Origin of the sequence: Collinsella aerofaciens, from assembly GCF_028206995.1 — a bacterium.
GTDB classification, from domain to species: domain Bacteria; phylum Actinomycetota; class Coriobacteriia; order Coriobacteriales; family Coriobacteriaceae; genus Collinsella; species Collinsella aerofaciens_AQ.
Window position 1 is genome coordinate 1 of record NZ_JAQLFL010000003.1, and the last position, 57,422, is coordinate 57,422.

Here is a 57,422-nt window from a genome sequence, read left to right on the forward strand (position 1 = left end):
GCGACGCGGAAATCGCGCGCCGTTGCCGCGCCCCGCAGTGCCCGCTTCCCCCGAGAACAATTATCAGTGCAGGTAGAGCTCTTGCGCAAAAGCCATGTACTCGCGATATTGCAAAAAGTCTACTCACTTAGCTGGCAACTGCACCAAACGGCTGGGCAGAACGCCCATTTCCTGCATTTTCTCGCGCGCTGGCACCCCGCGCCGCTGCTACGCCATAATAGTTGGCGGACAAACGGCGAGAGAAAGCAACCACATGGCACAGACCACGACAGATACTTCCGCCAGCACCGTTTCTGGCGCCGGCGCCGCCAGCTCGTTCTCGGGCGGCACGGGAACCGAAGCCGAATTCGGCTCGCTCGGCGCGCTCTCCCCCACCTGGTGGGAGCCCGAGGATGGTAGCGAGCCCGAACCATGGCTCACGCCCGATCAGGCCTTCGAACGCTTCTTTGAATGGACAAGCGACCGCGGTATTGAGCTGTGGGACCACCAGGAAGAGGCCCTCATGGATCTAGCCGCCGGTGACCATGTCATTTTGGGAACACCGACCGGATCGGGCAAGTCGCTTGTCGCGCTAGGCATGCTCTTTATGGGCATGGCACAGGGCAAGCGCTGTTATTACACGGCCCCCATCAAGGCTCTGGTCAGCGAAAAGTTTTTCGACCTTGTGCAGGTGCTCGGCCGCGATAACGTCGGCATGATCACCGGCGACACGCATATCAACACCAAGGCGCCCGTCATCTGCTGCACGGCAGAAATCCTTGCCAACGATGCACTGCGCGAGGGCGAGGGCGCCGACGTGGGCTGCGTCGCCATGGACGAGTTCCACTATTTTGCCGACCCCGACCGCGGCTGGGCCTGGCAGGTGCCACTGCTCACCCTGCCTCACACGCAATTCATGCTCATGAGCGCCACGCTCGGCGATGTCACTGCCATCGCCGCCTCACTCGAGGAACACACCGGCGCTACCTGCGACTTGGTCGTCGATGCCCCACGCCCCGTGCCGCTGAGCTACGACTACGTGACGACCTCCCTCGAGGGCACCGTCGAGCTCGCGATGCGCGGCGGAGAGGCCCCGCTCTATATCGTGCACTTTAGCCAGGATGCCGCCCTTGCGACGGCACAGTCGCTCGCCAACTTTGGCATTGCCAGCAAGGAGCAGCGCGAGGCCATCAAGGAGGCGGCCAAGGGCACGAGCTTCTCGACGGCCTTCGGCAAGATCCTCAAGCGTTTGCTTGGCTGCGGCGTCGGCGTGCACCACGCCGGTATGCTGCCGCGTTATCGTCTGCTGGTCGAGCGTTTGGCGCAGCAGGGCCTGCTGCCCGTCATCTGCGGTACCGATACGCTCGGCGTCGGCATCAACGTGCCCATCCACACCGTGGTGCTCACCGCGCTCACCAAGTTCGACGGCTACAAGATGCGTCGCCTGCGCGCCCGTGAGTTCCATCAGATCGCTGGTCGCGCCGGCCGTTCGGGCTTCGATACCGAGGGCATGGTCATCGCCGAGGCCCCGGAGCACGAGATCGAGAACGCTAGGCTCATGGCCAAGGCGGGCGACGACCCCAAGAAGCTCCGCAAGATTAAAAAGAAAAAGGCCCCCGAGGGCTTTGTCACCTGGAACAAGCAGACCTTTGAGCGCCTGATCGAGACGCAGCCCGAGACGCTCAAGCCGCGCCTTCGCATCACACACTCCATGGTGATTAGCGTGGTCGAGCAGGGCGGCGATGCCCGAGCCCGCGTACACGACCTCATCGAAACGAGCCTGCAGACTCCCGAGGAAAAGGCCAAGCTCGAGGTTCGCGCCGACGAAATCTTCGCCACACTCATCGATTCCGGCGTCGTCGTTCGCACCGAGGTGCCGCCCGCGCCCGACGCTCCGGCTGACGCCGCGCCGGACATCGACTACGCGCTGACGGTCGATCTGCCCGAGGACTTCGCACTCGATCAGCCGCTCTCGCCGTTCTTGCTTGCCGCGTTGGAGCTGCTCGACCCCGAGAGCGAGACCTATACCATGGATCTGATCTCGATGGTCGAGGCAACGCTCGAGGATCCCAAGCAGGTGCTGCGCGCACAGGAGCGCGCCGCGCGCGACCGCGCGATGGCCGAAATGAAGGCCGACGGCATAGAGTACGAGGAACGTCTGGAGCGCATTCAGGACGTCACCTACGAAAAGCCGCTCGAGGACTTGCTCGATGCCGCCTTCGACAAGTACTGCCAAGAAGTACCTTGGGCCAACGACTACCAGCTCTCGCCCAAGAGCGTCCTGCGCGACATGCTGGAGAGCGCGAGCGACTTTAAGGGCTATATCCAAAAGCTCGGCATCGCCCGCTCCGAGGGCATTTTGCTGCGCTACCTAGCAGAGGCCTACCGTTCACTCGACCGCACCGTGCCCATCGAGAAGCGCGACGAGCGCCTGCGCGACATTATCTCGTGGCTGGGCTTTGTGGTGCGCTCGGTGGACTCGAGCCTGGTGGATGAGTGGGAGAACGCCGGCAACCCGGCAGCCCTCGATGCTGCGCCGCCGCAGGGCATCGACGAGGTCGTGGCGGACCGTCGCGGCTGCACGCTATTGGTGCGCAACGCGCTCTTCCGCCGCGTGACCCTTGCCGCCCGCGAGCACGTTCGCGACCTGGGCGAGCTCGACGACGACTGGGGCATGAGCGAGATCCGCTGGCAAAAAACACTCGACGCTTACCACGAGCAGCACGAGGAAATCCTCACCGACGGAGATGCCCGCAGCGCCGCGATGTTTTCCATTGACGAGTCCGACGAGAAGACCGCGCACGTATGGCACGTGCACCAGATCTTTGCCGACGAGGATGGCGACCACGACTTTGGCATCATGGGCGATGTCGACCTGGACGCCACGCAAGACGGCGGCGAGGTCATCTTCAAAAACTACCGTGTCGGCTTTATCGAGGACCTGCTCGAAGACTAGCCGAACTTACCGGAACGAAACGGGGCCGCTGGCAATATCGCCAGCGGCCCCACTTTTGCACTATACGCTATGCCTTACTCGGCACCCTCGACCTCATACGAATCCGCCTCGGCTGGCTCATCGTTTGTCTCTGTCGCAGCCCCGCGCGCCTCGTCAAACGCGGCCTTCATGGTCTTGTTGCCCCACGTGAGCTTGCGAATGGTAAGATCGTCCGCCTTCTTGTTGGCTAGGCGCAGATTGTTCTCGGAGGACAGCAACGCCTCCTTGGTTTTCTGCAGGTGGCTAATCGTCTTGTCGATCTCATCAATCGCCGTTTGGAACTTGCGGCTCGCGATCTCGTAGTTGCGACCGAAATCATTCTTGAACTTCTCCATCTTGGCTTCGAAGTTCGTGACGTCGATATTCTGCTGTTTGTACTCCGCCAGTTCCTGCTTATAGCGCAGCGAACCCATGGCGGCGTTGCGAAGAAGCGTGATCATGGGAATAAAGAACTGTGGGCGAATCACGTACATCTTCTCGTAGCGATAGCTCACGTCCACGATGCCGGCGTTGTAAAGCTCGCTCTCGGGTTCGAGCAACGTGCAGAGCACCGCGTACTCACAGCCTTTCTGGCGACGATCGTGATCGAGTTTCTTAAAGAAGTCCTCGTTTTTATGCTTGGTCGCAGTCTCGTCGTTCTCGTTTTTCATCTCGAACATAATCGAAATGACCTCGTTGCCGCTCGCGTCGCACTCACGGAAAATGAAGTCGCCCTTGGTGCCCTCGGACGCATCGTTGTCCTTCTCGAAGTACGCGTTGGGAAACGCCGTCATGCGCAGGCGGTTAAACTCGGTCTCGCAGTGCTGCTCGAGCGACTCGCCCACCATCTTGGTGGACAGGCGGACCTTCATGTCCTTAAGGCGCTCGATCTCTTCGTCCTTGTAGCGAATCAGGTCATCGCTCGCGCGCTTGGCCTGCGCAAGCTCGAGCTCGTGTGCCGCCTTGGCCTGTTCCTCGCGAGAATCGCGCACCGCCAGCTCGCTCGTCAGTTTGGCACGCGCCTCATCGCGCTCTCGCTCCGCCGCGGCGACCGCCTCCGACAGGTTCATTTTTGCCATCAGCTCCTGCTCGCGCAGCTGGGCGCGCAGACCCTCAGCCTCTTGCTCGGACTGAGCCTTTGCGGCGGAAAACTTCTCTTGCACCTTCGCGCGATAGTCAGTAAGCGCGCGCTCGGCCTCGCTGCGAGCGGCATCGAGCTCGCGCTGCGACTCAGCCGCAGCGGCGGCAAGCGCCATCTCCTGGGCCTTGTCCGCCGCGGCAAGCCTGGCCTGCAGCTCGGCAATCTGAGCATCACGTGCAGCTAAATCGTTTTGAGCAGCGTTGCGCGCCGCCGACTCGACGAGCTTAGCTTCGTCATCTTTGCGCTCCAGCTGCGCACGCAAATTGTCGATTTCTCGCTGAAGCTCGGCGTTTTCCTTTTGAGCGTCGGCACGGGCCTCAACCGCCGCGCGCTGGCTTGCACTCTCGCGCTCTGCGGCAGCGCCCTCGAGCTTGGCGCGCAGCTCGGCAAGCTCAGCATCGCGCTTGGCAACCTCTTGTGCCAGCTGTTGAGCTGCAGCGTTCTTCTGCTCGATAAGCTGAGCGTTGCGCTGAGACTCTGCCTTTTGCAAGGCAGCCGTCAAACGCGAGCGCTCAAGCTCCAGCGCCTGCTCGCCCTCGCGCTGGACTGCCTTCACACGCTCATCCAGGTCGCGCGAAAACTCGGCATCGCGCACTTGCTTGACAATATCCGCATAGCCAGACGCATCGACCTTAAAGACTTCGCCACAATGCGGGCACTTGATCTCATTCATAGCAGCTCCTCGATGAACGCAAATTTCAACCGCCTACACTCTACCGCGCTGCACGGACAAAAAAGGCGCCGCCGCCATAATGGCAACGGCGCCGGAACCACCGCAAAGGTGCCTATCCCTATTGTGGTGGTTCTGGCGCCCTATAGCCCAAAGAAGCTAAGAATCTGGTCGCGGCTTACGGGCTTGTACTCGTTGGCGTCGAGGCCGACATCGTAGCGAAAGATAGGACGTTCGCGGTCGCGATTGCGCACGTTGGTGCGGTCTCCTCTGCTGTGGATATGCCCGTGTAGCATGATGGCACCACGCGCCTTACCATTCCAGCTGAGCATGGGGTAATGGCTCATCACCAGACGATGGCCCTTGGCATAGCCGGGAGCAACCTCCAGGTAATCGCGCACGTCTTCCCAAATTTGCGGGGCGTCGGGATCTTCCCAGTCGCCGTCATGGTTACCGCAGATGAGCGTCACATTCTTGCATTCGATACGCTCGCGCAGGTGCACGGCGTCCGCTAGGGGCAAACGATAGGTAAAGTCTCCCAAGATATAGAGACGGTCGTCCGCCGCCACGCACTCATTAATGGCATCGGTGACCCTGCGGTTCATCTCCTCGACCGAATCAAACGGTCGATCCATATCGTGCAAGATATTCGTATCGCCCAGGTGTAGGTCGGCGGTAAACCACATCATCGTCTATGCCCTCATTTCGCAACGCGTCAAACTGGTGCTAAGTATACAGACACAGCGATGCGGCGGTTAGCCAAAGAGCCCGCCGAACAGTCCGCGGCGGCGCTTGTCTTGCTTTTTCGAAGCGTCACCCTGAGTTTTCTTGTCCTGCCGTTTCCTACGGCCCTGCTCCAACTCATCGTCATCGAGTAGCATATCCCATTCAAACGGATCATCCGTCAAATCGAACAGGTCATCGTCGTCAAACATGGCAGCTTCCCTTACCGATTAGCGAGCATCCACCACATAGAGGCCAACGCGCACCTGATGCCACGGGCTGCGCTCGGGAGCAACCTGTTGCACGCGGGCCTCAAATACGTCCTCGTGGCCGTAATACATCATCAAGGACAGCGGGCCGACCTCGTTTCCCGGAACATAGCCAAGCTTGGTGTTGCCGTAATAGATCGCAACCGCCTCAGGGTCATGGGGATTATCGCGCTCGGCACACAGCGTCAGCTTATCGCCCGCTTTAAGATCGCCCAGGACCAAGGCGCCATCGGCATACTGAAATCCTGCAATGTGAAATGACAGAAGAACACGTGAAGGCTCGTACATAGCAGCTCCTCTAACAGCCGGATAAACCGGTGTGTAACCTTATTGAGAAGTCTACGGTCCCGTGCGGACACAAATACATCCTGTCTGCGTCCTTCAATCGTTTGCCTCAACGCTTGCGCGACAGAACGCTTGCAGATAAGATAGGAACACGGATGGCACCCGTTGCCGCGGGTCTTGCCAACTCCGATACACGTTTTCATCGTGAGAAGTGGCCGTCTTCGCTTACGCGGGGGCGGCTATTTCATTCGGCCGATAAACAGACCGAGTTCGATAGCCGCAATCAACAACGCCAATAACGAAATAACATCGCTTACGTTCATACCAAATCCCTTCTAAAGGGAGTTGGCCCATCCGTGCTCCATAACAGTAGTCTAACGCAAAATGCAGGTAATAGGAACACTTGTTCGTATTACCTGCGCCCTTTTCTAATGCACAAACATGCGCACGAATTTGTGCTTCCAGCTTGCGTAGGGCGCATACCGAAACGGCACGTCCAGCCAGGTTGCCTTGTTCACGATGCTCTTCTTGTGGCTAAACGTATCGAAGCTCTCGCGGCCATGGTACTGCCCCATACCGCTCGCGCCCATGCCGCCAAAGCCCATATGGCTCGTAGCCAAGTGCATGATGGTGTCGTTGACGCAGCCGCCGCCAAAGGGCACGTAGCGCACAAAGCGTTGCTGAACCGCACGATCCTGGCTAAAGATATACAGGGCCAGCGGCGTCGGACGATCCGTAATAAACGCTTCGGCCTCGTCTAGGCTCTCAAACGTCAGCACCGGCAAGATGGGACCGAAGATCTCCTCCTGCATCACGGCGTCAGCGGGGGCCACGCCGTCCAAAATTGTCGGCTCAATCTTGAGCGAAGCCTCGCGCGCGGCACCTCCAAGCACGACCTTATCGGGATCGATCAGCCCGCGCGCACGCGCAAAATGCTTGGCGTTGACGATATGTCCGTAATCCTCATTGTCGAGTGGATGTTCGCCAAACATGCGACGGACCTCCTCCTTGATGAGGCCCAGCAGCTCGTCGTGCACGCGCGTATCGACCAGCAGGTAGTCGGGCGCCACGCAGGTCTGCCCCACGTTGAGCCATTTACCAAAGGCGATGCGCCGTGCCGCGACCTTCAAGTTTGCCGTCGCATCCACGATGCAGGGACTCTTTCCGCCCAGCTCAAGCGTCACAGGCGTAAGGTTTTTACTTGCGCGCTCCATGACGAGCTTGCCAACCGGAACGCTACCGGTAAAGAAGATCTTGTCCCAGTGCTCATCGAGCAGCGCTTCGTTCTCGGCGCGCCCGCCCTCGACAACCGTCACCAGGCGCGGATCAAATGCCTCTTCACAGATTTGCCTGAGCACCGCGCTCGATGCCGGAGCATAGGCGCTCGGCTTGATGACCACGGTATTGCCCGCGGCAAGGGCGCCAGCGAGCGGCTCGAGCGTCAGCAAAAACGGATAGTTCCAGGGCGCCATGATGAGCGTGACGCCATAGGGCACGGTTTGCGTTTTGCACACGCTCACGGCGTTAGCGAGGTCGCACGGACGCAGGCGCGGACGACTCCATCGGGCCACATGCGCAATCTGATGTCGAATCTCGGAAAGCGATGTGCCAGTCTCGCACATATAGGCCTCGTCATGCGACTTTCCCAAATCGGTCTTGAGCGCATGAGCGATATCGGCCTCGTGGGCCCGCACCGCATCGCGTAAACTCACGAGCGCGCGACGTCGAGCATCGACATCAAACGTGGCGTGCGTCTTAAAGTAGGCGCGCTGATCGCCGACGATGCGCGCAATTTCCTCGGTGTTCATGGCACCCTCCTAGTTCTCGTCCTCAAACATACCACCCGCGACGACCTCGTACATATGCTCGAGCTCCGAGCGGTCCATCAAAAGTGGAACGGGGTACAGGGGATTGGCCTCGGCATCGGCATGGGCCGCCATTTGCGGAATATCGGAGCGGCGAATACCCGAGACATATTTGGGGATTCCCAGGGCCTCGTTCATGCGGTCGACCCAATCGATAAAGGCCTCGGCCGCAAGACTGTCCTGCGCGGTAGCCGGCGCAATGCCCGCCATGCGAGCAAGATCGGCAAGCTTGGGGGCGGCGGCGTCACCATAAGCGCGAAGCATGTGCGGCAGGATGATCGCGTTGGCCAAACCGTGCGGAATTCCGTATCGGCCGCCTAGACTGTGCGCGATGGCATGAACGTATCCAACATAGGAGCGCGTAAAGGCAACTCCCGCCTTATACGCCGCCGAAAGCATATTGCGACGCGCACGCATGTCGTCGCCATGCTCATAGGCCTCGAGCAAATTGTCGTGGATGAGCTGCACCGCCTGTCGTGCCATCTTGCGCGTATAGGGCGTGGTGCTTCGCCCGATAAAGGCCTCGACGGCATGCGTCAGGGCGTCCATACCCGTCTGCCCCGTAATGGAGGCGGGCAGACCGCGCGTAAACTCGGGGTCGTGCACCGCAAAGCGCGGAATAAGCACAAAGTCGTTAATGGGGTACTTGTAGTGCGTCTCGTCATCGGTAATTACCGCCGCAAGTGTGACCTCGCTTCCCGTGCCTGCCGTGGTGGGGACGGCGATGAGCAGCGGCAGGCGACGATGAATCCGCAGCAGGCCGCGCATCTTGTTGATGGGCTTGTTTGGCTGCGCAATGCGTGCGCCTACGCCCTTGGCGCAGTCCATGGCTGATCCTCCGCCAAAGCCGATAATGGCCCGGCAGGCACTCTCTCGATACAGGGACGCCGCTTCCTCCACGTTTGAAACCGTGGGGTTTGTACGCGTTTCGGCATAGACCGTAACGCCAATCCCCCTGGATGCGAGCGCCGCCTCGAGCGGTGCCGTGAGCCCCAGACGGGCAATGCCGGGATCCGTCACGATAAGGACCTTCTGGATCGAGCGCTTTTGAAGCACCGCGGGCACATCCTCGGCATGCTCTAAAATGCGCGGCTCGGTATAGGGCAGGATCGGCAATGCAATGCGAAAAACCGTCTGATATGTTCGGCACCAGGCACGACGGGCTAGATGCATAAAGGAAACTCCTTCATTTGTTGATAGGTCAACATTTGCTCGCCCGATTGTACTCAGCAAAGATCGCAGACGGCCTCCCAATCGTTAATCAATCAACATCTTCATATCTCGAAATTGTTTTATTAATAATCATTCCTAATAGGCTTCACATTTGGTTGCATTTATGGATAATAGAACTCGTCAAGACGCACGTCCGGAGAGGGCCCTTACGGGACCGGACGAGCGCACAATCGCCATCGATCGAAAGGATCGAATCATGAAGTTTGTTTGCCCCGTTTGCGGTTATGTGGAAGAGTTCGACGGCGACCAGCTGCCCGAGGACTTCAAGTGCCCCCAGTGCGGCGTTCCCGGTTCTCGCTTCCTGAAGCAGGAGGAGGGTCAGCTCGAGTGGGCTGCCGAGCACGTCGTGGGCGTCGCCAAGATGGAGGGCGTCTCCGAGGACATCGTTGCCGACCTGCGCGCCAACTTTGAGGGCGAGTGCTCCGAGGTCGGTATGTACCTGGCCATGGCGCGCGTCGCTCATCGCGAGGGCTATCCCGAGATCGGCCTGTACTGGGAGAAGGCTGCCCACGAGGAGGCCGAGCACGCTGCCAAGTTCGCTGAGCTCCTGGGCGAGGTCGTGACCGACTCCACCAAGAAGAACCTCGAGATGCGCGTTGAGGCCGAGAACGGTGCCACCGCCGGCAAGACCGATCTTGCCAAGCGTGCCAAGGCCGCTGGCCTTGATGCCATCCACGACACCGTGCACGAGATGGCTCGCGACGAGGCCCGCCACGGCAAGGCTTTCGCCGGCCTGCTCAAGCGCTACTTTGGCTAAGCCAAACGCCTGAGACATAACCTCTAGCTCAATGAGGCCCGGACCGTATTGGTTCGGGCCTTTTTCGTGCCTCACAAACTTGTTAACTACCTGAAATAGGACCGCCTTCGGCATAGGTTTCTCGTCAAAAACTAAGTGAGTAGACTTTTTGGAACTTGCCGAGCACGCCATCCATATTGCTTTATAAAGCCGCAGGTAAATGACTTGTTTCAAAACGGCCTGGTCGCCAAAGTGCTAAAAGCCTACTCACTTAGAACCGCAGCCGTCCACGATCGAGCCATTTTGTGTCTAGCGGGCATCTTTCCGTCGATTACTCCCAATTTTGTCCAGTCAACGAATAGTTCAGACCGGAGTAATGCCTCAGCCCTTTGCTCATCTGAGCTTTCATCACGATATTCAGCATCGAGCATCCTGCATACGGTCTTAACGATCGCGCGGAATCTACCCTCATCGGATATCTGTCTGTGTGTCAGGAGAAGTACATCGTAGCCCATGGCCTGAAGGGCCGTCATGCGGTCAGCGTCACGCAAGCCATCCCCCGCGCGTCCGTGCGAGGCCTTTCCCTGACATTCAATGGCCACCTGTCGCCTACCGTCCGGCGAAGAAAGAAGTAGGTCGATATATACACGGGACTTTCCCACAATCGCTCGAGCACTTGTGTTTAGCATCACTTCAACATTAAGCTCTATGCCGCAAAAACCTTCGCCTCCCAGGGATCGCGGCAGTGCAAGTAGCAAATACGCCTCGACCTCAAAAGGCGACGCGGCACCCAATGGAACGAGTTGCGATACCGCCATAAATCTATTGCCGTAACGCATCCCACAAACATCTGAACAAAAACGGTCAAGGTCTCCGCCCAAAACCAAAGCGTCTCGACGCCATAAATTTGAGGCGGTGCCGTCCTCGGACGGGCAGCGCGCCCAACCGAACGTTGTCGAAATCGCACCCGAATCAATTGCACGCGAAAGCTCCGTCTCAAGTAACGCCGGCAGGGCACACACCGCAAACAAGCCACACATCTCCGCCAATACCAAAAGAAGCTGAAGATCCGTCAGATGCCGTGACATGATGAATGCCGTCAGTAGAGGAGACGTAATCAAAAATCCATGCTCCGTTTCCAGCACGGATTCCCTGGGGAGCTCACCAAGAAACAGCCGCTGCCTAATGCTGGCAGGACAAGTCCGTTTGTTTCTCGTCCGAACCAATGTATGCAACGGAAAACCGAGCGCGACCGCAGCCGTCGGGTTGCGGGCGAGATCATATCGCTGCCGGTCTTCTTCCGGTCGTGGAAGCGGCGGACACAAAGCGCGGACTTGAGGAGGCAAACGCCAGTACCTAAAAGCCGATATGTCACAAAGTAGATCCTTCATAGGCACAGGAGAACACGAATTTCAACCCAGTCAGTCACGCATTGGCGCGAACGCACCAAAAATGGCGCCGAACGGACTGCCAAGTTTCCAACAGCCCTCCCCAACTGGCCAAAAGCTTGTCGAGAGCTGGACGAAGCCCTGTTGAAAACCCCATTTTTTTCTCATGCAGAAGCTTTACGCGGCAAGTGAGTAGACTTTTTTGAACATTCCGAGCAGGCCGGTCTTCCTGCTTTTCAAAACCGCAGGTAGATAGCTTGTTACAAAACTGCCTGGTCGCCAAAGTGCTAAAAGTCTACTCACTTAGATTGCAGAGTGCCCCCCATTAGCTGCAATTCCAAGGTAGTTAGTACTTTTGGACTCAGGTCGTCATACTGGACAAGAATATGAGTTGAGTTTTCAGGGGCAGATGCGCCATCGGCACACCAAAAACAGTCACCGATATCGATAAAAGGGATGCTCGAGCGCGTGAGGGCCCGTGCAATAGTGCTTCCGCCCGTTCCACGCTCCGCAACCACGGTGCAGTAAAGGCCCGCGTCTGCGTGTTCGATCGAGACTTCCCCTGCCGGAAATGCCTTCCGTACAAGCGCCGCCAGGCCATCACGCGCCTCGCGAGCACGAACGCGCACGCGGTTCACATGTCGCTCGTAATCACCCGATTCCAGCAAACGAGCCAAAGCGACCTGGTCAACAGAACTCACCGACGAGGCGTAAAAACCAAGGTTGCGCCTAAACCGCTCCATTAGCTCATCGGGCAGCACCATGTACGCTAGACGCAACGCCGATGACAGGCTCTTCGAAAACGTGTTGGTGTAGATAACCGACTGGGAGGCATCGATCGACGCGAGCGCGGGAATTGGCTTGCCGGCAAGGCGAAACTCACAATCAAAGTCATCTTCGATGAGGTACCGACCTGGTCGCTCGGCGGCCCAGCTCAGCAGCGCATAGCGACGCGCAATGCTCGTCACAAGACCGGTGGGATACTGATGGGACGGCATAAGGTGAAGGACATCGGTCCCAGTTTTCTGCAGAGCGCTCAGGTCCACGCCGTCGTCATCCAACGGGATATGTCGTACTTGGCAGCCCATAGCCTGATAGATGCGCGTCAGACGCAAATAGCCCGGGTCCTCAACGGCATACACCTTGTCAGCGCCAAGCAACTGAACCAACATGGTATCGAGCAGCTGGGCGCCTGCACCGATAACAATGTTGTTGGGGTCGACATTCATGCCCCTTGTCCCACGCAGATGGTGAGCAATTGCGCGTCGCAGCCGAGCGGTGCCCTGCGCCGGTGCGGGCGAAAAATTTTCGCGCTCATCTTCGGATGCCAGCGTCGCCCGTAGTGCGCTTTGCCAAAGCCGCGCCGCCTCCAAAGCGGAAGGAGAAAGTGCATCGAACAGCTCGACCTGTCCGTTGACATCATGCGCGCTGAGGCCCACAGAGACGGTATCTCGGTCGATGCCCTGCGAAGCCAAAGGCAAAACCGGTGCATCCGGAAGCTTGCAAGCGTAGTAGCCACGACGCGGCATTGAGCAAATATAGCCCTCGGCAAGTAACTGGCTATATGCATTCTCGATGGTAATGACACTGATTCCCAGATGACTGGCAAAGGCGCGCTTAGACGGAAGATGCTCCCCCGCCACAATACGTCCAGCAACAATATCATCTCGAATTTGCTGGTAAACATACTCATAAAGCGATGCTTCGCCGCGTTTTTCCAAATTGTAGTCAAGCATGAGTTTGCCACCTGACCTTATCGAGCTGTTCAATCTGGTATTAGGCTGACATTATTATTATCTCGAAAACTGAGTATTTTGCCATACCCAGCTCCCCGATAGGATGTTCCGTCAAGCAATGCACATGCCAACCAAGGGAGCAACCATGGCAGAACAGACCAGCAAGGCCGATCGCGTCAAACTCAATCGCGAACTCGCGCAGATGCTCAAGGGCGGCGTCATCATGGACGTCACCACGCCCGAGCAGGCACGCATCGCCGAGGAGGCAGGCGCCTGCGCCGTCATGGCACTCGAGCGCATCCCGGCCGACATCCGCGCCGCAGGCGGCGTCTCGCGCATGAGCGACCCCAAGATGATCAAGGGCATCCAAGAGGCCGTCTCCATCCCCGTCATGGCCAAGTGCCGCATCGGTCACATTGTCGAGGCGCAGGTCCTACAGGCCATCGAGATCGATTACATCGACGAGTCCGAGGTTCTCTCCCCCGCCGATGACGTCTATCACATCGACAAGACCCAGTTTGACGTGCCGTTTGTCTGCGGCGCCCGCGATCTGGGCGAGGCGTTGCGCCGTGTTGCCGAGGGCGCCACTATGATTCGCACCAAGGGTGAGCCGGGTACGGGCGACGTCGTTCAGGCCGTGCGTCACATGCGCAAGATCCAAAAGCAGATCCGCGACGTTGTTGCCCTGCGCGACGACGAGCTCTTTGAGGCAGCCAAGCAACTGCAGGTTCCGGTCGAGCTGGTACGCGAGGTCCATGCCACGGGCAAGCTTCCCGTCGTGAACTTTGCCGCCGGCGGTGTAGCGACCCCGGCCGATGCCGCGCTGATGATGCAGCTGGGTGCCGAGGGCGTCTTTGTCGGCTCGGGCATCTTTAAGAGCGGCGACCCCGCCAAGCGCGCCGCTGCCATCGTCAAGGCCGTGGCAAACTTCACCGATGCCAGGCTCATCGCCGAGCTTTCGGAGGACCTGGGCGAGGCCATGGTGGGCATTAACGCCGACGAAATCGAGATTATCATGGAAGAGCGCGGGCGCTAGTCCAGCAGAAAGGATCGCACATGAGCGATTATGCAGACCAAACGGTTGCCGTGCTGGCGGTCCAAGGCGCTTTTGCCGAGCACGAGGCAAGACTATTCGAGCTTGGCGCACACTGTATTGAGCTGAGGCAGGCGGCTGATTTGAAGCAGGACTTTGACCGTCTGGTACTTCCCGGCGGCGAGTCTACCGTTCAAGGGAAGCTACTTGATGAGTTGGGCATGCTCGAGGAGCTTCGTGCCCGTATCGCTGAAGGTATGCCCGTCCTGGGCACCTGCGCCGGCCTGATTCTACTGGCTCACGACCTTGCCGCCCATGACGATAAGGGCACGCCGCGTCTGGAAACCATGGATGTACTTGTCGAGCGCAATGCCTACGGCAGGCAGCTCGGCAGCTTTCGAACCAAGGGGCAAATAGCCGGCATCGACGGTGAAGTGCCGCTGACGTTTATCCGCGCGCCCCGCATCGTCAAGGTCCACGGCGACGCCAAGGCCTTAGCGAAAGTCGACGGTCGTATTGTCGCCGCCCGTCAGGGCAACCAGCTCGGCGTAACCTTCCACCCCGAGCTCGACGACGATACCCGCCTCCACGAACTGTTCCTACAAATGTAGGCATCGAAATCAACAAACGAAACGAGAGTGGATGATCTCCCACTTTGAGCTTGAATGCAGGCTCAAACCGGGAGATCATCCACTCTTGTTCTATGTAGTCGTTTAAGGACGTCCCCAATGACTACAAGGAGTGTCCCCAGCTGCCGGCAGAGACGATATGAGCAGGACATAAAAACATTGAGAGCCCCTGCTGCATGAAAGACCGCGGATTAGGCCGACAATGGTGAGTGTCTAATCCAACCGTGGCGGCCACGCCGCATTCATGGAAGGGGCTCCCATGCTCGATACTACCACCTTCGTCGGACTCGACGTCCACGCCCGCTCGATAAAGGCAGTCTCCCTCGACGTCATGACCGGGGAGGCGCGCTGCGCGACCTTCGGCTACGACGCCGGCGCCGTCGCGGGGTGGGTGCGGTCCGTGGACCCCAGGGCCAGGTGCGTGTACGAGTCCGGGGTCACGGGGTTCGACCTGCAGAAGAGGCTCTCCGGCCTGGGGGTCGACTGCGTGGTCGGCGCCGTCTCGAAGATGATCAAGCCTAGCGCGGACAGGCGCAGGAAGAACGACCGCAACGACGCCGAGTTCCTCGCCCGCATGCTGTCGGTCGGCAACGTGGTCGAGGTGTGGGTCCCCGACGACGAGTGCGAGGCCGCCCGCGACCTGACCAGGGCGCTCGAGGACGCGAGGGACGACCTCTCGCGCGCGAAGCAGCGGCTCTCCAAGTTCCTGCTCAGGCACGGGCTCGCCTTCGACGAGAGGACGCCCACCGGCCGCAGGAAGGGCAACTGGACCCGGGCGCACTGGTCCTGGATCGAGTCGATTAGGTTCGCGGAGGGGGCCGACAACGACGTGCTCGCCTACTACGTCGACGCGGTCAGGCGGGCGGCGGAGGAGAAGGCGAGGCTCGAGGGGCTCGTCGAGGCCGAGGCCCGCAAGCCCAGGTGGAGGAGGAGGGTCGACTCCCTGCGCTGCCTCAAGGGCGTCGACACCGCGACGGCCGCCGACCTCGTGTTCGAGGCCGGCGAGTTCTCGAGGTTCAGGAACGCCCGGTCGTTCGCCGCATGGGTCGGCCTGACGCCCTCCGAGCACTCCAGCGGGGAGAGCGACCGCAGGGGCGCGATCACCAAGGCGGGCAACACAAACACCTGAGGAAGGCGCTGGTCGAGGCCGCGTGGCACTACCTGACGTGCTCGGGGCGGCCGAAGGACCTCGCCAAGGGCCAGGCCCCGGACCGGGTCGCCCGCAGGCATGCCGCCAAGGGCGTGCGGAGGCTGGTCGAGAGGCGGGAGGCGCTGCTCGCGCGCGGGGTCCACAACAACAAGGCGAACGTGGCCACGGCGCGCGAGCTCGCCTGCTGGGTGTGGGCGGTCGGCCTCATGGCCGAGGAGGCGTAGGGGGCCGGTCCCCCGCACATAAGCCGATCACCCCGGAAGCGGTTCGATCCGAAGCCGTTGAGGCGAACCTCAGGTCCCTTTTCTGCGAGCGCCCAGGGCGCCACACGCGTGCACAGACTGTCGGTTCGACGAAGAAGCCTCAGCCGTAGCAACGGATTGCCCAGCGAGAGATCGCCGCGGGCGGATATTAAACTGCAAAGACGAGCGTCGGTAAGACACGCCGAGGTCGCCGCGGACGGGCTGATATAGGGAGAGGGCCTGACCCCATATCGTTGGGGCCAGGCCCGATTTTGCCTCTTGACAATGTCCTGCTCATATTAAAAGGAACGTCCCTAACTGCCGCATCCGGAGCAAGACAACGCCGCAGGCAGAGGACGGACAGCGAGCGGGTCGCATTTGAGGCAAGGTGACGTGAAACGAAAGGGCGCTGACCTTCTGGTCGCGCCCTTGAAGTTGAACGTCAGATTGTCCAAATGCGGCCCGCGCAGCGTCGAGCCGTTACGGCGTTTGGTAAAACGCCGTAACTAAAAACGGTTACCGCGGAAGCCGCCGCCGTTGCGGCCGCCACGGTCGCCACCACGACCGCCGCGGTCGTTACCACGGTTACCGCCGAAGCCACCACGGTTGCCGCCGCGATCGCCATAGCCACCACGGTTGCCGCCAAAGCCGCCGCGACCGCCACGGTCGCCGCCACGGTCACCAAAGCCGCCACGGCCGCCGCGATCGCCACCGCGACCGCCACGGTCACCGCCACGGCCACCGCGATCGCCAAAGCCGCCGCGACCGCCACGGTCGCCGCCACGGCCGCCACGGTCGTCACGGCCGCCGCGAGGACTGCGGTCCTCGTCCAGGCCCATGGCGACGAGCGGAGCGATAACCTTATCGAGAGCGGCCATCAGCTCGGTGGCCTCCTCATAAGAAAGCTCGGGCAGGAGCTTCTCCTTCTTGTTGGCAAGCTCGACCAGGCCCTCAGCGGCATCCTCGGCGGCGAAGACAACAATCTTGCGCATATCGCCCTCGGCGTCGTCGATGCGGCCGACCAGATCGGCAGCCTCGGCCTCGGCCATCAGGCCATCGAGCTCACGGAGGCGCATGCCCAGCAGGTCGGACATTTCCTTCTGCTCCATCTTGGGCTTGAGGTCAAGAAGCTTGATGGCGCGCTCGATGTTCGCCATGCGCTCGGCCTTGGCCTCCTCCTCCTTGGAAATAGCAAAGCGACGGCTACGCAGCAGGCGGGCGGCCTTCTGCATCTTGTCCATCAGCTCTTCGTCATCGTAATCAACGGCGGCCTCGACAACCTCGGCCTCCTCCTCGGCGGAAACCTCGTCAGCAGCCTCAACCTCGGCAGCTTCGGTCTCCACGGTCTCGACTGCCTCAACCTCGGCAGCCATGGTCTCGTTCTCGGTCTCGTTCATGATCTCTTCGTTCTCGGACATGAGACTCCTTCTTAGCCCTCTCGGGCATCATCGCCCCATTCGCGGGGCCCGTCGCGCACTCTTTGCGCTTTAAACATTCATGCCTCTCGGCAAAACGTCCATTAGTTTATGGTGTTGCCATCCAATCTAGCTGCAGAATCTATGTGCACACATTAATGCGACATGTCGCGGTATCATGGCCTGAACCAAACGTATCCACCTTAAGGAGCCCGCCATGATTAAGCCCATCATGAAATCCGAGTTCTTTTTACGCCTGCCTTCCGAAGACGCGGAGCCCGACGACGCCGTGATCGGGCAAGACCTCCTGGATACGCTCCATGAGCATGAACACGAGTGCGTGGGCCTCGCCGCCAATATGATCGGCGTGCGCAAACGCATCATCTGCGTAAAAGACGGCAGCAAGTCGCTGCTCATGTACAACCCGCAAATTCTTGAGCAGGTCAACGCTTATCAGACGAGCGAAGGATGCCTCTCGCTGATCGGCGAGCGTCCCTGTACCCGCTATCGCCGCATTAAGGTTGAGTATCTGGACGAGAACTTCGTCCACCGCATCAAGAACTTCTCGGGCTACACCGCCGAGATCATCCAACACGAAATCGATCATTGCAACGGCGTCGTTATATAGTTCCGCGAGTCAAGGAAAATGATCTGTTTTCCTCCGTCCCTAATGGACCATGATAACGACGCAGGCTGAGTATACGACAGCGAGCGAGCCGCATTTGCACCAAGGTGACGTGAAACGAAAGGGCGCTGACCTTCTGGTCGCGCCCTTGAAGTTGAACGTCAGATTGGTGTGAATGCGGCTCGCGCAGCGTCAAGCGGTCCGCCGTTCGGTAGAACGGCGGAACTAGTTACGCTTGGCGGTAATGATCGAAGAAGTCGGCGAGGTCTTCGAGGGACTCTTTGAGTACTTCCATGCGCGGCAGGTACACGATGCGGAAGTGATCGGGCTCTGCCCAGTTAAAGCCGCCGCCGCGCGTGATCAGAATCTTCTTCTCGTGCAGCAGGTCGAGGGCAAACTGCTCGTCATCGGTGATGTTGAACTTTTTAACATCCATCTTGGGGAAGATGTAGAACGCCGCACGCGGCTTAACCACCGAGATGCCGTCAATCTTGTTGAGCGCCTCATACACAAAGTTGCGCTGCTCGTAGACACGGCCGCCGGGACGGATGTAGTCGTTAACGGACTGATGGCCGCCGAGCGCCGTCTGGACGATCGACTGAGCCGGCACGTTGGAGCACAGGCGCATGTTGGAGAGCATGTTGATGCCCATGATGAAGTCGCTCATGCAGCGCTGGTTGCCCGAAAGCACCATCCAGCCAATGCGATAGCCCGCGATCATGTGCGACTTGGAAAGGCCGCTAAAGGTGACACAGGGCAGATCGGGGGCGAGCGAGGCAATCGAGACGTGCTCGTAGCCGTCCATGCACAGGCGGTCGTAGATCTCATCGGCAAAGATCATCAGCTGATGCCTGCGTGCAATCTCGACGATGCCCTCGAGCACCTCGCGCGGATAGACAGAACCCGTGGGGTTGTTGGGGTTGATGATGACGAGGGCTTTGGTCGCGCTCGTAATCTTGGACTCCATATCCTCCAGGTCGGGATACCAATCCGCCTGCTCATCGCACAGATAGTGCACAGGATGACCGCCGGCAAGGGTTGCGCACGCCGTCCAGAGCGGATAGTCGGGGCTGGGGATCAGAATCTCGTCGCCATTGTCGAGCAGCGCATTCATCGAAAGCTGAATGAGCTCGGACACGCCGTTGCCCGTGTAGATATGCTCCATCTGAACGTTGGGAAGGCCCTTGATCTGCGAGTACTGCATAATCGCCTTGCGCGCAGAGAACAGGCCGCGCGAGTTGGAATAGCCTTCGCAGTCGGGCAGCTGCTGGCGCATATCCTTAATGACCTCATCGGGCGTGCGGAAACCAAAGGGCGCCGGGTTGCCGATATTGAGCTTGAGGATGCGCTCGCCCTCGTCCTCCATACGGGCAGCCTCGTCGACGACGGGACCGCGCACATCATACAGGACGTTATCAAGCTTGGTAGATTTAGAAAAAGTACGCATGGTGGTGCTCCTTGGAATTTGAGCTGAGGGATGGGGTTCGGGCTTGGAAACGTTACGGGGCGATGATGTCTCGCCTTGATCGGCGTCACCGGCAAGCAGCCAGGTAACATCGACCTCCAAAATGCGGGCGAGCAGCTCTGCCACATCGCGCCGCGGAATCGTCTTGCCGCTCACATATTGGCTCATCTGACTCTTGCCGAGTTTTTTGCCGAGCATCTCCGATGCGCGGATTACGTCCGACTGGCGAACGTCGCGATCGGACATGGTTTGTCGCAGGCGATCGCTAAACGTCTCTTGGGCCACTAGAACCTCCTTGCTGGCAAAGTTCAATTTATAGAACACGAATTGAACCAAGGTTCAATTTAGCAAGCAGTATAGCGCCGTACCTCATTCGAAAGTTCAATTTCATAAGAAAACGTACTGAACTCCGAGATTTGCCCAAAGCGGACAATGACGTGTACACGTTTAGAGGTATTCGAGGAAACGGGCGGCAGCAAGCGAAACGTCAGCCGTGCGATATATCGCATTGATCTGCCGATGGGGATGCCCCTCGAGTGGGCGCACGGCAACATCGAACTGACAGCGGCGCAAGATGAGCGCAGGAAGAATGCTCACACCCAAGCCGTCCTCGACCATAGCCATAATCGCATAGTCATCCCAAGTCGACAGTTTTGAGCGCACTGCCAGCCCCGCCCGACGAAACAGCGGCGTAATCTCATCGTCGCTACCGCGTTCCAGCAGAATAAACTGCTCGTTGGCCAAATCGGCAAGAGAGACGACCTCCGCCGCGGCAAGCGAGGAGTCCGCTGGCACCACGGCCATCAGCTCATCTTGCACCAACGGCCGCGACGCCATGCCGGCGCCGCGTGGCTCGCGCGGAATAAAGCCCAGGTCGCAACGACCTTCCACCACCCATTGCTCAATCTCCGAATAGTCGCCCATCAGCAACTCATAATCGACGTCTGGATGATCGGCGCGAAAGCGCGCAATCACCGGCGGCAGTACGTGGGTTGCCACACTCGAAAACGTACCGATGCAGATTTTGCCGCGCATGAGTCCACGCATCTCATCCACCCGTCGCTGCAAACGAACGAATTCCTCGCATAACGCCTCGACCGCCGGCATGACTTGCCGCCCATCGGCAGAAAGCACTACGCCCTCGCGGCTTCTATCGAGCACTTTAAAGCCCCAGTCGGCCTCGAGATCGGCCACCATACGGCTCACACCCGACTGCGAATAGCTCAGCCGCTCGGCAGCGCGCGTAAAACTGCCGGCGTGCACGGTCTCGAGCAGCACCTGCATCTTTTGAATATTCGTTTCCACGGCACTCCTCCACCTTTACATGAGTTTTTGTCATGTCATCCATGAATTATATTCGCTTTTCTTCTATAGCCAGTTCACCCATAGTGAATATGCACAGATATAGAGGGGATGTCAGCGCATGAACAACGGACTGTTTACGTACTTAGCAGCATTGCTATTGTTTGGCTCCAACGGCATCATCGCCGCTGCCATCGCGCTGCCGAGCTCCGATATCGTGCTCCTGCGCACGTTTTTGGGCGCACTCTCGCTTGTCACCATCCTCGCCATCACCCAACGCCATAAGTTGCAGGCACCATCTCGTCCCCGCGAAGCCGCAGCCCTCCTCCTCTCGGGGGCCGCGCTGGGCGCCAGCTGGATTTTTCTGTTCCGCGCCTACCAGACGATCGGCGTCGGCGTATCCTCGCTGCTGTACTACTGCGGCCCCATCATTGTCATGACGCTCTCCCCGCTCATCTTTGGCGAAAAACTGACCGGTGGCAAAATCGCCGGGTTTATCGCCGTCGCCTGCGGCGCTTTTCTCATTGCAGCGCAAGGTCTCGGCGGCAACATGCCCATTGCGGGCATCGTCTGCGGCATCGCCTCGGCATTTTGCTATGCGCTGATGGTCATCGCCAGCAAGGGCGCGCCGCACATCGAGGGCCTCGAGAACTCCGCGCTCCAGGTGAGCGCCGCCTTTGTGACCGCGCTGGTCCTCACGCTCATCACGCAGGGCGTCCCCTCATTCCTGTCCGCCGGCGTCGCCGCCAGTATTGATTGGCGCGCCGTCGTCATGCTCGGCGTCGTCAACACCGGCATCGGCTGCCTGCTCTACTTTAGTGCTGTCGCCAAACTGCCCGTCCAGACCGTCGCCGTCGTCGGCTACCTCGAGCCGCTTTCAGCGGTCGTGTTCTCGGCCGTCCTTTTGGGCGAAGCCATAACACCGATCCGTCTGATGGGCGCCGTGCTTATCATCGGCGGCGCGATTTTTTGCGAACTCGCCGGCAAACGCGCAAGCGCCAAGGCCGGCATCGTCCAAACAGTACGTGCTTAAAAGCCCCTGTTTTGAAATGTTACCTACGTATATAAATAATCCCCAGCTGGGGATTATTGTCTAAAACACCCCGATGTGCCAAACTGCTCTTATATGTATAAAGATGGCATAAAGGTCTACTGCTCCTTGCAGAGGCCAGATGTCCAAGGGAGTCCACGTGGCACACAACAAACTGGAGGCAAGCCCCCAAGACCAGCGTGGTCAAGGCGGGCATGGCGTCATTCCCCTCTCCGCTGGCATGCTGCTCGTAACGCTCGGCGTCGTATACGGCGACATCGGCACGAGCCCTATGTACACCATGAAATCAATCGTCGCCAACAACGGCGGCATCGGCACCGTCAGCGAGGACATGATTCTGGGCGCGCTTTCGCTCGTCATCTGGACTATGACGCTCGTGACCACGGTCAAGTACGTGGTAATCGCCATGAAGGCCGATAACCACAACGAAGGCGGCATCTTCGCCCTGTTTAGCTTGGTGCGCAAAGTGGCGCCGTGGCTGATCCTTCCCGCCATGATCGGCGGCGCGGCGCTGCTCGCCGACGGCATCCTCACCCCCGCCGTCACGGTCACCACGGCCATCGAGGGCTTGCGCACTATCGAGTGGGGCCATGCGCTTTTGGGCGACGGCCAGACCAACGTCATCATCATCACCATCATCATTATCTGCGGCCTGTTTGCCATGCAGCGCGCCGGCACTTCGTCGATCGGCAAGCTGTTCGGCCCGCTCATGACGCTGTGGTTCCTGTTCTTGGCTGGCGCCGGCCTGTTCAACATGCTCGGCAACCTGTCCATCCTACGCGCACTCAACCCCATCCGCGGCATCATGTTCCTGTTCTCGCCCATCAACCACTCGGGCATCATGGTGCTCGGCTTCGTCTTTCTGTCGACGACCGGCGCCGAGGCCCTCTACTCGGATATGGGCCACGTGGGCAAGGCAAACATCTATGCATCCTGGCCGTTTGTTAAGGCGGCCCTTATCCTCAACTATCTGGGTCAAGGAGCTTGGCTGCTCGCCAATAACTCCAACCCCCAGATGCTCGCGATGGATATCGTCAACCCGTTCTATATGATGCTCCCCGAGCCCCTGCGCCCCTTTGCCATCGTGCTTTCGGCCGTGGCGGCCATCATCGCCTCGCAGGCGCTCATCACCGGCTCGTTCTCGCTGGTATCCGAGGCCACGCGCCTCAACCTTATGCCGCATCTGCGCATCCACTACCCCAGCGACACCAAGGGCCAACTCTATATTCCGCTCGTCAACAACATCATGTGGGTCGGCTGTATCTTCATCGTGCTGCTGTTCCAAAACTCCGAGCGCATGGAGAGCGCCTACGGCCTCGCCATTACCGTGACCATGCTCATGACCACGACGCTTTTGACGAGCTACATCGCCGGCATCCTCAAGCACAAGCTGGGCGCCTGCGTCTTCGCCCTGCTCTTCGGTGCCATTGAGCTGTGCTTCTTTGCCTCGTGCCTCACTATGTTCTTTGACGGCGGCTATGTGATGATCTTCTTGGCCTCGCTGCTGTTTGGCCTTATGTACGTGTGGCGTCGCGGTACCGCCATCGAGCGCACGCAAACGATCCTGCTGCCCGTCTCCAAGTACATCGATCAGCTCAACCGCCTGCGCAACGACGAGACCTACCCCGTGCTCGCCGACAATCTGGTGTTCCTCACCAACAGCCCCGATCCACTCACACTCGACCGCGACGTGCTCTATTCCATCTTGGATAAGCATCCCAAGCGCGCCAAGGCATACTGGTTCATCAACGTGCACGTTACCGACGAGCCCTATACGCACGAGTATTCCGTCGAGACCTTTGGCACGGACTTTTTGTTCCGCGTGCGCTTGGACCTGGGCTTTAAGGTCAACCAGCGCATCAATGCCTACCTGCGCCAGATTGTTGGCGACTTGATGGCATCGGGCGAGCTGCCGCCGCAGCATCACACCTACTCCATCTACGAGACGCGCGGCAACGTGGGCGACTTCCGTTTTTGCATGCTGCGCAAGATGCTTGCCCCCGAAACGGACATCAACCGCAACGACCACCGCGTCATGGCCATCAAGTACGCCGTCCGCCGCGCCTGCGGAAGCCCGGCACGCTGGTACGGTCTTGAGAACTCGGCCATCATCATCGAGTACGTGCCGCTGTTTGCCCGCATGCGCCCGGCCGTTAAGCTCGTGCGCACCCAGGTGCCGCTCGAGGTTCAGATCGAAGAGGCCGAGGAAATGGAAGTCGATATCTTCTCGGACGACCTGGTCAACGGCAACGAAGCCGGTAGGAACATGAACGTCGACCCCACCGAGTTACTCGAGAGCGTCGCCGATACGCCCGAACAGCAACTGCTCGACGGCCTCGAGAGCGAACAACTCAACGACGCCAACTTCTAGCGACGTCACAAATCAACGACAGCGGCCCTGCATCTCACGGGAGACGCAGAGCCGCCTTGCATTGCAGTAAAGCTAGCGGCTACGAACGACGCGGCTCGGGAACCACGAGTCTATCGGGGCTCGCGCCCTCGGCATCCATCAGGCTCACGTAGCGAATCGACGGATCCCCATACATCGCGTAGTAATAATTGCCCGTGCGCGCGCTAAAGCATCCGGTGTAGATAGTCTTCTCGAACTTGCCATCGCCCATCCTGGACGCCCCCTCAATCATCACCACGCCCTCGAGCGAGCGGAACATACGGACGACGTTTTCGGTCTCGCTCTCCTTTTGCGGGTAATTGGCATTGAGATACGCCGCCTTTACAAAACGGCTCGGCGAATAGCAGTCACCCGGAATACCGCGCATGCCGGCACCCGCGCCATAGGGCTTGAGCTCGGCGCCACGCCATGTCGCCGTCTGCGGAAAATCGCTTGTGGCGGTGATATAGGTGCGGAGGTTTTCCATGTGCCACGGGAAGGTCGGCTGGTTGGCAAGGGTGTCGACCGGATCGTCGTATACATGCAGGCCGTCAGCCATCATCTCGACCACGATGCTACGCTGGCTGTCGCCGATAATCCAATGGAGCAGCGACACGCCCAGCCCCTCTCCGGCAGATTTGGCGACAATCACCGTGTCGCGCAGCGCGGCCTCGACCTCATCGACCGTCGAGAACGTCGCTGCCACCCACAGGGGAAACTCATAGGCCGCGATATTGGTCTTTCCATCAACCGGCCCCTCGGCATACTCGGCATAACCCGGGAAATTGAGGCCCGCCACGGCGAGGCCCGCATCGTTGCCGCAATCGAAGAACATAGGGTAGTTCTTGTAATCGATGCACATACCGATCACCGCGTGTGCCGCTGTCGCGTCGTCGATAAACGAATACGGAATGTGAAACCCGCGCGGCATCACGCGAACCTGTTGGCCGTAGTCAAAGCTCCAGTCGAGATTGCGGCCCAGATACATGTGGCCAGAATTATCGGTAAATCGAATGCTCGTGCACATGGCGCCTCCTAGCTTTACGTTCTCTCTTTCTAAGCTTATTGTCACCAATCAAAGAGGCGCTAAACACAAAAGCCCGGACATGACAACAACGTCATACCCGGGCTATTCAAGCAGGATAAACTCAACCAAGTTAACCCCGCAGGTCGTCTAAGGGGTCAAAGTGCCGCAGATTGCCACGAAAGAGGAGCGAAGCGTACTTAAGGTACGCGAGCGACGATTGAGCGGCAAGGTGCGGTGCGTTGATCCCCTTAGACCAACTTGCCGAGACAGTGGTCGATCATATGCTGGATCATTTGTGCCTCAAAGCCCGCGTAGTCGCGGCGGCACTCCTTCATCTTGCCGTCGACGATCTGGTCAAAGGCAACCTTGCACTTGATATAGCGCGTGGACTTGGTGACCTCCTCGTGCGTCAGGCAGCTCTCCTCCATCTTGCTGGCACCCAGGCCAAACACCAGGCGGGGGTTGTAGAGCACATGGGGCTCGCCGGCATCGTCCAGGTAGACGCAGACCTTCTTGGTGACGCCGATCTGGTTGGCGGCAAGGCAGCCGGCGTCCTCGAGCGACTTGATGGTATCGATCAGGTCCTGTGCGACCGACTCGTCCTCGACAGTCGCAACCTCGCAACGCTGGGACAGGATAGCCTCGTCGTGGCAGAGCTCTTTAATCATACGTTCCTCCATAGGGGTCGTTGTAACTGCTTAAGTATACGGTACCCACACATTTTCATACGGAAAATACCGCCCGTCCGCTACAAAGCGCCGAACATCAACATGTGAGAACAGCAAGGTTGTAAAGGCGATATAGTAAATGAGTTCGTGTCAATCGGCCTAAACTCGGGGCCGAACAAGGAAAGGGTATGCATGGACGAACTTTTTCACGTCAGTGAGCGCAAGTCCACAATCGGGACCGAACTTCGCGCTGGACTGACAACATTCCTGGCGATGGCCTACATCATCGCCGTCAACCCCGCAGTGCTCTCGGGCGCTGGCATCGATGCGGGAGCGCTCGCCTGCGCCACCTGCCTGGGCGCCGGCATCATGACCATCTGCATGGGTATCTTCGCCAACCGCCCGCTCGCCTGCGCGTCGGGCCTGGGCATCAACGCCATGATCGCGGGCATCGCCACCACCATGTGCGGCGGCGACTGGCATGTGGCCATGAGCGTTATCTTCCTCGAGGGTATCGTCATCTTGCTGCTCGTCCTTTGCGGCCTGCGCGAAGCCATCATGGACGCCATCCCTGTGGTCCTGCGCCACGCCATCTCAGTTGGCTTGGGTCTGTTCATCGCCATGATCGGCCTGTGCGACGCCGGCATCATCACTGCTGGCGCCGGTACGCTCGTCGGCCTGGGCGACATCGCCTCCCCCACCTTTATCGTCGGCATCATCTCCATCGTCGTGACGGTTGCCCTGGCTTCCCGCAACGTGCCGGGCTCGCTGCTCATCGGTATCATCGTCGCCGTTATCGCCGGTATCCCGCTGGGCGTCACCCATGCGCCCGAGGGCCTTATCGCACCGCTCGACTTCTCGACCTTTGGCGCCCCGTTTGCCAGCACCGCCGATGGCAACATGGCCATCGTGAAGGTTCTGACCGACCCGATGCTGCTCGTCGTTGCCTTCTCGCTGCTTATGAGTGACTTCTTCGACACCATGGGCACCGCGATGGCCGTCGCCAAGCAGGGCGAGTTCTTGACCGAGGACGGCAATGTCGAGGACATCCGTCCCATCCTGGTCGTCGACTCCGTGGCCGCTGCTGCCGGTGGCTTTATGGGCGTCTCCTCCATCACCACCTTCGTCGAGTCCACCTCTGGCGCTGCTGACGGTGGCCGCACGGGCCTCACCTCCGTCACCACCGGCGTGCTGTTCATTCTCGCCGCGTTCTTCTCCCCCATCGTCACCATCGTTTCCAGCGCCGCCACCTGCGGTGCTCTGGTCTACGTCGGCTACCTCATGATGAGCGAGGCCTCCGAGATCGACTGGTCCGACGTGTCGCAGGGTTTCCCGGCGTTCATGATTGTCGCCGGCGTGCCCTTCACCTACTCCATCTCTGCCGGCATTGGCCTGGGCTTTATCGCCTACGTGATCGTCGCGCTCTTTAAGGGCGAGGCCTCCAAGATCAAGCCGCTCATGTGGATCGCAGCCCTTGCCTTCCTCGTCTACTTCTTCGTGGCGTAACGGCATAGCCTGCTAAAGCAAAACAGCAAAGCGCGGAGTCGCAACGAGCGGCTCCGCGCTTTTCTTTTAAAGGCGGGCAGAGCACGGGCGCGCGATGTATTGTTTCCCGAATTTTGGACATTTTGCCCTCCAAACGGCACTACCGCCGGCTACATCCTGCAGATATGCTGGACGTAATCGCATAGGCCCTATGAGGATGGGAGTAACCATGGCCGCCTTGTTCACGACCCCCAAGCGCAATGACAAAACCTCTGGAGCCCATTTTGTCGAGCCCGACGTGCGCCGTCGCACGCTGCTCGCACACGGCAGCTGGCGCCGCGTGACCCGCCGCATCGTCTGCGGCCTGGCCTGCGCGCTCACGGTGAGCTCGCTGCTCATGCCGAGCGTCTCGCTCGCGGCGGAGTGGGTGGACGTCGGCGGCACCCAGTACAATGCCGGCACCGCGGCAGGCGACGAGGCCGGCACCTGGAGCTGGGACGGCGCCGATGACATGAAGCTCAACGGCTATAACGGCGGCGAGATCAAGGCCGCGGGCAAGCTCAACATTGCGTACGAGGGCAAGAACACCGTGAAAACCGAGCCCGATTACACCGGAGCCGCCATCAAAGCGCAGGATGGCACTAACCAGAAAGCGGAGTTGAACATAACGAGCTCGAATAGCACGGATGAGCTCAATGTGACAGCCGAGGCCGATGAAATTAAATCCACAGGCGACCTCTCCATTTCTGGCCCAGGCACCGTGAACACCACAAGCACCACTTCCGACGGAATTGAGGCAAAGGGCGACCTCTCTATCACGGGCTCGGGCACCGTGAATGCAACGGGCGGTACCGAAGGTATCCAATCCAAGGGCAAGACCACCATCGATTCCTCTGGCACAGTGATCGCTAAAGGAGGCGAAGGTTACGGCGTCGCCGCGGGCAATGACATCATCATCAAAGGCGGTGGCAAGGTAGAAGCAAGCTCGATAGAAGAAGCGGCGATTTGGGCTGAAGACGGCATCAACATCTCGGGCGGCAGCCAGGTCAAGGCGAACGCCGAGGGAGATCTTGCCGTCGACGCTGAGGGCAGTCTCGCGATCACGAACGCCTCCCTTGACGCAAGCGGTGTTGAATATGGTATCTATGCCTACAAGGGCGTTACGCTCGATCACGCGACCGTGACGGTCCGCACAAGCGCGAGCGGCGGCCAGGCCATCGCCCTCATCACTGACGGGGACGACATCGTCATCAAGAATGGTTCCATCGTGGACGCGTTCGCGGAAGGCAAATTCTCGGTTGCAATCTCTACCAGAAACCACCAGCCAAACGTCGCTGGCGGTCACATCTACATCAGCGACTCCGTTGTTAAGGCTATAGCCCGCTATGTCGAGACCGGTGGCGATGGCCCCGACTGCTACAGTACAGACCAGGATGGCGAGATCACCCCTGAGCGCAGGGGCGTGAACATCGGCATCTATGCTCAGACCACCGAGGGTATTATGCCCGCCACCATCTCCATCGTCCGCAGTAAGGTCACGGCCGAGGGAGACACGGCAGCGATTTTCGCCCTTGCCATGAGCACGGACGGCAAGGCAATCGGCACCATCGAAATCGAAGGCGCCAGCATCCTGACGCCTGAAGGCGGCAAAGTCATTGACTATCGCCACAAAGAAGAGCTCAGTGACGGCATCATGTACGAGGCAGGCCAAGTCATTGGCACGGGCGACGCCGTGATTGATTCTCCCTACGACGATGTCATCGCCAAGAAAGCCGTCATCGCACCGTCCGAGGAGACCAAGCCCGAGGATTCCAAGCCTGATTCCAAGCCTGAGGGCACAAAGGCGACCAAGACCGTTGCAGTTGCAGCCACGGGAGCCAAGACCACCGGCAAGCTCGCGGCAACCGGCGACGCCTCGAGCGCAGCCATCGTGGCAGCCGCCCTTACGGGAACAGCCGCCATCGCCGCAGGCGCCGTGGTGAGCCGCAAGCGCTCATAGACGCCTTTGGCCTTTAACGCACGGGACGGCACCCATGAAAGCGCCTAGCCCGAGCACCGTTTAACGACGCCATCGCCGAGTTCCCCTCCGGCGGTGGCGTTTTCCAGTTTGCGCTCGCGCGTTGCGCATGCGATTATTCTTAATGCAGCCCAACCTATATGTGCCAGCGTGCGACAATTGGGACCGTCGATATCACAACGCTGAGAGAAGCAGGCCATGGAAGCGCATCGAAAGCAGATAACCGTCTATTCGAATCATGCGGAAAGCGTACCTGTCATCTACCTCCCCGTAGTCATGGGCGACGGCAGCGAGGTCTACAACCGTTGTCTTGAGCTCGGCTGCCCGCCATTCACCCTCGTCGCCATTGGCGGGCTCGATTGGAATCGCGAGCTGAGCCCCTGGGCATGCGACGGGACCGTACGCGATGCCGAACCTTTTGGTGGGCAGGCGTCCGGATTTCTCGATGAACTGCTGAACCGGATAATCCCAAAGGTCGAATTATCGCTCCCACTGCCGCCCACCTGGCGCGGCATTGCCGGCTACTCGCTCGCGGGCCTCTTCGCGCTCTGGTCCCTCTGGCAAACCGACGCCTTTGACCGCATCGCGAGCGCATCGGGGTCGCTATGGTTTCCCGACTATGTCGATCGCGCCAGCACGGCGCCATTTGCCGGCAGCCCACAAGCTGTCTATCTGTCACTCGGCAAAAAAGAAACCAAGACGCCCAACCGCATGATGAGACACGTACTCGACGACACGCGTGCAATGGAAGAGCTACTCATCGAGCGCGGCATCCCAACAACGATGGAACTCAACCCCGGCAATCACTTTGCCCAAACCGATCTACGAATGGCGCGTGGCATACGCTGGATACTGACGCATTAAAAATGGCGCCCACGCGTACGCACGGGCGCCATTTTTTGATTTAGCTGAACACAACTTCTACTCGACAGTCTCCTCGAGTTCAGAAACGGCAAACTCAAAGTCGTTGCCGGGCAGAATTGCGTTGAGCACGATGCCAACCAGCGAGCCCACGGCAAGACCGGAAAGCGAAATCGTCACGCCGCCCAGCTCCAGCACGATGGCACCGGCAGTGCTGTAAGCAATGCCGAGTGAAAGCACGAGCACCAGAGCGGCCACAAGCACGTTGCGGTTGTTCTGGAAATCGACCTGGTTCTCGATGAGGTTGCGGACGCCCACAGTGCTGATCATGCCGTAAAGCACGAGCGACACGCCGCCGATAACGCATGCCGGCATGGCGGCAATCACGGCAGCGAACTTGGGGCAGAACGAAAGCACGATAGCGCAGCACGCGGCAATGCGAATCACGCGCGGATCGAACACGCGCGTCAGGGCAAGCACGCCGGTGTTCTCACCATACGTGGTGTTGGCCGGAGCGCCAAAGAGCGAAGCCAGAATCGTGGCAAGACCATCACCGAGCAGCGTGCGGTGCAGACCGGGATCGGCAATGTAGTTGCGCTCGCAGGTGGAGCCAATAGCGGAAATATCACCGATATGCTCGATCATAGTTGCAAAGGCCAGCGGCATGATGGTGATGATGGCCGTCGTGGCGAGGTCGCTATCAAACTGCGGACCAAAGAGCGCAAACACGGTGTTGTTCCACACGATGGGAAGACCGACCCACGGCGCGGCTGCGACACCAGAGAAATCGACCTCACCCAACGCGGCCGCAACGGCATAGCTCACCACGACGCCCAGCAGGATCGGCACGATTTTGACCATGCCGCGGCCCCAGATGTTGCAGATGACGATCACTGCAACAGCGATAACGGCGACAAGCCAATTGGTCTGGCAGTTGGCAATGGCGGAGCTTGCCAGGATCAGACCGATCGAAATGACGATAGGGCCAGTCACCACCGGCGGAAAGAAACGCATGACACGCTTGGCGCCAAACGCGCGGAAGAGCGCCGCCAGCACCGGATAGAGCAGACCGGCACAAGCTACGCCCAGGCAGGCGTAGGGCAAAAGCTCGGTCTCGCCGTTGGGCGCGATTGCGGCATAACCGGCAATAAAGGCAAACGATGAGCCCAAAAATGCCGGCACCTTACCGCGCGACAGGAAGTGGAACAGCAGCGTGCCCAAGCCGGCAAACAAAAGCGTTGCCGATACCGAGAGGCCGGTGAGCACGGGCACCAGCACGGTGGCGCCAAACATGGCAAACAGGTGCTGTAGGCCGAGCAGGAACATGCGCGGGCGGCCGAGCGACGATGCGTCGTAGATGGCATCGCTGACGGCGGGCGTCGAGGACTGGGACATGGATGTCCTTTCGAATGGAAGGGCGATCAGGCATATCGGATAACCTGCCCGAACGATACGATCCGAACCATTGTACGCGATACACTATGCCTCGCACGCGCCGCCACCTGCAAACACTAGCGCTATTTCCAAACGCGCTCGGCAATGCGCTTGACCAGCGCGATCTTTGCCCATTGCTCATCCTCGGTCAGCTTGTTGCCAATCTCGCAGCTGGCAAAGCCGCACTGAGGTGACAGATACAGGTTCTCGAGCGGCACGTACTTTGCAGCCTCGTGAATACGCTCGACGATGGCATCCTCGTCCTCAAGCTCAGCGGCCTTGGTGGTCACCAGGCCCAACACGACCTTCTTGCCGGGAGCAACGTACTTGAGCGGCTCAAAGCCACCGGCGCGCGGCGTATCGAACTCCAGGTAAAATGCGTCGACATCCTCGCGCGCGAACAGGTACGGCGCGATGGGGTCATAGCCGCCCTCGAAGGCATAGGTAGAGTGGTAGTTACCACGGCACACGTGCGTGTTAATGACCAGGTCGTCGGGCTTGCCCTCGATGGCGGCGTTGTTGAGCGCCACGCCCAGCTCGCTTACCTTTTGCAGGTCGACCGGGCTCATGCCGGTTTTGGCGACAAAATCGGTGTCGCAGTAGATGCCCCAGGTGCAGTCATCAAACTGGATGTTGCGGCAGCCTGCTGCGTACAGGTCGGCGATCACCGTGCGATAAGCGGCTGCGATGGCGTCGGCAAGTTCCTCATCGGTCTTATAGACAGCGCGCAGGCTCTCCTGCTGGCCGTCGCAGCGGTCGAGCGTGACTTCGGAGAACGTCTGGATCGGCGCCGGAATGGTTTGCCGCGCGACCTGGCCCTCCCCCTCGAGCGCCTTGACAAATTTAAAGTGCTCGACGAACGGATGGTTCTCACCGCTAATGGGGCCGGTTACCACGGCGGTGTCGGCTGTGGTCTCCTCGTCGTGGAACATATAGCCCGTACGCGAGGTACGGCGTTCAATGCCGTTGAGCCCCCACATAAAGTCGAGGTGCCAGTAACTGCGGCGAAACTCGCCATCGGTAATCACCTGCAGGCCAGCGGACTTTTGCTTGTCCACCAGGTCGCGAATGGCCTCATCCTCGACGGCCTTAAGGCCGGCGGCGTCGAGTGTGCCCGCAGCATAGGCGGCACGGGCGTCCTTTACGGCCTGTGGACGAAGAAAGCTGCCGACGATATCGGCGCGAAACGGCGCGTTCAGCGTGGTTAAAGCACTCATAGATATCTCCCTTTGCATTGGTTGCTTTACTGGGACAAAGTATGAGCGCTCATATAGCCATCGTAAAATATACGTTTATAACAGTTTGATATAGATGCTTCCTATATCAGTTGGGACTGCCATGAAGAGATTTGACCTGTACAGGACGCAGCAGTCTAGATATGCTGACGGATCGCGTCGATATAGGCTTGACCGTAGCGCGTAAGCGTCGTGTTCTTGCGCGTGATGATGCCGATCTCCATGTACTCATCCACATCGAGCGGAATCGAGATAATGCCGGGGCCGTTGAGTTCGTGGCTAATCACGCCCGAACACACCGTGTAGCCGTTAAGGCCCATAGCCAGGTTGAACAGCGTCGCACGGTCGCGCACGCGGATGTTCTTGCGGCGCTCAAACGTCGAGGTCAGTTCCTCGGAATAGTAAAACGAGTTGTAGCTGCCCTGCTCATAGGACAAAAATGGGTAGTCCTCGAGGTCTTCGAGCGTCACGCTGGAGCGGCCCGCCAGCGGATGGTCTGCACACACAAAAACGTGCGGTGTGGCGCAGAAGAGCCCTTCGAACACGAGCTCGTTGGCCGCCAGCATGCGCTCGATGACCTCGCGATTGTGCTCGGACAGGTACAGGATGCCGAGTTCGCTTTTCATATGCGCGACGTCCTCGATAATCTCGTGAGTCTGCTCCTCGCGCAGGGTAAAGTCGTAGCGCGCGGCATCGAACTCACGGATCACATCGACAAACGCGTTGACGGCAAAGGAATAATGCTGACAGCTCACACTAAAATGCGGCACCTGCTCGGATGCGCCCTTGTACTTACCTTCGAGCAGATCGGCCTGGTCAAGCACCTGTCGCGCGTAGCCCAAGAAGGTCTCGCCTTCCTCGGATACAACGACACCCTTGTTAGTGCGCTCAAAGATGCGCACACCCATCTCGTTTTCGAGATCGCGGATCGACGCGGTAATCGAAGGCTGCGACACAAAGAGTCGGCGCGAGGCCTCGGTGATGCTGCCGCATTCGGCAACTTTGACGACATATCTGAGCTGCTGGAGCTTCATGGCTGTCTCCTTAGCTGTTCGCGAGATTCGCGTCGGCCGCACCCTCCTGGCGCATAAACGGCGGCATCTCCCCCGTCGCGGCGCAGGCGGCAATCTGATGCAGAGCCCCGGCGACCGCATCGTCTGCCGCAGCGCCGATATGCCAGCGCGCGGCAGCCGTGACGGCCTCGTTGGCATTGGCGACCGCAACGGAGTTGAGAACGGCGCCGATCATGGGCAGGTCGTTATCGGAATCGCCAAATACGGCCACCTCGTCGGGCGTCAGGCTCAAGGCGCGCGCCAGCTCCAGCGCAGCGCAGCCCTTGTCCCAACCATCCGGAAGGATGTCGAACAGGCGCACTCGGTTGTTGGGAAACACAAGCGAGAGTTCCGGCACCTCAACGGCAACGCGCTCGCGTAGCTCCGCGAGCTCCTCACGCGAACGGGCACTCCAGATATTCGCCTTAAACACCGGCGCGCCATCGACGACGGGACGACACGGGGCCTCTTCGCCTTTGAGCCACGCATTGCCGCCCGACTCCATAGCGCGACGCACACGCTCGGGATTGCTCGTCACGCAATAGGCATCGTTGCCCCAAAAGTCATCGCCCAGGCTGTAGACTTTTAGAAATGTATCGTCGGTCTCTTGCTCCAGATAGTCAGCCAAACGCATCAGAGCATCGTTGTCGATTGCGCGCGAAGCGACTACTTCGCCGTCGACAAACATCACCTGGCCGTTACAGAACGCACCGGTCGAAAAACACTCGGAACGATTTTTGAACATCCAGCCCATCGCGGACGGCTGACGACCCGAAACCGGCCCAAAGTGCAGACCCGCCGCCTGCATGGCATGAATACCCTCAATGGCGTAGTCGCTGGCGCCGTCATGCCCGGCTGGAATCAGCGTATCGTCCATATCGGTCAGCACAAGTTTAATCATAAGGCCCCCATTCGTATCGGTCCTACCTATTGTAACGACCTGCCAAAATAAACCTGTCCCTTTTTGGCAGGTGCGCTAGTATAGGGAGCAACAGATTCGATGCGGGAGTGCCGGCGGTGCAAACCACAAGGCTGAGAGGGCATGGGGCCCAATCCTTTGAACCTGTCAGTTAATGCTGGCGTAGGGAGCATGCCGCCTTTACAGGGGCGCTGTCTATGCACAGCGCCCCTTTTCTATGCCAAGGAGGCATGTGCAGTGATTGATTCGAAACAGCTTAAGCAACATATGGTCAAGGCCGCGGAGGAGATTCGCGCCACCAATCCGATGGCCGGCTCCATCACCAACACGGTGACGATCGACTTTGTCGCCAATGCGCAGCTCGCCGTGGGCGGTTCGGCCGCCATGGTCTATCTGCCCGACGAGGGCGAGGCGCTCGTTGCCGGCGGCGGCGCCATCTATCTCAACATGGGCACGCTCTTCCCCATCTACGAGCAGACGATTCCCCGCGCGGCCAAGGCGGCACACGACGCCGGCAAGCCCTGGGTGCTCGATCCGGTGGGCCTGGGCATCGGCAGCCTGCGCACCCAGTTGGTAAACGAGCTCAAGCAGTACAAGCCCGCCATCGTGCGCGGCAACGCCTCCGAGATCATCGCGCTCGCCGGCCTGTGGGGTCTTGAGGGCGAGGCGGCTGATCTGAGCCGCGTGCGCGGTGTCGATACCACCGACACGGTCGACGCCGCCCGCGATGCCGCCGTGGCGCTCGCCCGCTACACCGGCGGCGCCGTAGTGGTCTCGGGCGAAGTCGACCTGATCACCGACGGCACGACGGTGGCCAAGTCCCACGGCGGCAGCCCGCTCATGTCAAAGATCACCGGCTGCGGCTGCTCGCAGGGAGGCGTGCTGGCCGTGTACGCCTGTGCCGCCGACCCGTTTACGGCCGCCATCTGCGGCACCGCCGTCTACAACGTTGCCGGCACGCGTGCCGCCGCTGTCGCCGATGCCCCGGCAAGCTTTAAGGTCGCCTTTATCGACGAACTCTACCGCGCAACCGCCCAAGACATTGCCGACAACCGACTCGAGCTCGAGGAGGCATAGGCCATGTCCGATCCCGCAACCAATACCGGCATGAACACGCTCGTCGCCGTGGCCATCGCCCCCTGCGGCACCGGCGATGAGCTCTCCGCCGAGGTCGCCGAGGTCGTGCGCGTCATTCGCGAGAGCGGCCTTCCCAACCGCACCACCTCGATGTTCACCGAGATCGAGGGCGACTGGGACGAGGTCATGCAGGTCGTGCGCGACGCAACCTTTGTGTTGGCGAGCAAGGGCATCCGCACCGAAGTCGTGCTCAAAGCCGATATTCGGCCCGGATTTACCGACACCATGACCGGCAAGCTCGAGCGCATGGAAGCACAGATCAAAAAGCAGGAGGAAGCACGATGAGCATCCGCGACAACCTTGATATCTCGGCCTATCTGGTACTCGGCCCCGAAAACACGCTGGGACGTCCCATGGGCGATGTAGTGGCCCAGGCGCTCGACGCCGGCTTTACCTGCATCCAGGTGCGCTCCAAGGTGGCAAGCGCCCGCGAGATCATTGCGCTGACCGGCGACGCCGCGCAGGCAATCGCACAGGCTGGCAAGACCGGTCAGGTCGCCCTGCTCATCGATGACCGCCTGGACTGCGTACTCGCCGCGCGCGAGCAGGGCATTGCCGTCGACGGCGTGCACGTGGGCCAGAGCGATATTCCCGTCGAGGTCTGCCGCAAGCTGCTGGGCCCCGATGCCATTGTGGGCCTTTCGGCCCGTTGCGAGGAGATGCTCGAGTACGTCAAGACCGCCGACATGAGCCTAGTCGACTATCTAGGCATCGGCCCGCTCCACGAGACTGAGACCAAGCGCGATTGCGGACGCGCAGCCGATGGCTCCATCATCACCAAGAGCTTTGAGGACCTGGCCGCACTCCACGCGGCAAGCCCCGTGCCCATCGTGGTGGGCGGCGGCGTTAAGACAGCCGACTTGCCGCAGCTTAAGGCCACCGGCGTCGACGGCTTCTTTGTGGTGAGCGCTGTCTGCAGCGCCGATGACCCCCACGCCGCGGCCAAGGAACTCGTCGACACCTGGCAGCAGGCGTAAGTCTAGGCCGAGCAGCTGATCCGCAGCCTCATATCTTCAGCAATGGAAAGCGCATCCCAGTTTGGACCTCCATTCCGGGATGCGCTTTCCGCCGAGTCCACGGCAGTTTGCCCTACCCCGCCAGATACGCTTCCAACGCCGGCAAAGTCGCCTCCGCATCGTGGCGGCCGACCTGGTAGATACGCTCGAGCTCATCCGGCTCGCGGCACAGCGACGGCACCTTCACCGATTCGCTCGGCCGCACCACAAAGACCTCGCCGGCAGCCTCACGACGCGCCAAGTCATCGAGCGTGGCATTGTAGACCTCATGCCGATGCTCGAGCGCTGCAACAAACTCCGGGTAGTGACGGAACACGCGCCGCAGCATGGGCATCACGCTGTTGGGTTGCTTCACAAAGCCCGCCGGCTGCGTGAGTACCACGATATTGCGGTCATACCCCTGCGCAAACAACCAAGCGCTGGGAATGGAATCAGCCACGCCACCATCCAGATACTTATGCCCGCCAATAGCAACGGGACGCGTCGCCACGGGAATCGCCGACGACGCCCGGATCCACTCGATATCGCGCTCGTCGCCATAGGGCAGGTCGTGGTAGACGGCCTTGCCCGTCTCGATATCGGTACACACGCACGTAAACCGCATAGGGCAGGCGCGATATGTCTCCAGGTCGATGGGATCGCGCTCGATGGGCACCTCGTGATAGGCAAAATCGGCATTGAACATGTCACCGGTTCGCAACCAGCTGGTCACACCCGCATAGCGCTTATCGGCACAATAGGCCTTGTTGTAGCGAATGGCGCGGCCGATCTGGCGCGATTTAAAGTTGTAGCCAAACGCCGCGCCCGCCGAGACACCCACCATATGGTCGCAGGTCAAACCGTGCTCCATCCAAACGTCGAGCACGCCCGCCGTATACATACCGCGGTAGCCGCCTCCCTCGAGCGCAAGCCCCACCGTGTGCGTCGTATCCGGCTGTGCCATGCGACCATCTCCGTTCCTGCGTTTTAAACCGGGACAAGTATACCCGTCAACATATATCGTCTCAGTCGCATTTTCATCGAACATCGCATCGTCGCGCTACCGCCTGTCGAATAATAGCCGTCCACAGCATGTGCACCCATATCCCCGCACTCGAGGAAAGCGGCTTTATGGTGACGCTCGACAAGCACATTTGGCAGATTGCGCCCGTCGACGGCGATCAAGGCCGCAGCACGCAGATCATTTCATCGATGCTCGAAATGGCGCAGTCGCTCCATCTGCCGGTCGTGGTCGAAGGCGTCGAGACGAATGAGCAGGCGAACATGCTACGACAAATGGGCGCCCGCTACGCTCAGGGCTTCCTCTACTACCGCCCCATGCCTGCGAAGGATTTTGAGGCATTGCTCGATGGTGGCAATAACAACTGATACGCTCGCGCGCAAAACGCCACCGTCGAAGGGGGCATTTGTCTCCATTAGCTAACTTATATCCCCAATTCAAACCGAATTGGGGATATAATACAAACCGTTGTTCCGCCCAAGGAGGTTATCCATCATGAACGAGTCATATCGCCTGGGCGAGCAATCGATTATTGCCTATCTTCAGCGACTTGCGAACGGCGTCTCGACCGCTGAACTCGATGTTGCCGCGCTGCCTGCTGAGCTACGCGCCGTTGGTGAGCAACTGCAAAAGACGCATGCCATCCTGCAACAAGAGCGCCAGCTGCTTGAGCGCAACGCCTATATCGATCCGCTCACCAACTTGGGCAACCGCAACGGATTCGACCGTCACGTCGAGCAACTCTGGCGCAAAGGCGATCCCTTCACCTGCGCCTATATTGACATCGACCATCTCAAGCATTGCAATGATAGGTTTGGCCACGCCGAAGGCAATCGCTATATTCTGGGCATCTGCCGCACGCTCTCCGAAACCATGGAGCACGATGAGATGCTGTTCCGTATCGGTGGAGACGAGTTTGTGCTTATCTCGCTCTCCGCAAACGAGACCGAACTCGAGCAGCGCTTGGAGCAGGTACGTGCCGGGCTGATCGAGGCGAGCTCAGGTGGCAAGGCGCCCATGATCGGCAGCTTTAGCTTTGGCTGCTCGCGCGTCGATCCACTTGCTGGCGACACGCGTCGCCAGATGACGATGGATGCCGATCGCAAAATGTATCGCTATAAGCTTATGCATCGTGTGCAGCAACCGAAAGACGATGACGCGCCGCAACGCCCAATCGTCGATCAGCTTCCCTGCAACGACCGGGTGTTCCAAGCGATCTCCATGAGCTCCGAGACGCGCTATCCGTTTATCCTCAATCTCGATACGGGAGAATCGCAATGGTCGGTTAACGCCGTGCGCGATTTTGACCTGCCCTCCCAGCACCCTTTTAACTCACTCGACATGTGGCTCGCCCGCGTTCATCCCGAGGACCGCGACAACGTACGTGCCGAGCTCGACATGGTGATAAACGGCACGTGGCACTTCCACTACATGCAGTATCGCGTAATGGATGCCACCGGAAAATACGTGCTTTGCGACTGCACGGGCTACCGCTTGGACGGCACCGATACCGAGCCCGGCATGTATGTGGGCATTATCATCAACCGAAGCTTGGCAGATACGACCGATTCCGTGACCGGCTTGGGCGATATTCACGCCCTGGTCAACGCCATTGGCGAAATGCGTCGCGTGGCGCGCAAGGCTGGTTTGATCGCCATCAAAATCGACGATATCGCTCAGGTCAATGCCCGCTTTGGCTTTGATGCGGGCGACCGCGTTTTGGCAGAATGTGCCGCCTGTCTGGTGGAATGCTCGCGCGGTAAGGGTCGTATGTTCCGCTCGACGGGGCCGATGTTCGTGGCTCTTTTCGACGACTTTGATCCCGAAGAAACCGATGCGATTGCAGAGGAAATCGAGCGGTTCCTGGGTTCGCCCGTGCTCTTTGGCCCATTTGAATATCAGCCACCCATTCGCGTGGCCACGCTCCATCTGGACGGCGTCGACCGTCAGCCCGTTTCCATTTTGAACGAGCTCAAAGCGTTGCTCGGGAAAGCCGTGCAGGTGCCAGGCACCAAACTGGATTAGCACCGCGCCCACACCGCCTCCCCCATCGTGCGATAATCCTCTGCAGAAGTCACCGACAGCAGAGGGAGTTTGTGATGAAGGTTCTTTTGGTCAATGGCAGCCCCAAGGCAAACGGCAACACCGCCCGCGCACTCGCCGAGGTCGCCGAGCAACTCAATGCCGAAGGCATTGATACCGAGGTGTTTCAGCTGGGCACCAAGCCCATTCGCGACTGCATTGGCTGTGGTCAGTGCGGCAAGCTCGATTGCCGCTGCACCTTTGACGATGACGTGGTGAACGAGCTGATCGCTGCCGCCGAGCAGGCAGATGGTTTTGTCTTTGGCTCGCCCGTCTACTATGCGCACCCCAGCGGACGCATCCTTTCGGCCCTCGATCGCGCCTTCTATGCCGGCAGCAAAGCCTTTGCACACAAGCCGGGCGCTGCCGTCGCCGTTGCCCGTCGCGGCGGCACGTCGACCACCTTCGACGTGCTCAATAAGTACTTCACCATCAACCAGATGCCCGTGGTTGCTTCCACGTACTGGAACAACGTGTTTGGCGCCATGCCGGGCGAGGCCGCCCAGGACGCCGAGGGCCTGGCCACCATGCGCAACATCGGCAAGAACATGGCCTGGCTCCTGCATTGTATCGAGGCAGGACAGGCCGCCGGCATCGAAGCCCCCGAAGCCGATCGCGAGCGCACCAACTTCATCAGGTAGAACGGCGGAACAAATACATGAACGTGCAAATTTTTGGCACCAAAAAGTCTTTCGATACCAAGAAGGCTCAGCGTTATTATAAGGAGCGCCGCATTAAGGTGCAGTTTATCGACCTTAAGGAAAAGGAGATGAGCAAGGGCGAGCTCACGAGCGTGATGCAGGCGGTCGGCGGCATCGACAAGCTGCTCAACCCCAAGGCTAAGGACGAGGAGACGCTCGCGCTCATCCAGCACCTCACCCCTAGCCAGCGCTTCGATAAACTGCTCGAGAATCAGCAGGTTCTAGCCGAGCCCATCGTGCGCAACGGCAAAAAGGCCACCGTCGGTTATTGCCCCGATGTGTGGGGAGCCTGGGAGTAGCCTGTGTTATTTGCCGGCGCGTGGGTATAAGAGCAGGCGTTTGGCATAAGATTTAACTGTAAGCCATGTCTAACAAAGGAGGGCACATGCCCAACAAACCCGTGAAGATCATCATGCTTACCGGATACCTCGGTGCCGGCAAGACCACGCTGCTCAACCACATCCTCGCTAACGATGGCGGCATCCGCGCCGCCGTGATCGTCAACGATATCGGCGAGATCAACGTCGACGCCAGCCTTATCGCCGACGGCGGCCTTTCCGAGACCGACGACCTCATCCCGCTCACCAACGGCTGCATCTGCTGCACGCTTTCGGACGACCTTGCTAACCAGCTGCAGGGCATCGCCGATTCGGGCAACTTCGACTACATCATCATCGAGGCTTCGGGCATTTGCGAGCCTATCCCCATCGCCTACACCATCTCGAGCTTCTGCGACGAGGCCAAGGTGGGCGGCGAGCCCAAGCTCGCGCTCGACAACATCGTGGCCGTGGTCGACTGCGCCCGCATGTACGACGAGTTCAACGGCGGCCGCGACCTGCTGGCTGAGGATATCGACGAGGACGACATAGAGAGCCTGCTCATCCAGCAGATCGAGTTCTGCTCCACGCTGATCCTCAACAAGACCGATACCGTGAGCCCTGAGCAAATCGCCGAGCTCAAGGCCATCGTGCGCAGCCTGCAGAAGGACGCCGTGATCGTCGAGGCCCAAAACGGCGAGGTCCCCATGGAGGAGCTGCTCGACACCGACCGCTTCGACTTTATGCGCGCCTACAACTCCGCCGCCTGGATCGAGGCCATGGAGCATCCCGAGGAGCACGACGACCCCGAGGTGCTCGAGTACGACATCGAGACCTTTGTGTACTCGCGCCGCAAGCCGTTTGACCTGCAGAAGTTCACCAATTTTGTTGAGCAGGAGTGGCCCGACGAGGTCATTCGCGTCAAGGGCCCGCTGTGGCAGACCGGCGATCCGGACATGTGCTACATGTTTGAGCAGGCCGGCCACCAGATGCGCCTGATGGAGAACGGCCTGTTTGTCGACTCGGCGCCCGAGGGCGAGAAGCAGAAGATCATCGACGAGAACCCCGAGATCATGCAGATTTGGGACGACGAGACGGGCGACCGTATGACGAGCCTGTGCATCATCGGCCGTCACATGGACAAGGATGCGCTCATCGCCTCCCTCGATGCCTGCCTGACCGACTGGCACCGCGCCTAGGTTTATCCAAGCGGGCATTTGTCCGCCTACGTAACCGCCAAACCACCACGAAGGTGCCCTTCGTGGTGGTTTTTCGTTCTATGCCAAGGAGATTCATGTTCAACATTGTGCTGTATGCGCCCGAGATTCCGGCCAATACGGGCAATATCGGCCGCACCTGCGTGGTTACCGGCGCCCGCCTACATCTGGTGGAGCCACTGGGCTTTTCGCTCGACGACAAGACAGTACGTCGCGCCGGCCTGGGCTACTGGCAAAACTTGGACGTGACCACCTATGCCGGCTGGGAGGATTTCCTTGCGCGCAACGACCTCTCCCCCGCCGACGAGCGCCTGCACTTGCTGACCAAAAAGGCGCGCCGTACCTATGCGCAAAGCACCTACCGCGACGGCGACTTTTTGGTCTTTGGCAGCGAGAGCTCGGGCATTCCCGAGCCACTGCTTGCCGCGGCGCCCGAGCGTTGCGAGCGCATCCCCATGCTGCGCGATTGCGACTCACTCGATAACGCCGAGGCTTGGGAAGCTCACGAGGAATCGCTGGGGCATACCGAGGACAGCCACGAGGCCATCCTTCAACAGGATATCTGCGGCAACTTCGTCAACCCGGACGACTACCGCATCAGCGCTCTCAACCTCTCCAACAGTGCCGCCATCGTCCTCTACGAAGCCCTGCGCCAAACAGGCTTTCCGGGAATGTGACAAAGGGACTGTCCCTTTGTCACATTCAAGCGCCACGCCGATGGCACACACGCCTAATCGATGCTCTAGATAAAGAGCCCTCACTTTTAATCAGAATTAACTAAAGTAAAATGAAGTTAAATGGCGGTGTGAAAGGAGAGCCTTGTGAAATATCTCGAGAACCCGTTTACCCCCAGTTTTGGTGAGGTTCCTGCCCATCTCGCTGGCAGACAACAGATTATTCGGGATTTGGACCGTGCCTTCTTGAGCCAGCGCAGGCGCCCAGAATTGACCTCGATCTTCTCAGGCGCGCGTGGAACCGGTAAAACCGCTCTCATGTCGTCGCTCGCGACAAGGGCGGAATCCCACGGCTGGATAGCCGTAAAGACAACCGCACTCCCGGGAATGCTTGAGGAAATCGAGTTCGGGGCGAAACGCGCCGCAGCCCATCTCATCGACTCGTCCAACCACTTCGAAGTCACCGGTCTCGGAATTGCACCGCTCGGCAGCATCGAAGTCAGTCGCGTTCACGATGCCTCAACCTGGCGTTATCGCATGAGCGACATCATCGACCAGCTCAACGAGGCGGGCACCGGTCTGCTCGTCACGGTTGACGAGGTGGACCCGACACTCGACGAGATGATTCAGCTCGCAGCGACGTATCAGCACTTTGTGACCGATGGGAAACGCGTCGCCCTGCTCATGGCGGGACTTCCCAACAACGTCTCGACGTTGCTGAACCACAAGACGGTCTCGTTCCTTCGCCGCGCCCAACAATATCATCTGGGTCGCATTGCCGACTATGACGTACGCGAGGCCTTGATTCGCACAATCCAGGAAAACGATCGCCTGGCAGATGCTGAGGGAATCGATAGAGCCGTTCGCTCGATCTCTGGTTTTCCCTTCCTATTGCAACTCGTAGGCTACCGTGCCTGGGATCTCACAAGCGATTCGAAGGAAATCTCGTCGCGCGCGACTTTGACCTGGGAATCAAAATCGCGCGCGACGAGATGGACGACCGAATCCTCGCGGCAACCTATCGGGAACTCACTGCAGAGGACAAGCGATTCCTCATCGCCATGCTCGATGACGAGGAAGAGTCCACCACCGCTGACCTTGTCGAGCGCCTTATGCGTTCGCCGCAGCAGGTCTCCCGCTACCGACGCCGCATGATAGATGCCGGCATCATCGGGGAACGAGGACGAGGGCTCGTCGCATTTGAATTGCCATTCTTCCGCGACTATCTCGCGGCTCAATGCGTGAAATAGAAGTCAATGTGACAAAGGGGTGCCCCTTTGTCACATCGTCTATAGATAGCGACCAGTAACGCTCTTGGGGCAGGCAGCGATATCCGCCGGCGTACCGGCGCAGACGATTTGCCCACCGGCGTCGCCACCGCCTGGGCCCATGTCAATCACATAGTCGGCGTTACGGATAAGGTCGAGGTCGTGCTCAATCACAATCACCGTGGCGCCCTTGGCAACGAGGCCATCAAACACGCTCAGCAACACCTGAACATCGAGCGGATGTAGTCCGATCGTGGGCTCGTCGAACACAAATACGGCATCGTCCTGCACACGACCCATCTCGCTCGCGAGCTTAAGGCGTTGTGCCTCGCCGCCCGAGAGTGCCGGCGTGGGCTCACCAAGCGTGAGATAGCCCAAGCCCAGGTCGTGCAAGGTCTGCAAACGCATCTGAACTTTCTTGAGCCCCACCGTGGCGTCGAGGGCCTCATCCACACTCATGTCCATGAGCTGCGGCAACGTAAGCAGACTCCCGTCCTTGCCCTCGCGATGGATATGCGAAGCCGCGTCTGCATAACGTGAGCCGCGACATGCCGGGCAGACGATCTCGACATCGGGCAAAAACTGCACGTCGAGCGATATCGAGCCCGTGCCGTCACACGTAGGGCAGCGCAAGGCGCCGGTGTTGTAGCTAAAGGCGCCCGCCTTGTAGCCGGCTGCCTTGGCCTCGGGCGTACGGGCAAAGGCGCGGCGCAGCTCATCATGGATGTCGGCATAAGTCGCTACCGTCGAGCGCACGTTGGCGCCGATGGGCGTAGCGTCAATCAGGTTTGCGCGGGCAATACCCTCGGCATCGACCCAACGCACGTGCCCCGGCAGGCGCTCGCCAGCTGCCTGCGCCTTGAGTGCCGGGATGAGCGTCTCGAGCACCAACGTCGTCTTGCCCGAACCCGAAACACCCGTAACCGCAACCAAGCGACCGCGCGGGATATCGACTTCGAGCGGCTTGACGGTATGGATGGCACCGGTTGCCATGCGGATATGGCCCTGGTCGAACATTTCGTCGTCAGTCACCTGCGGACGCAAGCGCTTGGGCTCGGCGCGCAAAAACGGCGCGATGCGACTGCTCTGCGATTGCTCGACCTCGTCTACCGTACCAGCGGCGATTACATTGCCGCCGCCTGCTCCGGCAACGGGGCCCATCTCAACCAGATAGTCGGCTTCCGCCAGTACGCGCGTATCGTGGTCGACAACAACCACGGTGTTGCCGTCATCCACCAGATCGCGCATCACGCCCACCAGGCCGTCGACATTGGCAGGATGCAGGCCGATCGAAGGCTCGTCCAGCACATAAAGCACGCCCGTCGATCGGTTGCGCACCACGCGAGCAAGCTGTACGCGCTGGCGCTCACCCGTGGAGAGCGTGGCACCGGCGCGATCGAGTGAAAGGTAATCGAGACCCAGGTCGACCAGACGACGGGCCGCGCTCAAAAACGAATCGCAGATATCCGTCGCCATGGGCCGCATCTCGGGCGGCAAGGATGCGGGCACCCCGCGCACCCACTCAATCGCCCCGCCCAGCGTCATGGCCGCCGCTTGCGCCAGATTGATACCGCGCACCTGGGGCTGGCGCGCAGCCTCGGAGAGACGCGTGCCGCCGCAATCGCGGCATGCTCCCTCGCGCAAAAAGCGCGCAACGCGTTTTAAACCCTTATCGTCCTTGACCTTGGCGAGCGCATTCTCGACGGTATAGACGGCGTTGTAATAGGTGAAGTCGAGCGGCGTGGCGCCCTCACCGTTTTTGGGAACGTAGAGAATGTGCTTCTTAACCGCCGGACCATGAAACACGATGTCGCGCTCTTGAGGCGTGAGCTGGTTAAACGGCACGTCGGTGCGTACGCCCATCTCACCTGCCACCTGCTTCATCAGATCCCACATGAGCGTACCCCAGGGAAGCACCGCGCCCTCGTTGATAGTCTTTGACTCGTCGGGCACCAGGCTCGCTTCGTCCACCTCGCGCATGACACCGGTGCCGCCACATGTGGGGCATGCACCGCCGCTATTGAAAGCCAAATCCTCGGCACTCGGCGCGTAGAACTCGCGGCCGCATGTCGGACACGTGAGCGACAGGCCAGCCGCTACGTTAAGGCTCGGCTCCACACGCGCCCCGCAATGCGGGCACACGTGATGGGCACAGCGGCTAAAGAGTAGGCGCAGGCTGTTGTTGAGCTCGGTCATGGTGCCAAAGGTAGAGCGCACGCCCGGCACGCTCGGACGCTGGTGTAGCGCGAGCGCTGCCGGCACGTGCAGCACCTCGTCCACCTGGGCGTGTTCGGCCTGCGTTAGGCGACGTCGAGTATAGGTGCTGAGTGCTTCCAAGTAGCGACGCGAGCCCTCGGCATAAAGAACCCCCAGCGCCAGCGAACTCTTGCCCGAACCCGACACGCCGGCAATGCCCACGAGCTTTCCCAGCGGAATATCGATATCGATGTCTTTAAGGTTATGAACGCGCGCGCCACGCACCTCGATAGCCTGCGGGCTCATCTTCTGTTCCGTCACCTTTATCACCCTACTCATGCCATAAAACTCGATCGCGAACGTACGCGCCCAGCATGGGCACGGTAAACCGGACGAGGCCGTATCCGGCAGCCTCGATGACGCGCTCGCGAATCAGGCTTGCGCGATATTTACTCGCCCAGCTCTGGGTACGATCACAACGCTCAATGATATCCGCCGTGCGCGTCGGTTTGTTCTCGTCAACCGCCATAGCCTCGATAAAAAGGCGCTGTGGACTGCGCAGCCCGTAATACAGGGGCGCGTCAACCGCTTCGTAGAACTCGGAGACGGCATCCGCATGGCCATCCTCGACATCGCGCCTTTCGATGACCTGCGAGCCACGCCGGACAGCAGACCGCCACATGTAATATCCCACCAGCTGAACCATGTAGGGATGCCCCATGCTCTTGCGCGCCGCAAGGTCCGCCGTCTCCGCGTCAACGTAAAGACCAGCGTCTTTGACCGTCTGGATATACGAATCGCGCACCTTGGGCAAAGATATTGCCCCCAATGTACGCTGTTGGGCCCGCCGCAAAAACGTCACGCTCGGCTCTTCGAGCAAGTCGTCAACCATACTGGGTAAACCGGCGAACACCAGCGCAAGACCGCGCTGGTCGCTATCGGACAAGCCCGTGTCATCCTGGTCTCCGAGCACCTGCTGATAGAGAACGGCGAGAGCCGCCAGTTCCTCGATAGACGCAGACTGCGCCTCGTCAATCGCAAACAGTATGCCCTTGCCTGGACCGAGCTTCTTGAGGCGCTCGTTGACCAGCCCTCGTAACGTTTCACCCTTTGCTCGCGCCGCCTCGACCGACATCCGGCCAAACGACGGACCGAACTCCATTGACGTCACAACGGGTTTATTCGAGCGAAGCGCATCGGCCAGGCGGTCGCATAAGCCAAGCGAAGCGGAATCGGAGATAACCGCCCATCCACGCTCGCTGGCTAGACGTTGCAGCTCCCGCAGGAGAACCGTTTTGCCGCAGCCGCGGTTTCCCGTAATGAGCATGAGCCTACCCGGCGCTCCGGCGCCGTTGTCGAGCCCTTCCTCAAAATCTTCGATGACCGGCTCTCGACCGATGAGCATCGGAGGCCGCTTGCCTGCCGTTGGCTTAAAGGGATTTGGATTCATGTCGGCCTCCTCTGATCGGTAAACCCTGGTAACAGTTATACCAACTTATACCGAATTATACCAATTTAATGCGGCAAAGAGTCTGACCCTCTATCACCTATGGCCGAAAAACTCGGCATCCGCCGCTCGCCAGGGGCGGAAGGTGGCGGGATCGACCTTGACGTGCGCCGTGGCGGGTACGTCGTACCATTTGACCGTGTAGCCGGCGCCGTGAGAGCAAAAGACCGAGTCAGGCGTGTTGGGCAGATCGGCCTCGGGCTCATAGGCGGCCGTCTCGATTACGCGCTCGGCATCATGACAAGCCGCATAGCCGGCAAACTCTAGGTACAGATGACCGCGACCGCTCGTGTAGGCAGCCACCTCCAGCGCGTAATCCTGCACCTCAGATGCCGGCACGCGACCCACAAGCTTCGCCCGGTCTCCCGCCATCGTCGGCGGCTCGTACTCGGCACCCATACGCGTGGCATCCGAGAGCGCCCGACCCACGCACTCCCCCGGCACCTCGAGCTCAAAGCGATACCACGGCTCCAACAGCACCGCCGCGCCGGCCTCGCGCGCCCGCATCAAACCCTGGCGAATCGCGCGGTACGTGGCCTGGCGAAAATCGCCGCCCTCGGTGTGCTTGGCATGCGCACGGCCGCCCGTGAGTGTAATGCGCACATCGGTGATGGGCGAGCCGGTCAGCACGCCCAGGTGATCGCGCTCCATGGCGTTGGTGAGTGCCAAACGCTGCCAGTTAAGATCGAGCTCGTCGGTCGAGGCCACGGTACCAAACTGCACGCCCGAGCCCGCCGGCAACGGCTCCAGACGTAGATGCACCTCAGCATAGTGACGCAGTGGCTCAAAGTGGCCCACGCCCTCGACCGGCTGCGAAATAGTCTCCTTATAGAGGATGCCGCCGGGCTCAAACTCGACCGCAAGGCCAAAACGATCGGCCAGCACTCGCTGCACGACCTCGAGCTGCACGGCGCCCATCAACTGCAAATGAATCTGCTCAAGATGAGTGTTCCAGCTTACGCCGAGCATGGGATCTTCGTCCGCCAACTCAGTCAGTGCTTTGAACACCGCGTGGACATCGTGTTCGCCCGGAAGCACCGTATAGGTGAGGACCGGCGCAATGACGGGCGCATCGCACGCGGGTTCCGCGCCCAGGGCGTCCCCTGGGCGAACGTGCGCAAGGCCCGTCACGGCACAAATGCCGCCAGCAGCAACTTCTTGGGCAAGCTCATACTTCTCGCCGTTATAGATGCGTACCTGATCGACCTTCTGCTCCCATGCCTCGGCACCGGAACGTCCGTTAATCGCCTGTTTGGCATGCAGCGTGCCGCCGGTCACTTTAACCCAAGCCAAGCGCTCGCCGCGGTCCCCGCGGCTGACGCGATAGACGCGGGCGGCAAACTCCGGGAGCCACGCCTGTTCGCGCATCAGCGCGCATATACCATCCAACAGCTCGTCCACACCTTGGTCCTTGAGCGCCGAGCCGGCAAAGCAGGGAAAGAGCTTGCGCTCAGCAACCATGCGCGACAGCGTCGCGGAGGAAAGCTCACCCGCCTCAAGAAACTCCTCGAGCGCCGCCTCGTCTAACGCAGCAGCATCCTCCTGAACGGTGCCGCCCGCCAGCAGTTCGTTGGCATCCAGGCAGCCCTCGGAAAGACGCTGCCCAAGCTGTGCCAGCAAAACATCGCGGCCGGGATTCTCCAAATCGATCTTGTTGATAAAGATGAACGTCGGGATGTCATAGCGCGCAAGCAGGCGCCACAGGGTTTCGGTGTGCCCCTGTACGCCATCGTTGGCGCCTACCACCAGAATCGCGTAGTCCAGGGCACGCAGCGTGCGCTCCGCCTCGGCAGAAAAATCGACATGCCCCGGTGCATCCACGAGCATGACGCGGGCATCGCCGTGGTCGAACACGGCCTGCGACGAGAAAATCGTGATGCCACGCTCACGCTCGATCGCGTTAGTGTCCAGATGCGAATCGCCATCGTCCACGCGGCCGCGCTTGCGAATGCGGCCCGCGTTAAACAGCATGGCCTCGGCCAGCGTGGTCTTGCCGGCATCGACATGCGCCAAGATTCCAACGACCGCTTGCTTCGACATGGCTCTCCTCTTATTGCAAGCCCATCGCACGCGGCAACAGGCACCCTCGTTCCACACTGGATGATACAATTTACGGGCCGGCGGGCGAAGCGGGCCCTATCCCCCGACCGAGCTCATCGCCCCGCGTTGCCGCGCGGCGATTTTCGTAGGTTCGCGCCTTGCGAAAGCCGGCACCTCCCCTTTTTGTCTGCCCTGGTTCATCTGGGACAGTAACAACGCGAACCTCACAACAGCGAGGAGCCACCATGAAGGCATTGCTCAACGAGTTCAAGGAATTCATTAATCGCGGCAACGTGATAGACATGACCGTCGGCGTGATTATCGGCGGCGCATTCACCGCCATCGTGACCTCGCTTACCGACAACATCATCAACCCGCTTATCTCCGTGATTGCCGGCGGCAGCGCCACCGAGATCTCGGGGCTGGTGGTGCCAGGAACCAATATCGACTTTGGAGCGTTCATTGGCGCGTGCATCAACTTTTTAATTGTCGCCGCCATCGTCTTTGCCATCGTCAAGGCGTTTAACAAGGCGCAGGAGATTGGCGATAAGCTGGCCGGCACCACCACCGAGGAAGCCGCACCGGCGCCCGTCTGCCCGTATTGTCTGGAAGAGGTGCACGAAGGCGCGACCAAGTGTTGTCACTGCGGAAGTGAGCTGCCCAGGGAATAGTCGCGTAGACACAGCACTATCAACCACACGGCAAGCACCCCAGGCGCCGCAATCAACTGAATTTGGCCCCGTTTGGGGCCATTTGTCGTTCGAGTGAATTGTTGCCATGAGGCCCGGCTTTTACGCCTCGCGCAGCCAATCGAACGCGACACGCGCCGTGCCGTCGGACACATAGACGATACCAGCGCGCTCAAAGCCGGCCTTTATGATGGCACCCTGCATGGGCAGGTTGTCCTGATGCGTGTCGATACGCAGGTGATCGGCACGCTCCTTGGCAAAGGCAAATATCGCGGCCGCTATACCGTGCGCGGTACCGTCGGATGCCACACGGTGCAGCACGGCGTACGGAGTGTCGCTATGCCATTGACCGTCCTCAATTACGTCATAGCACTCGTCCGGGCCGGGCAAAAAGGCAAACGTCGCCACCACTCGGCCGTCGACTTCGCACACATAGCTGCCACCGGCGGCGATATCGGCAGCCAGCTGCTCGGCAGAAGGCGTGCCCTCGGGCCACTGTGTGGCGTTGCCATGCGCGCGCATAAAGGCGCGGGCCGCGTCATAGATAGCCATAACAGTGGGGATGTCGGTATCGAGGGTTTTTCTGATCATCACGCGGCGACCTCACGTTTATTGGTATCACTTTGATTGGGCAATGATACCAGCGTTTGGAGAGGGGCGCGAAACAGATGGGAAGCAAAAAGCGAGCCGCCTGGTCAAAGGCCAAAAGCGAGTTTTTGGGCGCTGCCACCGGCGGCGATATGAGCGACCTGTTTGCGCGCGAAGACGAGCGCCGCGACGCCCTGAACGCCGAGCGCAATGAAGCCTGGCGCTACAAGTCGTGCGAACGCAAAAACCGTTACGACACGCGCGCCGAGGCCGAGGCCGTTATGGCCGACTGCGAAAACCGCGGGCGGCGTGGTTTGGCCTGCTACAAATGCGAATACTGCGGCGGCTGGCACCTGACGTCGCACCCTTGGAAATAGACCCCACATCGGCACGGCACTGACGGAGCGCCAACCATCGCACGCAAGCTACGGGCGCGGCGGCACCAAAACATCGTAGCGAACGGCCTTGCCCGCAAGTTGATAGCTCGGCTTAACGCCGGCAAGCAGTGGCCCCTTCACCGGTCGCTTGATAACCACCTTGCGCGGATGCACCGCAAGCGCAGCTTCGACCAGCGTCTCCTCATCGGCGCACGGCTGTTCCAGATGATGCAAGAGTTGGAACTTCTTTTTAACCGCCGCGCTCTTGGTGCGCCCGGGAAACATGGGGTCCAGATACACCACGTCGGGAGCGGTGAGCTCGCTCTGCCCGATCAGCTCAGCTGTATGGCGAAGGCCGGCAATGCTGTCCTCGCCCGCATGTAAGCGCATGCGCGCCACGGCTGTCGCAAGCGCCGGATCATCTGCCGCGCGATCCAAGGCATCCTTGAGGAGCGCCGCGATCACGCAATCCTGTTCATACAGATCGACGGTAAAGCCCGCGGCCGCCAACAGCAGCGAATCCTCGCCAAAGCCTGCCGTAGCGTCAATCGCCCATGGTCGCTCGATGCCCTTTGTGCGCGCAGCCTTCACCAACAGCTCTTGTTGCAGACGGCCCTGCTTGAGTCGCGGCAGCATGCGGCCAAAATCGGCACGCAGCTCCATCGTGCCGTCGGTGAGCGTGAGGCCCTCGGGCTTCCCGGTCAGCTCAAGCCCCGCGGCCCGAGCAACAGAAAAGGGATCGACGACGTCCATGGGTACTCCTTAGCAAGCAAAACGAATACGCGGGGCGCCGTTTATGCCAGCACCCAACCGTCCGCTATTGTCCCACATGCGACATGGCCCACAGCATCGCAATGCAAAGCACCGCCATCAATCCCGTGCACACGGCAGCGATCACAGAATCACCCATGCGCCTTCCCAACGACCGCGGCTCACGCACTTGCCCTGTTCCGTACATCATGGCTCCTCCTTCGGTCCAACTCTTACCATGGCCCCATCATCGCAGCGCCGCGCATACGCTGCCATCGATTTGACTTACGCCCAGCTTTCCTTTTTGAAAGGTTGGGTTGGGCCGCGCGGGCTCAAAGCGCTTTCAGGCGCATGCATCGCCCCGTTGAACTACAATGTGTTTCACGATATGTGCCGCAACCTGGGTGCGACAGATTCTCCGCGCCCGCATCGAAAGGACCAGCTATGAGCGCCGCTCGCAAGACACTCAAAATCCTTGCCCTGATTTATTTTGTTCTGGGCATCGCCAGTCTCGTCATTGGAATCGCCGGCATCGCGACCGGCAAGCTCGAGTCCACCTACGGATCGAACGCCATGCTCGCCGCGGCCGTGGTTATCGTCAAGGGCCTCATCGATCTCGCCGCGGGCGTTGCGGGCATCAAGGGTGCCAACAAGCCTTCGCAGGTAGACGGAGCGTTTAAGCTCGGTATTGTTGCCGCGGTCGCCACGCTTGCCCAGGCGGTGCTCACGCTTCCCGCGCTCGGCGGCAGCACCGTCAACATCGGCGCCTTTGTCATCGTGGTGTACGACCTGTTCTTTGTTCAGCAGGCACACGCCGTTAAGGCCGAAAACAAGGACCGCCTGTAAGCGCTCGCTTCTCATAACCTCTGCAGCCAAGCAACTAAAAAGGGCCGATCGCGCATCTCCGCGGTCGGCCCTTTACGTTTGTCCAGATAAAACCTACCAAAATAAACCTGTCCCTTTTTGGTAGGTTGTTAGCTGTGGCGATACTCGGCGATGATGAAGTCGATGTCGGTTTGAAGGGTGTCCAAATTTGCCAGGCGCTCTTTGTCGGCAGGGCGCGTGCGATAGTAGTACGGCGTCATCTGGAACACCGCCTCAATGTCGGCCTGCGTCTGGAGCGTAATATTCGCAGATACCCGCTGCGTTCCGACCAACTCGAGCTCGGTAGTCTTCGGCAGTTTCTCGTCATTGAGATATGGCGTGTCGTAGAGCACCTCCTTGAGCCCAAACAGATGACGGGCGCCCGGCACCACGGTGTAGAGCGAGCCCTCGGGCTCCAGTACACGGGCAAACTCGCGCTCGTTAAAGGGAGCAAAGAGTTCAGTCACCATATCGAAGGCGCCATCGGCCACGGGGATATCCTTCATGTTGGCCACAAAATAGGTCGCATCGCCGCGCTTGGCGGCCAGGCGTACCATTTCTTTGCCCAAGTCGAACCCGTAAGCGTCCACGCCCGGCACCGCGCCCATGGCACTCGTGTAATAGCCCTCGCCGCAGCAAATATCGAGCAGCGTCATGGGGCCGCTCGTAGACGCAGCACGCCCAGACACCTGCTTGCGCACCAGCTCAACCATCGCATCGCGCAACGGCGCGTAGTATCCACGGTTCAGAAAATCACGACGACTGCGCGCCTGCGACTTGGGATCGCCCATGGAGTCGCCGCTCTTGGACGAGCGCAGCAGATATAGATAGCCCTCGCGCGCACGGTCAAACCGGTGTCCGCCCGCGCATGCAGCACCGCGCTCATTGTCCACCAACGACTCATGGCAAACGGGACACAACAACATGGCAACTCCTTAGCGCGAACAACACAACGCCCACCATTGTCGCACGCCTTCCCCACCTAGTCATTGGGGACGTTCTTGAATGACTAGTCGATTAGGAGTATCATCGTCTGCGCAAATAAGCACGAAATAGCATGTTAGAGATTGAGAGCGTATGGCCGATACCGTATCTAAGCACATCGACATGACCACCGGCTCGCTGTGGCGCAATATTCCCCTGTTCGCCTTCCCCGTAGCCGCGACGAGCATCTTGGAGCAGCTGTCGAACCTCATCGCCACGGTCATCATCGGCAACTTCTCGGGCGACCAGGGAACCCTCGCCATGGCGGCGGTCGGCTCTAATGTTCCGCTTACCAGTCTTATGCTCAACCTGTTTATCGGCATGTCGCTTGGCTCCAATGTGGTCATCGCCAACGCTATCGGCCGCAACGACCAGAACATGGTCAAACGCGCCGTCCATACCTCGATTCTTATGGCACTTGTGGGCTTTGTTGTCATCGCTCTGGGCGAGGTCTTTGCCGAGCCCATGCTCGCCGCGCTCAACGTTCCCGCCGAGACCATGCCGCTCGCTTCGCTCTATCTACGTGTCTTTTTGCTCAGCATGCCCTCAATCTTGCTTTACAACTTTGAGGCCGCGATCTTCCGCTCCGTCGGCATCACCCGCATGCCGCTGCAGGCGCTTGCCGTGTCCACTGTCCTCAACATTGGCCTGGACCTCATCTTTGTCCCCGTACTCCACTGGGGCGTCGCGGGCGTCGCCATCGCCACCGCCATCGCCTACACCGTCAGTGCCGCCACGCTCTTTATCCGCCTGCTCAAGACCGACTCCGCCGTCCGCGTCACCCCGCGCGACCTGGCTATCGACCCCGTCGCCCTCAAGCGCATCGTCAAGATCGGACTGCCCGCCGGCATCCAAAGCGCCGTCTTTGCCGTCGCCAACATCATCATCCAGTCCGCCATCAACAGCCTGGGCACCGAAGTCATGGCGGCATCGAGCGCCGCCATGAGCCTGGAGTACGTGTGCTACAACCTGCTCAACAGCTTTAGCCAGGCTTGCACCACCTTTGTGGGACAAAACCACGGTGCCCGCCAGATCGACCGCTGCACCAAAACGCTCAAGGTCTGCCTTGTCGAAGGCGGTATCGTTGCACTCACCACGATTATCGTTATTGTCGGCCTGGGGCGCGAAATCTTGTCGCTCTTTAACAGCGATCCCAACATCGTCTCGATCGGCTATATCCGCGTGTGTTCGATCTTCCCGGCGTACGCCTTTAGCATGTTCTACGAAAACATGTCAGGCTACCTGCGCGGCTTTGGTATCTCGCTCACGCCCGCCCTCATCACCATGATCTGCGTCTGCGGCATCCGCTTCTATTGGGTGTTCTGCGTGTTCCCGCACTTCCGCACCTTTGCGAACATTATGATGGTCTACCCCATCAGCCTGGGCACCACGGCGTTCTTTATGGTCGTGGCGGTGCTACTTTGCCACCCGGCACGCACCTATCGCGCCACCCAAGCCAGAGCGACAGCCCGCTAAACACCGCACTCAACGTCACGCCAGTCATTAATTAACAATATGCGAGCTCATATAGTCGATAAAACGCCTCGTGGCGATAGGCATGGTGTCCCAGCTGCGCCAAGCGGCCACCACGTCGCGCGAGGGAGCATGCACGATGGGCCGCACACGAATTTCGGCTCGCATGCCCTCCACAGTACGACGGTAGAGCATGCTCACGCCTAGGCCCTCCTCCACCATCGCCATGATGGTGTAGTCGTCGGTTACCTCACTCGTCACGTGCGGCGACAGGCCATGCGCCGCAAATGCATCGAGCACCAGGCTCTGCTCGCCCTCATCCAGCAGCACAAACGGCTCGGACGCCAAATCGGCGAGCGTCACCTTTTCCTCTGCCGTCAGCGGATGCCCGACAGGCAACAGCGCCACCAACTCGTCGTGATAGACCACACGCTTCTCGAGCCCTGCGGTAAAACCGCGCGCCGTAAAGCAAAAATCAACCACGCCATCGTGCACCCACTGGGCGTTGCGCGTGTAATCGCCCTGCTTGAGGGTAAAGCGTACGCCCGGGTGCAGCGCCCCAAAGTCGCGGATCACGCGCGGCAACACGGTTCGACTCACGTTGGTAAACGTCGCGATACGAATATCAGTCGAGGAGAGCCCCAGCAACTCCTGGCGCTTGCCCTCAAGCTCGGCCTCGGCAGTTACGATCTGTCGCAGATACGGCAGGTACTGCTTGCCGTCGCGCGTAAGCGAAACGCCCTGCTTACCGCGCTCGATAAGCGTGGTACCCAGCTCGCGCTCGAGCGCCTTGACGGCCTGGCTCACCGCACTTTGCGTATAGCCCAGCTCGTCCGCCGCACCCTTAAGACTGCCGCGATCGACCACCATACAAACAATCTGATACCGCGATGCCATCGTGCCTCCACATCGATGTAGCCGTAAAACGTTCTGCCAGGGCTTCTTCTGCCAACATTAGTATTTCTTAATCATACTGAAGATACATTCGCTTTACTACATCCACATCTGAGAGCAGAATCCTTTTTACGAAACCGTTCTGTAACAAAAGGAGTCCCATGGATCGCAAAAAAGCAATCGCGCTCTCATTTTCCGTTCCCGTCGCATGGGGCTTTTCGTACCCCCTCATGAAGATCAGCATGGACAGCATGAACGCCACGAGCATCGTCGCGCTACGCTGCATCATCGCCTTTGTGGCCTGCCTGCTGCTCTTCCATAAGCGCGCTTTCCGCATTAACCGCGACCTGATGGTCCGCGCCGCCATCATCGGCGCCATTATGGCAACCGAGCTCACCTGTATGTGCCTGGGCTCCAGCCTCACCTCTGCCTCCACCGCCGGCTTTTTGCAGAGCCTGACGGTCGTGATCGTGCCGTTTGCCAACGCCGCCCTGCTGCGTCGTGCCCCCGAGCGCAAAGTGCTCATCGGCACCGCCATCGTCACCTGCGGCATGCTGCTGCTCTCGGGCGCCGACTTCACCAGCCTGAATCCGGGCGCGATTATCATGCTACTCTCGGCCTTTATCTATGCCGGCCACATCATTGTGGCG

51 protein-coding genes and 1 riboswitch (1 of these 52 running past the window's edge) are annotated in these 57,422 nt (G+C 59.8%); of the genes, 26 read left to right on the plus strand and 25 right to left on the minus strand.

Annotated features, from left to right (window positions below; all coding sequences use genetic code 11):
• Positions 1–253 precede the first annotated feature (253 nt).
• Complete coding sequence (locus PMX60_RS03105; RefSeq protein WP_271746846.1) at positions 254–2,935, plus strand: DEAD/DEAH box helicase; 2,682 nt, start codon at positions 254–256, stop codon at positions 2,933–2,935.
• 74 nt (positions 2,936–3,009) lie between these two features.
• Here PMX60_RS03105 and PMX60_RS03110 read toward each other — a convergent pair whose 3' ends face one another.
• The 6 genes from PMX60_RS03110 to PMX60_RS03135 form a co-directional block, all read right to left on the minus strand.
• Positions 3,010–4,767 carry a DUF2130 domain-containing protein gene (locus PMX60_RS03110; RefSeq protein WP_271746847.1) on the minus strand — a complete coding sequence of 586 codons (1,758 nt, stop codon included), beginning with the start codon at positions 4,765–4,767 and terminating at the stop codon, positions 3,010–3,012.
• Between the two features lie 140 nt (positions 4,768–4,907).
• Positions 4,908–5,453 (minus strand): metallophosphoesterase, encoded by a 546-nt coding sequence (locus PMX60_RS03115; RefSeq protein ID WP_217750116.1) that lies wholly within the window; start codon positions 5,451–5,453, stop codon positions 4,908–4,910.
• A gap of 66 nt (positions 5,454–5,519) precedes the next feature.
• On the minus strand, positions 5,520–5,699 hold the full coding sequence (locus PMX60_RS03120; RefSeq protein ID WP_195364020.1) for a hypothetical protein: 180 nt from the start codon (positions 5,697–5,699) through the stop codon (positions 5,520–5,522).
• An 18-nt stretch (positions 5,700–5,717) separates the two neighbouring features.
• Positions 5,718–6,044: an HIRAN domain-containing protein gene (locus tag PMX60_RS03125; protein ID WP_117655201.1), complete on the minus strand. Its 327-nt coding sequence runs from the start codon at positions 6,042–6,044 to the stop codon at positions 5,718–5,720.
• A gap of 425 nt (positions 6,045–6,469) precedes the next feature.
• Positions 6,470–7,849 (minus strand): aldehyde dehydrogenase, encoded by a 1,380-nt coding sequence (locus tag PMX60_RS03130; RefSeq protein WP_271746848.1) that lies wholly within the window; start codon positions 7,847–7,849, stop codon positions 6,470–6,472.
• A 9-nt stretch (positions 7,850–7,858) separates the two neighbouring features.
• Positions 7,859–9,079, minus strand: a complete 1,221-nt coding sequence (locus tag PMX60_RS03135; RefSeq protein WP_271746849.1) for an iron-containing alcohol dehydrogenase — start codon at positions 9,077–9,079, stop codon at positions 7,859–7,861.
• 256 nt (positions 9,080–9,335) lie between these two features.
• On the opposite strand from PMX60_RS03135, the gene PMX60_RS03140 reads away from it, so the two are divergent.
• Positions 9,336–9,896 carry a ferritin family protein gene (locus tag PMX60_RS03140; RefSeq protein ID WP_022094328.1) on the plus strand — a complete coding sequence of 187 codons (561 nt, stop codon included), beginning with the start codon at positions 9,336–9,338 and terminating at the stop codon, positions 9,894–9,896.
• A 242-nt stretch (positions 9,897–10,138) separates the two neighbouring features.
• On the opposite strand, the gene PMX60_RS03145 is transcribed toward PMX60_RS03140, so the two are convergent.
• Positions 10,139–11,020 (minus strand): hypothetical protein, encoded by an 882-nt coding sequence (locus PMX60_RS03145; protein ID WP_271746850.1) that lies wholly within the window; start codon positions 11,018–11,020, stop codon positions 10,139–10,141.
• 542 nt (positions 11,021–11,562) lie between these two features.
• Positions 11,563–12,999 carry a MocR-like pyridoxine biosynthesis transcription factor PdxR gene (pdxR, locus tag PMX60_RS03150; RefSeq protein ID WP_271746851.1) on the minus strand — a complete coding sequence of 479 codons (1,437 nt, stop codon included), beginning with the start codon at positions 12,997–12,999 and terminating at the stop codon, positions 11,563–11,565.
• Positions 13,000–13,144: 145 nt separating this feature from the next.
• On the opposite strand from pdxR, the gene pdxS reads away from it, so the two are divergent.
• The 3 genes from pdxS (at position 13,145) to PMX60_RS03165 (ending at position 15,790) form a co-directional block, all read left to right on the plus strand.
• Positions 13,145–14,035: a pyridoxal 5'-phosphate synthase lyase subunit PdxS gene (gene pdxS / locus PMX60_RS03155; protein WP_055287101.1), complete on the plus strand. Its 891-nt coding sequence runs from the start codon at positions 13,145–13,147 to the stop codon at positions 14,033–14,035.
• A 20-nt stretch (positions 14,036–14,055) separates the two neighbouring features.
• On the plus strand, positions 14,056–14,643 hold the full coding sequence (gene pdxT, locus PMX60_RS03160; RefSeq protein ID WP_271746852.1) for a pyridoxal 5'-phosphate synthase glutaminase subunit PdxT: 588 nt from the start codon (positions 14,056–14,058) through the stop codon (positions 14,641–14,643).
• Between the two features lie 277 nt (positions 14,644–14,920).
• Positions 14,921–15,790, plus strand: a complete 870-nt coding sequence (locus tag PMX60_RS03165) for an IS110 family RNA-guided transposase (protein ID WP_271746853.1) — start codon at positions 14,921–14,923, stop codon at positions 15,788–15,790.
• 769 nt (positions 15,791–16,559) lie between these two features.
• Here PMX60_RS03165 and PMX60_RS03170 read toward each other — a convergent pair.
• Complete coding sequence (locus PMX60_RS03170) at positions 16,560–17,471, minus strand: hypothetical protein (RefSeq protein WP_271746854.1); 912 nt, start codon at positions 17,469–17,471, stop codon at positions 16,560–16,562.
• A gap of 214 nt (positions 17,472–17,685) precedes the next feature.
• On the opposite strand from PMX60_RS03170, the gene PMX60_RS03175 reads away from it, so the two are divergent.
• Positions 17,686–18,096 carry a peptide deformylase gene (locus PMX60_RS03175; RefSeq protein ID WP_271746855.1) on the plus strand — a complete coding sequence of 137 codons (411 nt, stop codon included), beginning with the start codon at positions 17,686–17,688 and terminating at the stop codon, positions 18,094–18,096.
• Between the two features lie 226 nt (positions 18,097–18,322).
• Here the strand turns inward: PMX60_RS03175 and PMX60_RS03180 are convergent, their stop codons facing one another.
• Both PMX60_RS03180 and PMX60_RS03185 read right to left on the minus strand, forming a co-directional pair.
• Entirely contained in the window at positions 18,323–19,804 is a 1,482-nt protein-coding gene (locus PMX60_RS03180) for an aminotransferase class I/II-fold pyridoxal phosphate-dependent enzyme (protein WP_271746970.1), read from the minus strand.
• Between the two features lie 201 nt (positions 19,805–20,005).
• Entirely contained in the window at positions 20,006–20,863 is an 858-nt protein-coding gene (locus PMX60_RS03185; RefSeq protein WP_271746856.1) for a LysR family transcriptional regulator, read from the minus strand.
• A 118-nt stretch (positions 20,864–20,981) separates the two neighbouring features.
• On the opposite strand from PMX60_RS03185, the gene PMX60_RS03190 reads away from it, so the two are divergent.
• Both PMX60_RS03190 and PMX60_RS03195 read left to right on the plus strand, forming a co-directional pair.
• Entirely contained in the window at positions 20,982–21,893 is a 912-nt protein-coding gene (locus PMX60_RS03190) for a DMT family transporter (protein ID WP_271746857.1), read from the plus strand.
• Between the two features lie 139 nt (positions 21,894–22,032).
• Positions 22,033–24,282 (plus strand): KUP/HAK/KT family potassium transporter, encoded by a 2,250-nt coding sequence (locus PMX60_RS03195; RefSeq protein WP_334203712.1) that lies wholly within the window; start codon positions 22,033–22,035, stop codon positions 24,280–24,282.
• Between the two features lie 79 nt (positions 24,283–24,361).
• Here the strand turns inward: PMX60_RS03195 and bsh are convergent, their stop codons facing one another.
• Both bsh and PMX60_RS03205 read right to left on the minus strand, forming a co-directional pair.
• On the minus strand, positions 24,362–25,327 hold the full coding sequence (gene bsh / locus PMX60_RS03200; RefSeq protein ID WP_055310022.1) for a choloylglycine hydrolase: 966 nt from the start codon (positions 25,325–25,327) through the stop codon (positions 24,362–24,364).
• Between the two features lie 248 nt (positions 25,328–25,575).
• Positions 25,576–25,995 (minus strand): peptide deformylase, encoded by a 420-nt coding sequence (locus PMX60_RS03205; protein ID WP_271746858.1) that lies wholly within the window; start codon positions 25,993–25,995, stop codon positions 25,576–25,578.
• A 192-nt stretch (positions 25,996–26,187) separates the two neighbouring features.
• On the opposite strand from PMX60_RS03205, the gene PMX60_RS03210 reads away from it, so the two are divergent.
• The 3 genes from PMX60_RS03210 to PMX60_RS03220 all read left to right on the plus strand — a co-directional run bounded on the left by PMX60_RS03210 (position 26,188) and on the right by PMX60_RS03220 (position 30,361).
• The gene (locus tag PMX60_RS03210) at positions 26,188–27,501 is read left to right on the plus strand and encodes an NCS2 family permease (RefSeq protein ID WP_195192972.1); all 1,314 of its coding nucleotides are present in this window, start codon (positions 26,188–26,190) and stop codon (positions 27,499–27,501) included.
• A 208-nt stretch (positions 27,502–27,709) separates the two neighbouring features.
• Entirely contained in the window at positions 27,710–29,479 is a 1,770-nt protein-coding gene (locus PMX60_RS03215; protein ID WP_271746859.1) for a hypothetical protein, read from the plus strand.
• Between the two features lie 216 nt (positions 29,480–29,695).
• Positions 29,696–30,361 (plus strand): alpha/beta hydrolase, encoded by a 666-nt coding sequence (locus PMX60_RS03220; RefSeq protein ID WP_271746860.1) that lies wholly within the window; start codon positions 29,696–29,698, stop codon positions 30,359–30,361.
• Between the two features lie 57 nt (positions 30,362–30,418).
• On the opposite strand, the gene PMX60_RS03225 is transcribed toward PMX60_RS03220, so the two are convergent.
• The 4 genes from PMX60_RS03225 to PMX60_RS03240 all read right to left on the minus strand — a co-directional run bounded on the left by PMX60_RS03225 (position 30,419) and on the right by PMX60_RS03240 (position 34,980).
• Positions 30,419–31,753: a uracil-xanthine permease family protein gene (locus tag PMX60_RS03225; RefSeq protein ID WP_271746861.1), complete on the minus strand. Its 1,335-nt coding sequence runs from the start codon at positions 31,751–31,753 to the stop codon at positions 30,419–30,421.
• Positions 31,754–31,875: 122 nt separating this feature from the next.
• Positions 31,876–33,009: a 5-methyltetrahydropteroyltriglutamate--homocysteine S-methyltransferase gene (locus tag PMX60_RS03230; RefSeq protein WP_271746862.1), complete on the minus strand. Its 1,134-nt coding sequence runs from the start codon at positions 33,007–33,009 to the stop codon at positions 31,876–31,878.
• Between the two features lie 155 nt (positions 33,010–33,164).
• The gene (locus PMX60_RS03235; protein WP_271746863.1) at positions 33,165–34,061 is read right to left on the minus strand and encodes a LysR family transcriptional regulator; all 897 of its coding nucleotides are present in this window, start codon (positions 34,059–34,061) and stop codon (positions 33,165–33,167) included.
• Between the two features lie 10 nt (positions 34,062–34,071).
• A complete protein-coding gene (locus PMX60_RS03240) occupies positions 34,072–34,980 on the minus strand; it encodes an HAD-IIB family hydrolase (RefSeq protein WP_271746865.1) in 909 nt (302 codons plus the stop codon).
• Between the two features lie 93 nt (positions 34,981–35,073).
• Positions 35,074–35,184: riboswitch (TPP riboswitch) on the plus strand.
• Positions 35,185–35,235: 51 nt separating this feature from the next.
• Here PMX60_RS03240 and thiM point away from each other — a divergent pair.
• The 3 genes from thiM to PMX60_RS03255 are packed head-to-tail and all read left to right on the plus strand — an operon-like array spanning position 35,236 to position 37,112.
• Positions 35,236–36,075, plus strand: coding sequence for a hydroxyethylthiazole kinase (thiM, locus tag PMX60_RS03245; RefSeq protein WP_271746867.1), 840 nt, complete (start codon positions 35,236–35,238; stop codon positions 36,073–36,075).
• Positions 36,076–36,078: 3 nt separating this feature from the next.
• On the plus strand, positions 36,079–36,420 hold the full coding sequence (locus PMX60_RS03250) for a thiamine-binding protein (RefSeq protein WP_229107852.1): 342 nt from the start codon (positions 36,079–36,081) through the stop codon (positions 36,418–36,420).
• On the plus strand, positions 36,417–37,112 hold the full coding sequence (locus PMX60_RS03255; RefSeq protein ID WP_271746868.1) for a thiamine phosphate synthase: 696 nt from the start codon (positions 36,417–36,419) through the stop codon (positions 37,110–37,112). Before PMX60_RS03250 ends, PMX60_RS03255 begins: the two co-directional genes overlap by 4 nt.
• 112 nt (positions 37,113–37,224) lie before the next feature.
• Here the strand turns inward: PMX60_RS03255 and PMX60_RS03260 are convergent, their stop codons facing one another.
• The gene (locus tag PMX60_RS03260) at positions 37,225–38,094 is read right to left on the minus strand and encodes a patatin-like phospholipase family protein (protein ID WP_271746869.1); all 870 of its coding nucleotides are present in this window, start codon (positions 38,092–38,094) and stop codon (positions 37,225–37,227) included.
• 128 nt (positions 38,095–38,222) lie between these two features.
• Between PMX60_RS03260 and PMX60_RS03265 the strand changes: the two genes are divergently transcribed.
• From PMX60_RS03265 to PMX60_RS03295, 7 genes are all read left to right on the plus strand, one after another.
• Positions 38,223–38,519, plus strand: coding sequence for an EAL domain-containing protein (locus tag PMX60_RS03265; RefSeq protein WP_271746871.1), 297 nt, complete (start codon positions 38,223–38,225; stop codon positions 38,517–38,519).
• A gap of 127 nt (positions 38,520–38,646) precedes the next feature.
• On the plus strand, positions 38,647–40,176 hold the full coding sequence (locus tag PMX60_RS03270) for a diguanylate cyclase domain-containing protein (protein WP_270225659.1): 1,530 nt from the start codon (positions 38,647–38,649) through the stop codon (positions 40,174–40,176).
• 74 nt (positions 40,177–40,250) lie between these two features.
• Positions 40,251–40,874 carry a flavodoxin family protein gene (locus PMX60_RS03275; protein ID WP_195544244.1) on the plus strand — a complete coding sequence of 208 codons (624 nt, stop codon included), beginning with the start codon at positions 40,251–40,253 and terminating at the stop codon, positions 40,872–40,874.
• Positions 40,875–40,891: 17 nt separating this feature from the next.
• Complete coding sequence (locus tag PMX60_RS03280; protein WP_271746872.1) at positions 40,892–41,233, plus strand: arsenate reductase family protein; 342 nt, start codon at positions 40,892–40,894, stop codon at positions 41,231–41,233.
• An 86-nt stretch (positions 41,234–41,319) separates the two neighbouring features.
• Positions 41,320–42,450, plus strand: a complete 1,131-nt coding sequence (locus PMX60_RS03285; protein ID WP_022093958.1) for a GTP-binding protein — start codon at positions 41,320–41,322, stop codon at positions 42,448–42,450.
• Between the two features lie 95 nt (positions 42,451–42,545).
• Positions 42,546–43,145, plus strand: a complete 600-nt coding sequence (locus PMX60_RS03290) for a tRNA (cytidine(34)-2'-O)-methyltransferase (protein WP_271746873.1) — start codon at positions 42,546–42,548, stop codon at positions 43,143–43,145.
• Positions 43,146–43,289: 144 nt separating this feature from the next.
• Entirely contained in the window at positions 43,290–44,297 is a 1,008-nt protein-coding gene (locus PMX60_RS03295; protein ID WP_271746874.1) for an ATP-binding protein, read from the plus strand.
• Between the two features lie 134 nt (positions 44,298–44,431).
• Here the strand turns inward: PMX60_RS03295 and PMX60_RS03300 are convergent, their stop codons facing one another.
• The 3 genes from PMX60_RS03300 to PMX60_RS03310 form a co-directional block, all read right to left on the minus strand.
• A complete protein-coding gene (locus PMX60_RS03300; RefSeq protein ID WP_465038274.1) occupies positions 44,432–46,945 on the minus strand; it encodes an excinuclease ABC subunit UvrA in 2,514 nt (837 codons plus the stop codon).
• Complete coding sequence (locus tag PMX60_RS03305) at positions 46,938–48,056, minus strand: AAA family ATPase (protein ID WP_271746876.1); 1,119 nt, start codon at positions 48,054–48,056, stop codon at positions 46,938–46,940. Before PMX60_RS03305 ends, PMX60_RS03300 begins: the two co-directional genes overlap by 8 nt.
• 93 nt (positions 48,057–48,149) lie before the next feature.
• Positions 48,150–50,153, minus strand: a complete 2,004-nt coding sequence (locus PMX60_RS03310) for an elongation factor G (RefSeq protein WP_271746877.1) — start codon at positions 50,151–50,153, stop codon at positions 48,150–48,152.
• 245 nt (positions 50,154–50,398) lie between these two features.
• On the opposite strand from PMX60_RS03310, the gene mscL reads away from it, so the two are divergent.
• Positions 50,399–50,824, plus strand: a complete 426-nt coding sequence (gene mscL / locus PMX60_RS03315; protein ID WP_271746878.1) for a large conductance mechanosensitive channel protein MscL — start codon at positions 50,399–50,401, stop codon at positions 50,822–50,824.
• A 120-nt stretch (positions 50,825–50,944) separates the two neighbouring features.
• Here mscL and PMX60_RS03320 read toward each other — a convergent pair whose 3' ends face one another.
• The gene (locus PMX60_RS03320; RefSeq protein WP_271746879.1) at positions 50,945–51,433 is read right to left on the minus strand and encodes a GNAT family N-acetyltransferase; all 489 of its coding nucleotides are present in this window, start codon (positions 51,431–51,433) and stop codon (positions 50,945–50,947) included.
• A 77-nt stretch (positions 51,434–51,510) separates the two neighbouring features.
• Between PMX60_RS03320 and PMX60_RS03325 the strand changes: the two genes are divergently transcribed.
• On the plus strand, positions 51,511–51,807 hold the full coding sequence (locus PMX60_RS03325) for a hypothetical protein (protein ID WP_271746880.1): 297 nt from the start codon (positions 51,511–51,513) through the stop codon (positions 51,805–51,807).
• Between the two features lie 48 nt (positions 51,808–51,855).
• Here PMX60_RS03325 and PMX60_RS03330 read toward each other — a convergent pair whose 3' ends face one another.
• Positions 51,856–52,560 carry a class I SAM-dependent methyltransferase gene (locus tag PMX60_RS03330; RefSeq protein WP_271746881.1) on the minus strand — a complete coding sequence of 235 codons (705 nt, stop codon included), beginning with the start codon at positions 52,558–52,560 and terminating at the stop codon, positions 51,856–51,858.
• 441 nt (positions 52,561–53,001) lie between these two features.
• On the opposite strand from PMX60_RS03330, the gene PMX60_RS03335 reads away from it, so the two are divergent.
• The gene (locus tag PMX60_RS03335) at positions 53,002–53,403 is read left to right on the plus strand and encodes a hypothetical protein (RefSeq protein WP_271746882.1); all 402 of its coding nucleotides are present in this window, start codon (positions 53,002–53,004) and stop codon (positions 53,401–53,403) included.
• A 128-nt stretch (positions 53,404–53,531) separates the two neighbouring features.
• Here the strand turns inward: PMX60_RS03335 and PMX60_RS03340 are convergent, their stop codons facing one another.
• Complete coding sequence (locus PMX60_RS03340) at positions 53,532–54,347, minus strand: putative RNA methyltransferase (RefSeq protein ID WP_271746883.1); 816 nt, start codon at positions 54,345–54,347, stop codon at positions 53,532–53,534.
• A gap of 151 nt (positions 54,348–54,498) precedes the next feature.
• Between PMX60_RS03340 and PMX60_RS03345 the strand changes: the two genes are divergently transcribed.
• Positions 54,499–55,881 (plus strand): MATE family efflux transporter, encoded by a 1,383-nt coding sequence (locus tag PMX60_RS03345; protein ID WP_271746884.1) that lies wholly within the window; start codon positions 54,499–54,501, stop codon positions 55,879–55,881.
• A 27-nt stretch (positions 55,882–55,908) separates the two neighbouring features.
• Here PMX60_RS03345 and PMX60_RS03350 read toward each other — a convergent pair whose 3' ends face one another.
• Positions 55,909–56,775, minus strand: a complete 867-nt coding sequence (locus PMX60_RS03350; RefSeq protein WP_271746885.1) for a LysR family transcriptional regulator — start codon at positions 56,773–56,775, stop codon at positions 55,909–55,911.
• A gap of 158 nt (positions 56,776–56,933) precedes the next feature.
• Between PMX60_RS03350 and PMX60_RS03355 the strand changes: the two genes are divergently transcribed.
• Positions 56,934–57,422: the 5' portion of a DMT family transporter gene (locus tag PMX60_RS03355; protein ID WP_271746886.1), read on the plus strand. 414 nt of this gene lie beyond the right edge of the window; only the first 489 of its 903 coding nucleotides appear in the window; its start codon is at positions 56,934–56,936; the stop codon falls past the right edge of the window.

Bases quoted from the DNA above. Each gene is read 5' to 3' on its own strand.
- PMX60_RS03310 (WP_271746877.1), bottom strand. From the start codon at position 50,153: ATGTCGAAGCAAGCGGTCGTTGGAATCTTGGCGCATGTCGATGCCGGC.
- PMX60_RS03230 (WP_271746862.1), bottom strand. From the start codon at position 33,009: ATGAGTGCTTTAACCACGCTGAACGCGCCGTTTCGCGCCGATATCGTC.
- PMX60_RS03125 (WP_117655201.1), bottom strand. From the start codon at position 6,044: ATGTACGAGCCTTCACGTGTTCTTCTGTCATTTCACATTGCAGGATTT.
- PMX60_RS03350 (WP_271746885.1), bottom strand. From the start codon at position 56,775: ATGGCATCGCGGTATCAGATTGTTTGTATGGTGGTCGATCGCGGCAGT.
- PMX60_RS03130 (WP_271746848.1), bottom strand. From the start codon at position 7,849: ATGAACACCGAGGAAATTGCGCGCATCGTCGGCGATCAGCGCGCCTAC.
- PMX60_RS03170 (WP_271746854.1), bottom strand. From the start codon at position 17,471: ATGTCCGAGAACGAAGAGATCATGAACGAGACCGAGAACGAGACCATG.
- PMX60_RS03235 (WP_271746863.1), bottom strand. From the start codon at position 34,061: ATGAAGCTCCAGCAGCTCAGATATGTCGTCAAAGTTGCCGAATGCGGC.
- PMX60_RS03135 (WP_271746849.1), bottom strand. From the start codon at position 9,079: ATGCATCTAGCCCGTCGTGCCTGGTGCCGAACATATCAGACGGTTTTT.
- PMX60_RS03250 (WP_229107852.1), top strand. From the start codon at position 36,079: ATGTCCGATCCCGCAACCAATACCGGCATGAACACGCTCGTCGCCGTG.
- mscL (WP_271746878.1), top strand. From the start codon at position 50,399: ATGAAGGCATTGCTCAACGAGTTCAAGGAATTCATTAATCGCGGCAAC.
- PMX60_RS03270 (WP_270225659.1), top strand. From the start codon at position 38,647: ATGAACGAGTCATATCGCCTGGGCGAGCAATCGATTATTGCCTATCTT.
- PMX60_RS03335 (WP_271746882.1), top strand. From the start codon at position 53,002: ATGAGCGCCGCTCGCAAGACACTCAAAATCCTTGCCCTGATTTATTTT.
- pdxT (WP_271746852.1), top strand. From the start codon at position 14,056: ATGAGCGATTATGCAGACCAAACGGTTGCCGTGCTGGCGGTCCAAGGC.
- PMX60_RS03260 (WP_271746869.1), bottom strand. From the start codon at position 38,094: ATGGCACAGCCGGATACGACGCACACGGTGGGGCTTGCGCTCGAGGGA.
- PMX60_RS03105 (WP_271746846.1), top strand. From the start codon at position 254: ATGGCACAGACCACGACAGATACTTCCGCCAGCACCGTTTCTGGCGCC.
- PMX60_RS03115 (WP_217750116.1), bottom strand. From the start codon at position 5,453: ATGATGTGGTTTACCGCCGACCTACACCTGGGCGATACGAATATCTTG.
- PMX60_RS03120 (WP_195364020.1), bottom strand. From the start codon at position 5,699: ATGTTTGACGACGATGACCTGTTCGATTTGACGGATGATCCGTTTGAA.
- PMX60_RS03215 (WP_271746859.1), top strand. From the start codon at position 27,710: ATGGCCGCCTTGTTCACGACCCCCAAGCGCAATGACAAAACCTCTGGA.
- PMX60_RS03110 (WP_271746847.1), bottom strand. From the start codon at position 4,767: ATGAATGAGATCAAGTGCCCGCATTGTGGCGAAGTCTTTAAGGTCGAT.
- pdxR (WP_271746851.1), bottom strand. From the start codon at position 12,999: ATGCTTGACTACAATTTGGAAAAACGCGGCGAAGCATCGCTTTATGAG.
- PMX60_RS03180 (WP_271746970.1), bottom strand. From the start codon at position 19,804: ATGTCCGATCGCGACGTTCGCCAGTCGGACGTAATCCGCGCATCGGAG.
- PMX60_RS03340 (WP_271746883.1), bottom strand. From the start codon at position 54,347: ATGTTGTTGTGTCCCGTTTGCCATGAGTCGTTGGTGGACAATGAGCGC.
- PMX60_RS03175 (WP_271746855.1), top strand. From the start codon at position 17,686: ATGATTAAGCCCATCATGAAATCCGAGTTCTTTTTACGCCTGCCTTCC.
- PMX60_RS03320 (WP_271746879.1), bottom strand. From the start codon at position 51,433: ATGATCAGAAAAACCCTCGATACCGACATCCCCACTGTTATGGCTATC.
- PMX60_RS03265 (WP_271746871.1), top strand. From the start codon at position 38,223: ATGTGCACCCATATCCCCGCACTCGAGGAAAGCGGCTTTATGGTGACG.
- PMX60_RS03195 (WP_334203712.1), top strand. From the start codon at position 22,033: ATGTCCAAGGGAGTCCACGTGGCACACAACAAACTGGAGGCAAGCCCC.
- PMX60_RS03305 (WP_271746876.1), bottom strand. From the start codon at position 48,056: ATGAATCCAAATCCCTTTAAGCCAACGGCAGGCAAGCGGCCTCCGATG.
- PMX60_RS03285 (WP_022093958.1), top strand. From the start codon at position 41,320: ATGCCCAACAAACCCGTGAAGATCATCATGCTTACCGGATACCTCGGT.
- PMX60_RS03330 (WP_271746881.1), bottom strand. From the start codon at position 52,560: ATGGACGTCGTCGATCCCTTTTCTGTTGCTCGGGCCGCGGGGCTTGAG.
- PMX60_RS03205 (WP_271746858.1), bottom strand. From the start codon at position 25,995: ATGATTAAAGAGCTCTGCCACGACGAGGCTATCCTGTCCCAGCGTTGC.
- PMX60_RS03140 (WP_022094328.1), top strand. From the start codon at position 9,336: ATGAAGTTTGTTTGCCCCGTTTGCGGTTATGTGGAAGAGTTCGACGGC.
- PMX60_RS03240 (WP_271746865.1), bottom strand. From the start codon at position 34,980: ATGATTAAACTTGTGCTGACCGATATGGACGATACGCTGATTCCAGCC.
- PMX60_RS03220 (WP_271746860.1), top strand. From the start codon at position 29,696: ATGGAAGCGCATCGAAAGCAGATAACCGTCTATTCGAATCATGCGGAA.
- pdxS (WP_055287101.1), top strand. From the start codon at position 13,145: ATGGCAGAACAGACCAGCAAGGCCGATCGCGTCAAACTCAATCGCGAA.
- PMX60_RS03275 (WP_195544244.1), top strand. From the start codon at position 40,251: ATGAAGGTTCTTTTGGTCAATGGCAGCCCCAAGGCAAACGGCAACACC.
- PMX60_RS03300 (WP_465038274.1), bottom strand. From the start codon at position 46,945: ATGAGTAGGGTGATAAAGGTGACGGAACAGAAGATGAGCCCGCAGGCT.
- PMX60_RS03255 (WP_271746868.1), top strand. From the start codon at position 36,417: ATGAGCATCCGCGACAACCTTGATATCTCGGCCTATCTGGTACTCGGC.
- PMX60_RS03345 (WP_271746884.1), top strand. From the start codon at position 54,499: ATGGCCGATACCGTATCTAAGCACATCGACATGACCACCGGCTCGCTG.
- PMX60_RS03225 (WP_271746861.1), bottom strand. From the start codon at position 31,753: ATGTCCCAGTCCTCGACGCCCGCCGTCAGCGATGCCATCTACGACGCA.
- PMX60_RS03290 (WP_271746873.1), top strand. From the start codon at position 42,546: ATGTTCAACATTGTGCTGTATGCGCCCGAGATTCCGGCCAATACGGGC.
- PMX60_RS03325 (WP_271746880.1), top strand. From the start codon at position 51,511: ATGGGAAGCAAAAAGCGAGCCGCCTGGTCAAAGGCCAAAAGCGAGTTT.
- PMX60_RS03190 (WP_271746857.1), top strand. From the start codon at position 20,982: ATGAACAACGGACTGTTTACGTACTTAGCAGCATTGCTATTGTTTGGC.
- bsh (WP_055310022.1), bottom strand. From the start codon at position 25,327: ATGTGCACGAGCATTCGATTTACCGATAATTCTGGCCACATGTATCTG.
- PMX60_RS03210 (WP_195192972.1), top strand. From the start codon at position 26,188: ATGGACGAACTTTTTCACGTCAGTGAGCGCAAGTCCACAATCGGGACC.
- PMX60_RS03165 (WP_271746853.1), top strand. From the start codon at position 14,921: ATGCTCGATACTACCACCTTCGTCGGACTCGACGTCCACGCCCGCTCG.
- PMX60_RS03280 (WP_271746872.1), top strand. From the start codon at position 40,892: ATGAACGTGCAAATTTTTGGCACCAAAAAGTCTTTCGATACCAAGAAG.